The organism is Acidihalobacter sp., assembly GCF_037381185.1.
Classification (GTDB): domain Bacteria; phylum Pseudomonadota; class Gammaproteobacteria; order DSM-5130; family Acidihalobacteraceae; genus Acidihalobacter_A.
The window spans coordinates 1-45,613 of record NZ_JARRQY010000021.1 but is presented as its reverse complement, the minus strand read 5'-3'; the positions used below and the strand labels follow the sequence as shown (position 1 = coordinate 45,613).

Below are 45,613 nucleotides of genomic sequence, written 5' to 3'. Positions count from 1 at the left end.
GAGACGATCAACGGCCTGTACAAGGCCGAGGTGATCCATCGGCGTGGCCCCTGGAAATCAGTCGACGCCGTCGAGTGGGCCACCTTGGAATGGGTGGCCTGGTTCAACAACCAACGCCTGATGGAACCCCTGGGCTATATCCCGCCCGCAGAAGCTGAGGCAAACTACTATCGGCAACTCGGGCAGCCAATCCCCATTGCCGCTTAACTTAAACCCAACAGCCTCCGCGAAAACCGAGGCGGTTCACCTGGTGGGATGCACATCTTCACCGTACCTATCCCGAACAACTCAAATCCTTCAGTCGTGAGAGCAAGATGGGAAGGGGAGGGGGTTAAGTACCTTGAGGAGCCCGTGTATCACGGCAACCCGATTGGCAACGGCCGATCGCTTGTGACTATGGATTGGGGCTTAGATATCGTCGACCACATCCGAGCCGCATCCGGTCTTGAAACTGACATCATTCCCGTCGATGACTTGTCGATGGGCATTCCTGTGGGTTATGTCGAGGTGTTGGTGACGCGCAAGCCAAAGACTACCAAGGCATGAAAGCCATCTAGGATCGGCTACCCAGCCGCGTGACGTTTTGCAAAATGAAACCCCATAAACCGACCACACAAACCCCCGACATTCGAGGTTGCAAAAGCTGGGTAGCAAACGTCCCGTGGGGGCGACTATGGGGGCAATCGTGATTTTTAAAAGCGATAATTTCATAATTAATCAGTAAGTTGTGCATGTTTTTCGGTAGAGACCTCACTCCCGAAAGTGCATTCGGCACTTTCGAATAAGCCTATTTTTAGTGGCATAATTCAATTCCTTGCCGCGTGCTCGATCGTGGCAGGTACGGGATCGTTCCGATCAGCATGCTGTGTCCCGGGCGAGACGAAGAACAGCGACAAACGTCGGACAGGTCTTTGCACGGCTGCGGGCGCGCGGGTTCGCTCTGCGAGACTGCACGGCCTGATGCTTGCGGTGTTTGTCGCCGTCGCATGCTTTCATTCTTCAATTGTGCGGGCGGAAACCTTGAATCAGGCCTCGGCCAATTCCGGTACCGTACTGCGTCGCCAGCAGCAGCGGCAGCAGGCTCAGCAGCAACAACTGGTAAAACATCCCGACGTGCTGCAGCCACAAGCCCGTTCCGGGGCCGAAGTGCGCCTGCCCGAGAGGGAATCGCCCTGTTTCACCATCCACCGGGTGCGCTTGATCGGCGACAAGGCGTTTCCCTGGCTGTACGGCAGCCTGGCCGGACGCGATCACGACGATAGCCCGATCGGTAAATGTCTGGGCGTAAACGGCATCAAACTGCTGGAAAAGCGGGCGCAGAACGCGCTGATCGGTGCCGGCTACATCACCAGCCGGGTGATGATAGGGCCGCAGAATCTGTCCAAAGGCATCTTGCGGCTGACCGTCATCCCGGGGCGCATCTGGCGCGTGGAAATGCACTCGAGGCATGGCAGAGGGCACTGGTCGACGACGCTGCCCTCGCGCTCGGGCGATCTTCTCAACGTCCACGACCTTGATCAGGCGCTGGAGAATTTCAGGCGTTCGCCCACTTCCACGGCCGACATCAAGATAGCGCCCGCGCCCCGGGGATCGCCACCGGGATATTCCAACGTCGTGATCGACTACGCTCAGAGTTTCCCCTTCCGTCTGACGCTGACCGCCGACGGCGCCGAAACCGGCCGCTACCAGGGCGGTATCACACTGTCCTACGACAATCCGCTGACCCTCAACGATCTGTTCTATGTCAGCTATAACCAGAACGTGTCGTTTCTGGATCCGGGCGACCACGGCAACAAAGGCGACACCGTCTACTACTCCGTCCCCTTCGGTTACTGGGCGCTGACCATGGACTACAGCCACTACAGCTACCATCAAAGCGTGGCGGGCTACACCCAGAATTACATCTACAGCGGCACCAGCCACACCTACAACGTCAAGCTCACCCGGGTCGTCTACCGCAATGCCGGCAGCAAATACACGGTCGGCATCAAAGCCTTCGCCCGCGGCAGCCGCAACTACATCGACCATACCAAAATCGCGGTGCAGCGCCGCAATGCGTGAACATCGGGGTCTTGCAATCAAGCATAAGTCGCCGAAGCTTGTCGTATGTTCAGACCCTACGCATCGAGTTGTCGGTGGGCTCTACCAGGTGACCTCGCGCGGTGACCGACGCGAGGCGATGGCGAGGGCATTTCTGAGCGGCGCGTATACGATGCAGGAGATTGGCGAGCATTTTGGCGTGCACTACTCGACGGTCAGCCGTGCAGTTCACTGGTTTGAGTCGCAATTGCAAGACTTCGCTCGCTTGACCCCGCTCGCTGGTGTTGCGCAACACCATGGCGCAAGTCGCGCTCGGCAGTCCCGATGAGCGCCACCGCGCACTCCGCGATACCGTGACTGAATTGTTGAAGATGGATGAGCCGCGTCGACGCATTGCCGCTATGCTCTCCGGTCTCGATATCCACTACAATCTTGGCGAGGCGCACCCGTTGCTCGGGCGGCGCGTGCCCGACCTTGACGTCCGCACCGCGAACGGTCGTTCTACGCGCGTATCCAGTCTGCTGCACGACGCACAAGCCTGTGCTCCTCAATTTCGGTGAACCTGGAGGCTTCGACATTTCATCTTGGGCAAATTGGGTTCGGGTAGTCGACGCCCGATATGAGGGTGTGTGGGAGCTTCCTGTCTTGGGTGATATTGCTGCCCCCCAGCCGTTTTGATACGACCAGATGGACACGTCGCCTGGGTGGGAGATCCAAATCACCCTGCATTACCCGATGCGCTAATCACCAGGTTCGGCCTGCCTCCACACAGTGGCGCAAGGCAATTGAATACAAGAGCCGCTTGAGAAGCGATGATGGTGTAACTGATTCCAGTTTTATATGACGCGTAAGAAGGAGAATAATTATGCGCAAGGCTATTTTAATGTCAGGCTTGATGGTGCTGTTTTCTTTACCATCGATTTCGATGGCGTCATTCAGTTGTAAGTCCGGCACGATAGTGGAGGTTGGACAGACGGAGACGGAAGTCAAACTGAATTGTGGGCCACCGATGAGTGCAACCTATGTGGGCCGAATAGACAAGGTTTACGTTGATAGATGGGTCTATGACCTGGGCCCTGGGACTTTCTACCAGATATTGGATTTTCATAACAACGTACTGTTCCAGATAAGGAATGGCCCAAGAGTGCCTGGATAGGACTGGATGATCTAGAACAGCCCAATTTTCCCGGACACCGAGAGTGCCATGCATACTGGGCCTCAGGAATGGAAGCGACAGCGTCTTAGGGATACTGGCCTAGGCGCTCCCTCGCACCTCGAATTTGTTCCGGTAGACTTTGAGTCAGGCGGCGACTGGTGCAAAGTAAACGGGGTCAGATACCCATCTTGAATGTCGAGCCCTGGCAGCAGAATGTCGGTCTGGAAGGGGGCTTCCAAGGACTGCTCCGCAAAGTCCTTCCGTCGCTTCCGATCTGTCCGTGAAAGCCGGGGCGCTTCAATCTGGTTCTTCCGCCGAAGTGCAGTCTCGCGCGTTCCCAATTGCATTCGAAAACGGACTGCTTGGTAGTCCAAGAATTCATTTTCCTTAGCGTGTGTGCAGTCTTAAATTACACCTACATAATTCATTATTAATCAGATTGGTGTAAGGAGTTGATCATGAACACTCAGCAGGATTTCCGCAACGGTGGTTTTCAACGTAATACGCTGGCAGCGGTTCTTGGAGCCGCGCTGTATTGCAGTGTGAGCGGAGTCAATACTCTTGGGGCAGGCGGGACGCCGGAAAAGCAGCGTTCGAAGAGCCGCCATGGCTTCCGGCTGGGTTTCAAGCTCCGGTAGGCACGCGAAATGCTGTACAGCAGCGGAAGAGAGAAAGGCCGGGCGATACCCGGCCTTTCTGGTTTCTTAGGAACAAGAAATAGAACGTAGGAGAGGCTTGCCGGGCTTTGCGGTATGCATGGCGTGGTATCGCCATGTACGTCTGTCCGGTGGCGGGCTGGGCTGTTGCCGGGCCATGTTCCTGCGATCCGGGGTGCGACGAGGGAGAGCGAGGCTAAGAGGCGCGTTCATAGATGGATGAGCCTGAACAACACGGCGAATCTCGCGCGCAACCACCGCTCAGCGTATCCCGAGGGCGCTGTTGCAGAAGTTGGAGGTCTCCCAAAGGCAGGTGCCCCTAGCCTTTGGGGCTTCCATGAGCGCGACTTGTTTCGTTGCGCGTTTATTTGGTCTTGAAGCCCAGCAGGAAGCTGCGGCGCTTCTTTGCGTGACCCTTGGTCTGTGCCTCGCCTCGTCCAAGATTTTCCGAGCTGCTGTTCATGCTGCGATAAAGCGCAGTGCCGAGCATGGAGGCCAGCGTGTTGTACTGGGAGCCGCAGTCGCGGCAGCCGTGCGTGTTCATGATCGATTCCTTCCGCCAGTCAAAGTCATTGTTGAGTTATGGGGGCGGTAATTTATGCCTGCACATACGCCAAGGAAAATGAATTCTTCGACTGGTCACTAGTCCGTTTTCGAATGGTTCCAGGCGCCGATGTGGGGGACGGATTGACGAGATTCGAATCCAAGGCCGCACGGCTGGATCTTGAGTGGGAAGATCAGTGTTGACGCGGGTTTGGCCCCTACGATTGACGGCTGGCCAGGAGCCGTCTCGTGCCGTAGTCGGCGGGGCGATTAGGCGAGAGCCGAGATGTCGGTTCAGGCGAACCAGTGGCCGTAGGCGGCCAGGGTCGCCATGCTGGCGCAGAGCATGATCAGGCTGTAGTGCCCGTTCCAGCGCAGGAAGTCCAGCGGTGGGATTCGATAACGCCCCTGCAGCGCGAGGTTCATGCCGGAAAATGGGCTGGTGCCGACGCTGATCGCCCATGAGCACAGGAAGGTCATCGCCAGCAGGTCGGGGTTGGGGCGAAGCGGTGCGAGTAGTGTGCCGATCACGGCGATGCCGATCACGGGGTGTACCCCGGCGAGGGCGACGAGATACATGAACAATAGGGTGAGCGCGGCCTGCAGGCCGCCGAAGTGGGTGAACGGCAGCCAGCCATGCAGGGTGCTGAGCGCGCTGTCAACGCCGGCTGCCATGAGCCCGGCGGCCAGGAACAGCAGCAGTTCATTAGCCATCGCTGGAAGGCCCTGGCGCAGATGCGTGCCGAGCTGCGCCGCGGCGCTGCGTTTGGAGAAGCCCAGAAAGGTCAACGTGACCGCCGGCGCGAGCATGCAGATGATGGCCAGGATCGGCCAGTGCGGAAACGTCTCGTGCAGGGCCAGGACGAGGACGGCCAGCGTGCCGGGCAGCCACAGGGTGCCGTAGTGCATGGGGTAGCCTTCGAAGTCGGCGTCTGCGTCGGTCTTGCGCAGCGCCGTGATCGCCAGCCCCAGCGCTGCCAGCGGGATGCCGAGTAGCATCAGCTGCGGTAGCTGCGCCCCCGGTGCATAGGTCAGGGCCGCGGCCATGGCGGCGAAGAACGGCGACCAGAACGCCGCTGCCGAGAAGCCGCGGGTGAGCACGCTGACCTGCCGGGCGTTCAGGTCGCGGTAGGCGGACAGGCGGTCGCCCATGATGAACACGACGGACAGGTTGATGACGGCGCCGAACAGGTGCACGCCTAGCAGCGTGCTCCACAGCGCCTTGCGCCCGTGCGCGATGTGCTCGACGCCCTGTCCGGTGGGGCGGGTGATCAGGCGCAGGAAGCTGACCGCGGCCAGCATGGCGATGAGCAGCGCGTTGCTGCCGAAGATCAGCTGCGGGTCGATGCGGCCGGCATGCGTTGCGCCCCAGGCGAGGCCGGCGAGGCCGATGCCTCCCAGCGCGCCGGCCTGCTTGCGCGTGCGCGGCGCGGCGCGCATCCATAGCAATGCCGCGGCCAGCCAGGCCGGTGCGGCCACCAGCAGTTTCGGCACATGGGCTGGGGCAATGCCGTAGAGCGCAGCGAGGATGACCGTTGCCGAGAGGCACAGTCCGGCGATGAAAGGGATTCGGGTCACGAGGTTGCCAAGGATAGCGCTTTCGCTGGAATTCGTCACAGTGCCGAGGTCGGTTGTCATCTTGGATGCTATGGGATAATTTGCCAGCCTTCGCAGGTGTGTGTTCCGTCGTGCGCGGTGATCCATCACCAGCGTTCTTGTATTTCATGTCTCTGCCCGGGTGGCGAAATTGGTAGACGCAAGGGACTTAAAATCCCTCGGCCGTGAGGCCATGCGGGTTCGATTCCCGCCCCGGGCACCACGAGCAACGAGCGCAGGCGGCATTCTTCCGCGTGCGTGGCGCGCGCGTCCGGCCTGTGGGGAGCCGGCGGGCTGGGCTGCACGGCGGTGAAGATGCCGCGCGTGCATGAGGACGTTCGCGATGTTGTTCGATGAAGGCCGTGAACATTTCTTCCGTCCGCTGAACGGCAAGTACCGGGGGCAGGTCGCCTACTGCCTGAGTACGTTCTACGAACGCCTGTACGGCGCTTTCGCCGACTACAGCCGCAGCTTCGAGCGCGAGCAGGTGATCGAACTCATGGAGGAGGCGATCGCGCGCAGTCCGGTGTTCGAGGAAGAGGAGGGGGACGAGTACGCGGCTGGCTCCCGCTCGCAGCGGGAGCAGGCGAACTGGGTGCTCAACCTGCTGCTGGAGCACGGCTGGCTGGAGCGCCAGATCGACGAGGCCACGCTGCACGCGACCTACGCCTTCACCCGCCACGGGCGCCTGTTCACGCAGCCGATGGTGGACGCCGCCGGCGGACGCTTCCGCACGCGCCACAGAAACACCCGCAACACCCGCAACGCGCTGAAGTCGTTCCTGGACAAGGGCGAGGTCTACGACCTGCTCGACGCCTACGAGTATTCGGAGCGCATCGTGTCGGATTTCTCCGACGTGATTTCGGAGCTGGACGAACGCCGGCGCCAGCTGGTGCGGGAAGTCGAGTCGCAGCAGGTCGTGCAGCGCGCCACGGACGAGTTCTTCGATTTCATGGAAAAGCGCTTCGTGCCCGATCTGGCGATCCGGCTGTCGGCCGACTCGGTGGAGAAATACCGCGACGAGATCGTCGAGCTGCTGGAGCGGGTCAAGCGCAAGCGCCGCGAGTTCAAGGCCCAGGCCGAACGCGAGCTGCGGCGGGCCGCGCCGGAGCTGGTCACAGATCCCGGTCAGTCCGTGTTGTACACCATCTTGGACGGGATCGAGGCGCGCATGCACAACGCCTCGGCGGTCATGCTGCCGGCGCTGCGCCGCGCGCTGAACGGCTTCACGCGGCGCGCGGACATCATCATGCGTCAGCTGAGCTACGCCGGCGGCGGCGTGCAGAACCGGCTGCAGCAGGCCATGGAGCGTTTCCGGCAGGCTTCGCCGCAGCAGCAGGACCAGGCATTGGAGTGCACCGGCAAGGCGCTGGCCACGCTGTCCATCGGCCTGGCCGACGGCGGCGCGCTGCGCCTGCACGCGGGCAGGAAGCCGCGCGTCGTGAACACCGTGGTCGAGGCGCATCGGGAGCACGACCGCGAGGCGCGGCGGCAGCTGTTCATCCAGTCCGCGGTCGATCTCGCGTTCGCCTTCAACAGCAAGGCGCAGCGCGACTACGTGGCCGCCGCGCTCGGCACGGGCCACCGCATCCACAGCCAGAACCTGCCGGTGCGTGATGCGCGGGAGCTGCTGATGAGCGCCCACGCCATCGAGGTCGGCTCCTTGGCGTCCAGCGAGTTCGCGCTCAAGATCACTCCGACCGGCCAACGCGTCAGAACCGACTATTTCGACATGGCCGACGAATTCACGATTGAACTGGTGACCCTGCAAGACGATGCTGAATGACTATCTCTGCGAGCGGCTCGAGAAGGCCGGTGTGGCGCTGGAGGAATTCCGCGAACTGTGCCTGCGGCTGCTCAACTACGGTGTGTTGTGCCGCGACGAAAACCAGACCGAGCAGCAGCTGTACGACCGCTACGTGCGCGTGTCCGAGCTGGTCGACGAGTATCTGAGCGTGGTCGGCGTCCAGGTCTTCCACGAGCGGCGTTTCGCCTACCTGCGGCTCTATCCGCCGGGGGCGCAGATGCCGGGCATGGAAGACGCCGGCGAGGGTGCCTTTGCCGGCGGCCTGCGGGCGCGTCTGCGCCAGGACGAAGTCGCGCTGCTGCTGGTTCTGCGGCTGCAGTACGACAAGGCGCTGCGCGAAGGGCAGATGGACGAGGCGGGCTTCGTCACCGAATCGATCGAGGCGGTCGGCATCGCCATGCGCAACCAGCTCGGGCGCTCCCTGCCGGAGAAGCTGACCGACCGCAAGCGCGTGTTCGAGCGCCTGCGCAAGCTGCGCCTGATCCAGTACCGGCAGGAGGAAGACCTGGAGGCGGGCGACATGGGCGTGAGAATCCATCCTATGATTGCGGCGTTCGTGACCGATGACGCCCTGAGCGCCATGAGCGAGGCGCTGCCCGCGGATGCCGAGGCGGAGGACGCGGATGTTTCTTAAGCGCTTCGTGTTCGTCAACTGGGGGAACATCCCCAGCATCGAGTTCGAGTTTGGCCCGGTCAACCTGTTTTCAGGCGGCAACGGCTCGGGCAAGACCACCGCCGGCGACGCGCTGCAGACCATCATGACGGCTGCGCACGAGAATCTGTTCCAGTTCAATCCGGGGCAGGAGGAGAGCACGCAGCGCGGCCGCGGCGGCAAGCGCTTCCGCACGCTCTCCTCCTATGTGCTGGGCTGCGACGACGGCAGCTACGCGCGCCTGGACCCGACGGACGGCTATCTGGCGGCGGTGTTCCATCCGCACGGCGACGAACCCGGCGAGCCGTTCACGGCGATCGTCGCCGTGCGCGCGTGGCTGGACCGCGCGGGCAGCAACACGGTGGCGCGCCAGGACGACGCGCACTTCTACGTCGCGCCGGGCGTGGGGCTGGAGCAGGGCCATTTCGTGCGCGAACGCGACGGCGAGCGGCACGTCGTCGCGCTGCCCGATCTGCAGACCTCGCTGATCGAGGAGTTCGGAAAGCGGCGCATCGAGCGCTACGACACCAAGAAGGCCTATCTGCGGCGGCTCTACGGCGCGCTGCGCGGTAAGAGCGAGTCGGTGCCGGACCAGGAGGCCATGGCCGCTGCGAAGGCGTTCTCGCGCTTTATGGCCTATAAGCCGGTCAAGAGCATCAACCGCTTCGTGGCCGACGAGATTCTCGAACAGAAGGATCTGGGCGAGGCGATCCGCTCGGTCTCCGCCCAGCTCAAGACCATTCACGCGATGGAGCGCGACGCCGCGCAGCTGGTGGCGTCGATCGAGACGCTGGATCGCGCCAAGCGGCATGCGCAGAGCTATATCGACAGCTGGATCGAACTCAACCTGCTCGATTACACGCTGGTGCAGGCCGAGTATGAGACTCGGCAGCGCGACTATCTGCAGGGCAAGACGCAGCAGCAGGACACGCGGGCGGCGCTGGCGGAGGCGGACAAGCAGATCGCCGCCGCCGGCGAGCAGAGCCGGGCCCTGCAGCAGCAGATGATCAGCCTGGAGGCGCGGCGCCAGGGCATCGACGCATTGCGCCAGAAGGACGAACTCGAACAGCGGGCCGGGGAACTCAACGCCGAGCTGGTCGATGGCGTCAAGGTGGTGATCGGGCAGGACCAGATCCTGACCGCGAACGTCCAGGCGACTCGCGAAATTGCGCGCTCGCTCGCCGAACAGGGCGCCGCCGAGGCGCTGCAGTCCGTGGCGGGGCTCGATGGCCAGGTGCTGGCGCGGGCGGTGATCGACTCCGTCGAGAACGTCCTGCCAGATCTGCACAACCTGCTGCAGCGGGACATTCTCGGCGCCGTGTCGGCTGTCGAAGGCCGCTTCGACGACGTTCTCGACGTACAGGCGGTGCACAATCGCTGGCACGGTTTCTGGCTCGACAGGGGCGCGCAGGGCAGCCTGCGTGACCGTCTGGGCGAGCAGGTCCACGGATACAAGGCGCAGTACGCCAAACTGGTGGGTCAGCGCGAGGAGAAGCAGCGCGAGATCGCGCGGCTCGGCACCGACCAGGTGACCTATCCGCCCCATGTGGACCGGGCGCTCAAGGCGATCCGCCAACAGTGCCCGCAGGCCGAGCCGTGCGTGCTGTGCGATCACGTGGAGGTCAGAGACCCGCGCTGGCAGTCGGCGATCGAGGGCTACATCGGCGGCGCGCGTTTTTCCATCATCGTCGCCGAGGATTACGAGGCCGAGGCGATCCGCATCGTCCGCGGCCTGCCCGGCAGGGACAACCGCGCGCGGGTGATCCAGGGCGGCAAGGCCCTGGAGGACGCCGCCCGGGCGCCGGCCAACGAGGACTCGATCGTTCACGTGCTGGAGTTCACGCACGCGGTCGCGAGGGCCTACATGGTGGCGAGCTACGGCAGCGTGCTGCGCGTGGCGTCGGCCGAGGAGCTGCGCCGGACGCGCCGCGGCGTGACCGACGACGGCATGGGCTCCGGTAACTACAGCATGTGGCGCTGCGACCTGCCCGATGGCGAACTGGTGTTCGGCGCCGCAGCGCGCGAGCGGGCACTGGCCGCCAAGCAGGCTGAACTCGAAGCCATCGAACTGGAGTGGAACGGCGCCAACGACCGGCTGCAGCGCAGCGAGGCGCTACTGCGGGCGGTGGACGCCCTGCAGCCCTCGTCCTACGCGGAGGCGCTGCGCGAGGTCATGGCCCTGCATGGCCGGCTCGAGGAAAACTCCGCGCTGCTGGGGCAACTGGACCTTTCCGAGCACGCGGACATGGAGCAGCGCCTGGCGGAGTTGCAGGAGAAGAGCGCGGCGCTGGACGCCGACAAGGAACGGCTGCTGCAGGACAAGGGCAAGTTCGCCAAGGAACTGGAGGATATCGAGAAACAGTTGAAGGCCTTGAGCGCGCTGCAGGAGGGCAACCGCGAGAAGGTCGAGCGCCACGAGGCCGCACTGTCCGCGATCACCGCGATATGGCCCGATTTCGACGTCGAGGCGCGGCTGGACGAGGCCGACCGGGAGGCGAAGAGCCTGAACGTCGAATTCGCCAAAGAGCAGCGCGGGGTAGTCGAATCGTCCCTGCGTACCGCCGAACGCCATGTGCAGACGGACATCCTCGCACACAACCAGAACTGCCGGAGCGTGGACCGGATCGTCTACGCGCCATTCGGCGGCGACTATGGGGAGGAGTTGTTCCGCGCGATCTGCGATCTGCGGCGCGATCTGGACCGCGTGCACAACGTCATCAAGAACAACGTGCTGGTCGAGAAACATGGGCAGCTGAGCGATCTCAAGGAGACGTTCAACAACGCGTTCGTGTCGCATCTGTGCCACGCGATCTACCAGGCGCTGGGAGACGGCAAGCGCCAGATCGAGCTGCTGAACAAGGAGCTGCAGCATCACCGCTTCGGCGCCGACCGGGAGACCTTCCGCTTCGACAGCGAATGGGTGGCCGAATACCGCGACTACGAACGTTTCTTCAACGAGGTGGTGAAGACGCCCGGGCTGGGCGACGAGGTGTCGCTGTTCGACGCCGAGCTGAGCCAGCGTTCGCGCAAGGTCCGCGAAGAACTCATGGGCATGCTGCTCGACGAGGACGAGGCGCGCGCCATGCGCGATCTGGAGCGCATCGCCGACTACCGCAACTACCGCCGCTACGAGATCTACAAGGAAGTGGAGGGCAAGGAGCCGATTCCGCTGAGCGAGTACGGTACCGGTTCGGGCGGGCAGCTGGAAACGCCCGCCTACATCATCCGCTCCGCGGCCATCACCTCGGCGTTCCGCTTCGCCGAGGGCAAGTCCCACCTGCGCATGGTGCTGGTGGACGAGGCGTTTTCGAAGATGGACGAATCGCGCTCGCGCGAGGTCATCGAATACCTCACGCGTTCGCTCGGCCTGCAGTTGATCTTCATCATGCCGACCAGCAAATGCGGGCCGTACATGGACCTGATCAGCAACGAGTTCGTCTTCGCCAAGGTGCCGAGCGAGGCTTCCCGCGGCGAGCTTTCGACCCGCGTGCTGGTCGACCGCAAGCAGTGCAACCGGGAGCGGATCAGGGAGTTGTGGAATACGCACCGGCGTTCGGTCTACCAGCAGGCCGAACTCGACTTCATGGCCGAGTTCGCGCCGGACTGATGGATTCCGGGCATTCCAGTTCCGGTCCCGCACTCGAGCGTCCGCAATGGCTGGACGACGAGCCGGAGATCGTCGGAATACTCGGCCTGTTCCTCGATCGGCTGAACAGGGCGCCCGCGGAGGAGCGTCGGCGAGAGCCCAGCATCCGGCTCAGCGAGAAGACCGCACCCGGGCTGTTCAGACACGACGCGGCGGCGGACCGCAGCTGGGCGCTGCTGCGCAGCCTCGAGGGCGGGCTGTTCGAGATTCGTTTGAACCGGAAGCGTTTCTTCTATGACGCGGAATACGTTGGCGCGTCCCTGAAGTTGCTCGAAGGCGGTGAAGCTGTCTGTCGCGCCTGGCTCGGGCAGCCGCGCACCGCGTCCTATCGCGACGAATGGCTGCAGGCGATCGAGGCGCATGCGCCGCTTTTCGCCAACGGCGGCGAAGTGCTCCGAAGGCGGGCCATCCATCTCGGGGACAGCTCGGCCAGCGAGGTCGTCGCAGCCTTCGCGCAGGTGGCGGAGCACGTGCATGAGGAGCTGACCCTGCGCCAGCTGAGTGCGCGCTGCTTCCGCGGGCACTCCAAGTTTCTGGACGGGCGGGAGGCCCTGCTGCGCGAGCTGTTCCCGCAGCTGCGGATCGCGCCGCGGCCGGTGATGGTGCAGGTTCGGCTGCCGAGCGAGTGCGCGGGCGTCCTGTTCGTCGAAAACCTCGACAGCTACATCCAACTGATCGTGAATGCGTCGTCGCCGATCGATACGCTGGCGATCGTCTACGCGGCGGGTTTTCGTGGTGGGGCAGAGCGGATCAGAACCCGGGGCGGGGCCGCGCTGCATTATCACGCCGCGGGCGGCGACCGGCCGGCCGGGTGGTTCGAGTCGTGGTGGTTCGGCGAATCGGGCGTGGACCTGCCGGTGTGGTTCTGGGGCGATCTCGACTATGCGGGAATGTCCATTCTGCGTGGGCTGAGGCAGAACTTTCCGACGGCAACGGCCTGGCAGCCGGGCTACGCAGCGCTGCTGGAGGCACTCGACCGGGGCATGGGACATGCCCCGGAACTGAGCGACAAGACCGAGCAGCCGGATCCGGGCGTCACCGGTTGTACCTACGCGGACCGAGAGCTGCTTCCGGCGATGCGCCGTTGCGGGCGCCTCGTCGATCAGGAACTGATCCGGCTGTAGGTGGGCCTGTTAACGATTGCTGTTCTGACGTTCCACCATCCACTGTGGATAGAGTGTGGGCGGAGCCGTGGTCTGCGACAGGCGTTCGATCTGCTCGCCGCTCAGGGCGATGTCCGCGGCGCGCAGGTTGTCCTCTAGCTGATTCTTGCGCTTGGCGCCGATGATCACCGAGGTCACGCCGGTTTGGGCCAGTAGCCAGGCCAGCGACACCTGGGCGATGCTGGCGCCGGTCTGCTTGCCGATGGCCTCGGCCGCATCGATGGCGTCGTAGCCGCGCTCTCGGTCGACGGGAGGGAAGTCAAAGTCCGCCCTGCGCGCATCGGCAGGGGCCGCGGCGTCACGTCGAAACTTGCCGGTCAGGAAGCCGCCGGACAGCGGCGACCAGGGCAGCACGGCCATGTCCTGTTCGCGGCACAGCGGCAGCAGTTCGTGCTCCAGGTCGCGCCCGGCCAGGGAATAATAGGCCTGCAGGGAGGCAAAGCCCGGCCACTGGCCGCATTCGGCCAGCGCCTGTGCGCGGGCGATGTGGCGCGCAGGCCAGTTGGAGCAGCCGAGATAGCGGACCTTGCCGGTGCACACCAGGTCGTCCAGAGCGCGCAGGGTTTCGTCCATGGGCGTGATGCAGTCCCAGCCGTGTACCTGGTACAGGTCGATGTGATCGGTGCCGAGCCGGCGCAGGCTGGCGTCGCAGGCGGCCATGATGTGCTTGCGCGACAGGCCGACCGCGTTGGGATCGGTGTCGCTCATGCTGCCGCGCACCTTGGTGGCGACAATCGCCTCGTCACGGTCGATGCCGGCGTTCTTCAGGGCCTTGCCGAGGATTTCCTCGGATTCGCCGCGCGAGTAGACGTCGGCCGTGTCGAAGAAGTTGATTCCCGCGTCCCAGGCGCGGCGTACCATGTCGTCTGCCTCGGACTGGGGAACGGTGGCGATGTTGAGAAAGCGCGAGCCGAAAGTCATCGTGCCCAGGCAGAGGGCCGATACTTTCAGGCCGGTATGGCCCAGTAGACGGTATTCCATGTTTCACCTCATGGCTTGCGAACGTGGTCGAACGCCGGTTGTCGAACGATGGCGGCGGAATGATGAGCGGACTTCTGAGCGTCGGGGAGAGGCGGGTTGCCTCGGGGAATGCTGACGGAGTCTAAGCCCGACCTTAGCGCCGGGTGTCTGCTGACAAGTATGCTTACTGTCGGCCGATCGTCAAGTTACGAGTCGGTGAAATCGAATTCGATAGCGGTCGACCAGTACTATCGAACAGGCCCTGGACATGTACTCTTTCAGCCGGTCCGTACCGGTAGAGGCAAAGGGTGGTGAACATGAGAATCCACTACCTGCGGCACGTGCCTGCGGCGGCGGGGGGCGTGATAGAGGTATGGGCGGGCCGATGAATATCTACGAGGAGGATGCGTATCCGTGGCTGATCGCGGAAAAGCGTTTCATCCGTCAGGCCATCTAGGCGGGCAAAGTGGTGTTTGGCTTTTGTCTGGGCGCGCGGGTTGCGCGAAATTCCCAAATGGAGATTGGCTGGTTCGATGTGCTCAAACTGCGCTTGTTCGGCTTTCTCGATGCGCTGGCCTTCGTTTGGGGCAAGGAGTGAGGTTCAGTCGGGTGCGGAATAGCGTTCGCTCAGAAAGTCGATGAACACGCGGGTCTTCTTGGATAGGTAACGGTTCGGCAGGTACATGGCGTAGATGTCAGTGTCCGGCGGTGCGTATTCGTCCAGCGCGGTTTCCAGGCGTCCCGAGGCCAGTTCGCGGTCGACGGTGATCGAGGTCAGGCGGATCACGCCGAGCCCGCCCAAAGCGGCTTCGCGTAGTGCGTCGGAACCGTTGACGCGGAAGTTGCCGCCGACGCGTACCCGTTCCTCTCCGGCCGGGCCGTTGAAAAACCATTCGCCTGCACTGGGAGCGGTGCCGTAGAGAACGCAGTTGTGGTGTGCGAGTTCGGCCGGCGTACGCGGCTTGCCGTGCCGACGCCAGTAGGCGGGGGCGGCGCACACGAGCTTGCGGGTCGTGGTCAGGCGTCGTGCGACCAGATTCTGCTGGGGGTTTCCGGTCAGGCGTATGGCGAGGTCGAATCCCTCCGCGGCGAGATCGGCGACACGATCGTTCAGTTCCAGATCGACCTGCACTTCCGGATAGCGTTCAAGGAATTCCGGGACGGCCGGGGCGACATGGCTGGAGCCGAAGGCAACCGGTGCGGTGGTGCGCAGCAGGCCGCGCGGTGCTTCGCTCAGTCGTGCCACGCTCTCCTCGGCCTTGCCGGCTTCCTCCACCACGCGCGCGCAGTGTTCGTAAAACGCGGAGCCGGCTTCGGTCAGGCTCAGCTTGCGGGTCGTGCGGTGCAGCAACTGGGCACCCAGGCCCCGCTCCAGCGCGGCGATCCGCTTGCTCAGGACAGGAGTCGAGATACCGAGATCTCTTGCCGCTGCGGTGAAACTGCCGGCTTCCACTACCCGGGCGAACGCCGCCATCGCTATCAGTGACTGCATGTCGATCGCCTGATTAGTGTGAATTTGGAAATAGTTTCATTCGAAATGGGTGGATTATCAATAAGCGAGAAAAATTTAAACTGCTCCTCACTTTCTGCGGGACATGAGGAGTACGTGATGGGACAGCAAACCAATCGCATGAGCTGGGTCTTGCTGGTACTGGCGGGCTTGATCTGGGGCGGTATGTTCCCGGTTGCCAAGGTGGTGCTGCACAGCGTGGACGCAGTGACCACCACGGCGATTCGTTACGGCTTCGGTTCGCTGATGCTGCTGGCCGTGCTGGCTGCGGTCGAGGGGAGGGCGGCGTTGGCCACCGAAGGCAGGGTACGTCGGCTGTTGGTCTACGGCACCGTCGGTTTCGCCGGCTTCAACATTCTGGCCTACATCGGCCTGGCATATTCCACGGCCGAACATGCGGCGGTGATCATGGCGATGCAGCCGATGATTGCGGTGCTGATGAACTGGCTACGCAACGGTCAGCGGCCTGCGGTCTTCACCCTGGCCAGCGTAGCGGTGGCGTTCGCCGGCGTGTTCCTGGTGGTGACCAACGGTCATCCCGAGCGTGCCTGGCAGGACGGTGCGGCCGTCGGCGATCTGCTGATGCTGGCCGCGGCGCTGTGCTGGGTGACCTATACGCTGGGGGCGGCGGATTTTCCGCACTGGAGTCCGCTGCGCTATACCGGCCTGAGCGGCGCTCTTGGGACGTTGTCGATCATGGCGGTGCTGGGCGTTTCGGTGCTGGTCGGTGCGGTCCGATTGCCCGCCCTGGCCACGGTCGCCGGTCTGGGCTGGGAATTCACCTACCTGGTGGTGCTGGGAGCGGTGGTGGCGGTGCTGAGCTGGAACACCGGCATCAAGGCCGTCGGACCGGTCAACGGCGTGCTGTTCATCAACCTGGTGCCGGTCGTCGCCTTTCTGATCGGCGTCGTCCAGGGCCACGCGTTCGGTCGTGCCGAGGTGCTGGGAGCGGCGTTGGTGATCGCGGCCCTGCTGGCCAACAACCTGTACGGCAGGTGGCGGCGAGCCCCGGTGCCCGCGCCGCGGAACGAAGCGGTATTGTGCGAGGAAGTGTGAGTGCGCCGCGTACCCGCTTGCCGCGCCTGCGGTATATGGGCTGTCTTCTAGGTTTCCTAAATGTCGCCGCTCGCTTCGGTGCTATGCCACGGGCGGGCGGTAGGCCATGCGCAGTCCGCCCCAGTGCCGTCCGTTGACGACGATGGGGGCGGAAGAATCCTTCATCAAAGCGAACTTGTCGCCGCTCATGTCGCGGCGGTAGGCCTGTACCAGCACCGGTTTGGTGTTGAGCGAGGCGTTCAGTCCGGTGCGGTCGTTGAAAATGGTGCGACTACGACAGTGGGCGCGGTTCCAGACCGGATCGCCGGGGCGCTGCGGCTGCGAGTACAGCAGGGTGTGCGTGCCGATGTAGCCGCTGCTGTCGGTGGCGGCGGCGAAGTTGACACGGGTACTGACTTCGTCGACATGGCCCCGGTGATGTCGGACACCTCGATGCCGAGCTTGCCGAGCAGGTTCACGGTCTGGGCGAAAACCGAGCGGTACGGCTCCATCTGGCGCCCGGTCAATTCGGCCGAACCATGGGTCGTGGTGCGTTTGATAGACAAGCGGAACATGTCGGGATTCTCCGTGATCGTTATGTTCGTAGCGCGTGCCTGGGCGCTGCGTACAGGGGGCGGGTGGCTATCCACTTACCACGATATGGTCCACGCCTGTATTCAATGTGGATCATTAGCGGCTGCTGCGGGATGCTGCGTGCATGCGATGTCGACTAAGGGTTTTCGGGCGCACGTTCTTGTGGCGCTCTCCGCGATCGCGCACTGATTTTATGCGTATGTTTGGGCTGGTTTGGGCGGATATTCCCTGTCAGTACGCGGCCTACAAAATTGGCCCACTTTTTGCCTTTCATACGGGAAGTGAATTTGGGATGGCTTGCGTATTCGATGTGACATAGGTCCAGACAATTTGCAAAGGCGACTAGGGTTCCGCTCGCATGCAGGCGAGGTCTGGACCGAGAGTCTCCGGCTCCGCATGCGGGGCTACACGGCGGGATAAAAGCCCGGGAGGTTGAATACGAAAGTATTTGCCCCCGGGCTTTTTCTTTGGGCGATCGATTGCTCTTTCGACACGTGGAGGTGGGATTATGCGACGCATCAAACAGGCAATTCTTGCGCTGGGGGTAGTCCTCGCAGCGAGCACGGCGTGGATGCCGGCAGCTCGGGCGCAGATCACGCTGGGTATCAGCGACTGGCCCGGCTGGGTGGCGTGGTACATAGCCAAGGAGAAGGGCTACTTCAAGAAGTACGGGGCCGACGTCAAGCTGGTGTGGTTCCCGTCCTATATCGATTCGGTCAGTGCCTTGTCGGCCGGTCAGCTCGATGCCAACAGCCAGGCGCTGATCGACAGTCTGGCACCGATCGAGAAGGGCGTGCCGATCAAGGTCGTGCTGGTCACCGATAATTCGGCCGGCAACGACGCGTTGATGGTGAACAACTCGATCAAGAGTTTCGCCGACCTGAAGGGCAAGACGCTGGGGCTCGAGCAGTATTCGATCGAGAACTACCTGGCCGACACCGCGATGGCGCGCAACGGCATCAAGCCCAGCGACGTCAAGATCGTCAACATGAGTACCGGCGATGCCGCCGCGGCGCTCATCTCCGGGCGCATCGATGCGGCCGGCGTGTGGAATCCGTGGATCAACCGCATCCAGAACAGCGGCAAAGGACATCCTTTGTTTACCAGCAAGGATGCGCCCGGCCTGATTCCCGATATCGTCGCTGCGCGCGAGTCCTCGCTCAAATCCAAGGCCAAGGATTTCGAGGGCCTGGTCAAGGCCTGGTACGCGGTGGTGCGCTTCGTGCGCGAGAACCCGCAGGCTGCGGCCGAGATCATGGCGCCGCATGTCGGCCTGGATCCCAAGGAGTACGCCCAGTCGCTGGCCGGCACCCGGTTGTTCGGGGAGAAGCTCAATCTCGAGGCGATGCAGCCTGGCTCCAGCCCGGTGTCGCTGTTCAACAGCACCGAGAACACCGGCAAGTTCCTGATCAAGGCCGGTGCGATCGATAAGATTCCGAATCCCAATGCCTTCATCGATTCGAGCTTCGCGAAACAGGCGGCCAAGTAACGCCAGCCCCCCCATCAACCGGCAGAGAGGTGATTCATGGCTGCTTCCCCGGATTCCGGCATTAGCCGCATCGGCATGGGACCCAACATGTCCGGCGCGGGCAAGAGAAACAGTGAAACGGGTGCGAAGAAGGCGAGAGTGGGTCGATTTTGGGCCATTCGCGGCGAACTCAGCCGGCGCGATTATCTACTCATCGCCTTCGGCAGCTTCATGCTGGCCATGCTCGGTTGGTGGGGGCTTTCCGTCAGCGGACTGGTACCCCGGTTGTTCCTGCCCACGCCGTTGGACATCGCCGAGCGGCTCGGCCACTGGTATGCCGACGGCAATCTCCTGGCCGATACGCAGATCAGCGTATTCCGCGTCACTGCAGGTTTTCTGCTTTCGGCGCTGATGGCGGTGCCGCTGGGTCTGTACATCGGCACCTATCGCCCGGTGCAGGCCTTCTTCGAACCGATGGTGGAATTCGCCCGCTATCTGCCGGCGGTCGCCTTCGTGCCGCTGGTGCTGCTGTGGGTGGGCATCGGCGAGGGGGCCAAGATCACGGTGATCTGGATCGGCACCTTTTTCCAGATGGTGCTGATGGTGTCGGAGAACGTGCGCCACGTGCCGGCGGCGCAGATCGAGGCTGCGCAGACCATGGGCGCGAGCCGGCGCGAGATCGTTTCCAAGGTGATCCTGAAGTCGGCGCTGCCGGACATCGTCGACACGCTGCGCATCACGCTCGGCTGGGCCTGGACCTATCTGGTGGTGGCCGAGATGGTGGCCGCCAATTCGGGTCTGGGTTACGCCATCCTGCAGGCACAGCGTTTCCTGCAGACCGGCAAGATCTTCGGGGGAATTCTGGTGATCGGCGCGATCGGGCTGCTCATGGACCAGCTGTTCCGACTGTTCCATCGCCGGGCTTTCCCCTGGCTGCACAAGCGTTGAGGAGGCTGCAATGGAGACGCCCAAGATAGCCGTCCGCGATCTGGAGAAGGTCTTTTTCACCAAGGGGCGCGAATTTGCCGCGCTGCAGGACATCAACATCGATGTGCGCCGCAACGAGTTCCTGGCGCTGGTCGGCGCCTCCGGCTGCGGCAAGTCGACGCTGTTGCGCATCATCGGCGGGCTGGAGCACCCGAGTTCCGGTCAGGTGCTGGTCGACGGTGAGCCGGTGTTCGGACCCGGCAAGGATCGCGTCATGGTGTTCCAGGACTACAGTCTGTATCCCTGGCTCAGCGTGATCGAGAACATCCGCTTCTGCCGCGAACTAGCTGCGCATACGCGCATCAACACCATTTCCGATTCGGCTACTGCCGTCGATCGTTCGTATGCGCTGCTGGAGCTGATGGGACTGGAGGCGGTCAAGGACGCGCATCCCAATGAGCTTTCCGGCGGCATGCGCCAGCGCGTGGCGATCGCCCGCGCGCTGATGTCGCGCCCGGACGTACTGTTGATGGACGAGCCGTTCGGCGCGCTGGACGCGCAGACCCGCGAGGTCATGCACGACCTCATTCTGCACGTCTTCGAAATCGAGAAATGCACCATCGTGTTCGTCACTCACGATGTGGAAGAGGCGATCTATCTGGCCGACCGCGTGGTGGTGCTGGCGCCGAATCCCGGGCACGTCGATTCGATCCACGAGATCGACCTGCCGCCGCCGTTGGAGCGGGATCAGGAATTGAAGCTGTCGACCGACTTCGTCGAGCAGAAGCGCGCCATCCTGCATCGCATCCGCGAAACCACGGGCGTGCAGCGCGATCTGGAGAAGCTAGACCGTCTGACCAAGCACCTGCAGGAAACGCACGCCTAGCGCTGCTTGGACGGCGCCGAGAAGAACGCTGCAATGAGCGGCGAGGAACTCATACGTAGGAGAAAGTAATGGCTGAATTGATTTATGAGGACGTCATTCCGGGCGGCGCCCACTGGTCGCTGGAAGTGCCACGGGGAGTCAGTCTGAGTTTCGTCGACGAGAGCGGCGGCGCCAACGTCGGCATGCTGATGTACAACCCGCGCAATCCGCTGGAGCGCTACAACGCGCCGGATACGCTCAAGTGCCAGCACACCTTCAAATTGACCCACGGCAACTGCCTGTACTCCGACATGGGGCGCATCTTCTGCTCCATCGTCGAGGACACGGTCGGCTGGCACGACACCGTCGGCGGCGTGTTGAGCAAGGAGAAGCTGCGCGAAAAATGGCCGGAATGTACCTACCAGCAGGCGCGCAACGAGTGGACGCAGAGCGGCCTCGACAGTTTCCTGGTGGAGCTGGCCAAGTACGGCCTGGGGCGCAAGGATCTGGCCGCCAACCTGAATCTGTTCAGCAAGCTGGCGGTGGACGAGGGGGGCGACCTGAGCTTCGTCGAGAACAACAGCAAGGCCGGCGACCGCATCACGCTGCGCTTCGAGATGGACACGCTGGTGATCTTCCACACCTGTCCGCATCCGATGAACCCCGCGCCTGAATATCCCCGGAAGCCGGTGCGCTACCAGCTGTGGAAGGCCGATCCGATGACGGACGACGATGAGTGCCTGAATTCGCGCATCGAGAATCGTCGCGGTTTCCAGAACAACGCGCTGTACCACGCCGGCTGCGGCGAAACGCATTGCTGCTGATCGGATAAGGAGACGCCCAGATGATCAAACCGAGTCAACTCCAAGCCGAGGACGCGGCATTCAGCCAGGTGGTGCCGGCCGGCGACTATTTCATCAAGGAAATCAAACGGGGCGAGACCGTGCGCATTCTCGACCTGGAAGGCAATCAGGCGGCGGACACGCTGTTCTTCAGCGCCGCCGACCCGACCGAGCGCTACAGTGCGGTGGACACCATCCGCGAGCAGGGCAACGTCTATCTGACCGCGGGAACCGTGCTGATGAGCACTGCGGGCAATCCGATGCTGGAGATCGTCGCCGATACCTGCGGGCGCCACGATACGCTCGGCGGCGCCTGCGCGAGCGAATCCAATACCGTGCGCTACGGCCTGGAAACGAAGGCCATGCACGCCTGCCGCAACAGCTGGATGCTGGCGGTCGCCGAGCGCGAGGAGTTCGGCCTGAGCAAGCGCGACATCACTCACAACATCAATTTCTTCATGAACGTGCCGGTCACGCCGGAGGGCGGATTGACCTTCGAGGACGGCATCTCGGACGCCGGCAAGTACGTCGAGCTCGAAGCCAGGATGGACGTTCTCATCCTGATCTCGAACTGTCCGCAGCTCAACAACCCTTGCAACGCCTACAACCCGACGCCGATCGAGGTGCTGGTCTGGCAGTAGTGCAATCCGGTCGGCGCGTTGAGTGCGCCATGCGGGACGACCCGTATCGCGTCGTATTCCGTGGGACGACCCACGTGCAAAGGGAGAGGGCGGCGCTAGCCCGTTCGCAAGCATGTTCGAGAAGGTTCTGATTGCCAATCGCGGCGCGATCGCCTGCCGCATCATCCGTACGCTGCGGCGCATGGGCATCCGTTCGGTGGCGGTTTACTCCGAGGCCGACCGCCACTCGCGCCATGTGATCGAGGCCGACGAGGCGGTGTGTCTCGGCCCGGCGCCGGTCGCAGAGAGCTATCTGCGCCAGGACCGTATCCTGGACGCGGCGCGCGAGACCGGCGCCGGCGCCATCCATCCCGGCTACGGCTTCCTCAGCGAGAACGCGGCCTTCGCCGAGGCCTGCGAGGCGGCCGGCATCGCCTTCGTCGGCCCGACGCCGCAGCAGATGCGCGACTTCGGCCTCAAGCACACCGCGCGCGAGCTGGCCGAAAGCAACGGCGTGCCGTTGCTGCCCGGCAGCGGCCTGCTCGACGACGTCGCCCACGCGCTGCGCGAGGCCGAGCGCATCGGCTACCCGGTGATGCTCAAGAGCACCGCCGGAGGCGGCGGCATCGGCATGCAGCTGTGCTGGAGCGCCGAAGAACTGGGCGAAGCCTTCCATTCGGTCGAGCGCCTGTCGCGCAGCAACTTCAGCCAGGGCGGCATCTTCCTGGAGAAGTACGTCGAGATCGCGCGCCACATCGAGGTGCAGATCTTCGGCGACGGGCAGGGCCGGGTGGCGGCGTTAGGCGAGCGCGACTGCTCGGTGCAGCGGCGCAACCAGAAGGTCATCGAGGAGACACCCGCACCGGGTCTGGACGATGCGCTGCGCGAACAGCTGTACGAAGCCGCGGTGCGCTTCGGAAAGGCGGTGAACTACCGTTCCGCGGGTACGGTCGAGTACGTCTACGACGTCAAGGCCGGGGCGTTCTACTTTCTCGAGGTCAACACCCGGCTGCAGGTCGAGCACGGCGTCACCGAAATGGTCGCCGGCGTCGACCTGGTGGAGTGGATGCTGCGCGTGGCGGCCGGCGAACCGCCGGCGCTGGACGGCTACACCTTCGCGCCGCAAGGGCATTCGGTGCAGGTGCGCCTTTATGCCGAGGACCCCGGCAAGCAGTTCCAGCCCAGCGCCGGCCTGCTCAACGAGGTCGTCTTCCCGCAGGATCTGCGGGTCGACACCTGGGTCGAGACCGGCAGCGAGGTGTCGGCCTATTACGACCCGATGCTGGCCAAACTCATCGCGCACGGCGCCACGCGCGAGGAGGCGCTGGAGCGGCTCGGCGCCGGATTGGCCGAAACAAAGGTCTACGGCATCGAGACCAATCTCGACTACCTGCGCCAGGTCATCGCCGACGAGGTGTTCGCCGGGGGACGGCAGTACACCCGCTATCTCGGCCACTTCGACTTCAGGCCGCGCACCATCGACGTGCTCTCGCCGGGCACCCAGTCGACGGTGCAGGACTATCCGGGGCGCACCGGCTACTGGGACGTCGGCGTGCCGCCCTCGGGGCCGATGGATGCGCTGGCCTTCCGCGTCGCCAACCGCATCGTCGGCAATCCGGAGGGCGCGGCCGCGCTGGAGCTGACGGTCACCGGTCCGACGCTGCGCTTCAACGCGGAGACGGTGATCGCGCTGACCGGCGCGCGCATGAAGGCCGAGCTGGACGGCGTTCCGGTGCCCTATGGCGAACCGCTGCATGTGACCGCCGGCGCGACGCTCAAGCTGCGCGGCATCCAGGGCGGCGGCAGCCGCACCTACCTGGCCGTGCAGGGCGGGCTCGACGTGCCCGACTACATGGGCAGCAAGGCGACCTTCACCCTGGGGCAGTTCGGCGGCCATGCCGGACGCACCCTGCGCGTCGGCGACGTGCTGCGCTTGCAGCGCACCGGCGCCGATCTCGCTGACTGCGCCGCCGCACCGGCTTCGCTGGTGCCGGAATACGCCGGGCACTGGGACATCGCCGTGATGTACGGCCCGCACGGCGCGCCCGATTTCTTCACCGACACCGACGTGGCCACCTTCTTCGCCACCGATTGGGAGGTGCACTACAACTCCAGTCGCACCGGCGTGCGCCTAATCGGCCCCAAGCCCAAGTGGGCGCGCAAGGACGGCGGCGAGGCCGGGCTGCATCCCTCCAACATCCACGACAACGCCTACGCCATCGGCGCAGTCGATTTCACCGGCGACATGCCGGTGATCCTCGGACCCGACGGCCCCAGTCTGGGCGGCTTCGTATGCCCGGCCACCATCGTGCAGGCCGAGCTATGGAAGATGGGCCAGCTCAAGCCGGGCGACACGGTGCGTTTCCACTGCATCGGCGTGGCGGAGGCCGGTTCGCGCGAGGCCGCGCAGGACGCCGCGGTCGCCGCGCTGGCGTCGCTGGAGCAAGCGGTCACCGCGACGCACGTGCCGGGCGAGAGCGCTACGCCCGTGCTGCACCGCGAGGCTGGCGACGGCGAACAGGTAGCGGTGTGCTATCGCCAGGCCGGCGACAAATACCTGCTGGTCGAATACGGCCCGCTGGTGCTGGACCTGGAGCTGCGTTTTCGCGTGCAGGCGCTGATGACCTGGCTGATCGAGCGGGAAGTGCCCGGCATCGTCGATCTCACCCCCGGTATCCGTTCGCTGCAGCTGCACTATGACAGCCGCGAGGTCGGTCAGGCCGAACTGCTCGAATTGCTGCGCCGGGCCGAGTCCGAACTGCCGGCGATCGACGACATGGAGATGCCGAGCCGTATCGTGCATCTGCCGCTGTCCTGGGACGATCCGGCCACGCAGCTCGCCATCCGCAAGTACGAGCAGTCGGTGCGCAAGGACGCGCCGTGGTGTCCCAGCAACATCGAATTCATCCGCCGCATCAACGGCCTGGACAGCATCGACGAGGTCCGCGAGATCCTGTTCGGCGCCAGCTACCTGGTGATGGGCCTGGGCGACGTCTATCTGGGCGCGCCGGTCGCCACGCCGCTGGACCCGCGCCAGCGCCTGGTGACCACCAAGTACAACCCGGCACGCACCTGGACGCCGGAGAACGCGGTGGGCATCGGCGGCGCATATCTGTGCGTGTACGGCATGGAAGGGCCGGGCGGCTACCAGTTCGTCGGCCGCACGGTGCAAATGTGGAACCGCTACCGCCAGACCGACGATTTCACCGACGGCAAGCGCTGGCTACTGCGCTTTTTCGATCAGCTGCGTTTCTATCCGGTGTCCTCCGAGGAGCTGCTGCAACTGCGCGAGGATTTCGTGCAGGGCCGCTTCAAGCTGAAGGTCGAGGACAGCGTGCTCAGGCTGCGCGACTACCGCGCCTTCCTTGCCGCCGAGCGCGAGTCGATCGGCGCCTTCGAGAGTCGCCGGCAGGCCGCCTTCGAGGCCGAGCGCGAACGCTGGGAGGCGGCCGGACAGGTCGAGTACGCGGAAGACCCGGCCGGCGATGCCGCCGGTGCTGATCCGGGCGTGGACCTGCCGCCGGGCTGCATCGGGCTCGCCTCGCCGGTTACCGGCAGCGTGTGGCAGGTGCTGGTCGAGGCCGGTGCGCGCGTGGAGGCCGGCCAGGAGCTGGTCGTCGTCGAGGCGATGAAGATGGAGATATCCATCGAAGCCGAGGAGGCCGGCACGGTCGTCGACATCCTGTGCGCCCAGGGCACCTCCGTATCTGCCGGCCAGATCCTGCTGATCATCGAACCCGACGAGTAACAGTCCAAGGAAGCCACTGACATGATTGACGCCGATACGAGCCTGGACATTGCCGCTCTGCGCGAGGGCTATCGCGCCGGAAACTTCACGCCGCGCGAGGTGCTGGACCTGATCCTGGCGCGCATCGAGACGCAGCCCGAGCGATACGTATGGATCCGGCGCCTGACGCGCGAGGAGCTGTACGCCTACGCCGACGCCCTGGCCGGGCGCAGCGTCGACGAACTGCCGCTGTACGGCATTCCCTTCGCCATCAAGGACAACATCGACCTGGCCGGCGTGCCGACCACCGCGGCGTGTCCCGAGTTCGCCTACCTGCCCGAGCGTTCCGCCACGGTGGTGCAGCGGCTGATCGACGCGGGCGCGATACCGCTGGGCAAGACCAATCTCGATCAGTTCGCCACGGGCCTGGTGGGCGTGCGCTCGCCGCACGGCGCCTGCCGCAACGCCTTCGATCCGGACTACGTTTCCGGCGGTTCCAGCTCGGGCTCGGCGGTGGCGGTTGCCACCGGTCTGGCGAGCTTCTCGTTGGGCACCGATACGGCCGGCTCGGGACGGGGGCCGGCCGCGTTCAACAACCTGGTCGGTCACAAGCCGACGCGAGGCCGCTTGAGCACGCGCGGCGTGCTGCCGGCCTGCCGTTCGCTGGACTGCGTGTCGATTTTCGCGCTGAGCGCGGGCGATGCCGATGCGGTGTACCGTGCGGCCGGGGCTTACGATGCCGAGGACAGCTATTCGCGCGGCCCGGAGCGGCCGGTACTCGGCCGTCCGATCGGGGCGACGTTCCGCTTCGGTGTGCCGCGAGCGAAGCAGCTGGAGTTCTTCGGCAATGCGGCCTATGAAACGGCGTTTGCGGCGGCGGTGCGGCGCCTCGAGGAACTGGGTGGCGAAGCGGTGGAGATCGATTTCGGACCGTTCCTGGAGACCGCCAGACTGCTCTACGAGGGTCCCTGGGTGGCGGAGCGTTATGTGGCGATCGAGGATTTCATCGAGGCCAAGCCCGGAGCGCTGCATCCGGTGACGCGCCAGATCACTTTGGGTGGCGCCAAGCCGAGCGCGGCGGCGGCGTTCAAGGCCGAGTACCGGCGCATGGCGCTGCAGCGCGAGAGCGAGTCCGTGTGGCAAGCCGTGGAGGTGATCGTCACGCCCTCGGCCGGCACGCACTACCGCATCGACGAGGTCGAGGCCGACCCCGTCACGCTCAATTCCAATCTCGGCTACTACACCAACTTCATGAACCTGTTGGACCTGAGCGCCACCGCGGTGCCGGCCGGCATGCTGGATAGTGGCTTGCCGTTCGGGATCACGCTGTTCGCGCCGGCCTTCCGCGATGCGGGACTGCTGGCGCTGGCCGAGCGCTTCCAGGCCTGGGAAGGCTCCACGCTGGGCGCGACCGGCTCACCGCTGGCCGCGGCCGGCGGGCGGGTCGAGTCAGTGCAGGACGATGCGATCCTGGTCGCGGTATGCGGCGCGCACATGACCGGCCTGCCGCTGAACCACCAGCTGATCGAACGCGGCGGTTGGCTGGTGCAGGCGACGCAAAGCGCACCAGTCTATCGCCTCTATGCCTTGTCCCCGGCCTGGCCGCCGTCGCGGCCGGGCATGGTGCGGGTGGCCGAAGGCGGCGCGGCGATCGAGGTCGAAGTGTGGGCGGTACCGGCGGCGCGCTTCGGCGATTTCGTTGCGCAGATTCCGGCGCCGCTCGGCTTCGGCCGCTTGGAACTGGCCGACGGTAGCGGGGTGGAGGGCTTCATCTGCGAGCCCTATGCGGTGGAGGACGCCGAGGACATCACCGCTTACGGCGGCTGGCGCGCCTATCTGGCGCGTTGAGGTTCAGTGTGTCGCTAGTGCTGCGGGAACAGCGCAGGCGGCAGATGGATCAGTCTGATCAGCTGTTCGTACACACGGTTGCATAGCGGCAGCAGGGCGAAGCCCAGGCTCCACATGAAGGTCGCATGGTCGCTGGGGAAGGAATTGTCGACGGGGTGGGGCAGGTACTGGTGGCCGAGGCCGATCATGATCGGCCTCGGATGGGAATACAGCATGCCGAGCAGCTGATCGATGCTCAGTCGCAACAGTATGATCAGAGCGGCGGTGTGCTGGGTGAGTCCTGCACTTTAGCGCAGCCTGATGCGTTTGTTTTATCGATATGGTCAGGTGATGTTCCGTGTGGTCGGGACTTTTCGTCCCGGAGGCTGAGGTCAGGCCGTCTTCTTCAGTCGGTAGGCGAGCTGGGCGCGCGTCATGCCGAGCAGTCGGGCGGCGGAGCTGAGGTTGCCCTCGTTGCGTTCCACAGCCGCCTTGAGCAATTGGGCTTCTAGTTTCTCCAGGGATGCGCCGCTCTCCAGCGCCTGTTCGACAACCGCGTCCACGCCCTGTGCCGCGGCCGCGGGATGTGCCTGTTCCGGAGTGGGGGGCTGCGACTGCGCGGCACCGGGCAAACCGGGGTAGCCGCTGAGATCCATGCACGGGAAAAGGTTCTTCAGATCGATCTTTGCCTCATTGGGGACGATGATTACGCCGCGCTCGATCATGTTTTCCAACTCGCGGATGTTGCCCGGCCAGTCGTAGTCCTGCAGGGCCTTCATCGCTCCTTCGGTGATGCCGGTGACGCGCTTACCGTGGCGCGCGTTGTATTTGTCCAGGAAGCGCTTGACCAGCAGCGGCACGTCCTCGCGCCGCGCGCGCAGCGGCGGTACCACTACGGGATATATGTTCAGCCGGTAGTAGAGGTCGGCGCGGAAGCGGCCGTTCTGTACCGCCTGCTGCAGGTCGACGTTGGTCGCGGCGACCAGGCGCACGTCGATATGGCGCGTCTGGGTGTCGCCGACGCGTTCGAACTCGCCCTCCTGCAGCACACGCAGCAGCTTGGCCTGGGCCGATGCGGACAATTCGCCGACTTCGTCCAGAAACAGCGTACCGCCGTGGGCACGCTCGAAGCGCCCCGGGCGCGACTGCTGGGCGCCGGTGAACGCGCCTTTCTCCACGCCGAACAGCTCGGATTCGATCAGTTCTTCCTTCATCGCCGCGCAATTGACGGCGATGAAGGCGTTGTTGGCCCGCGGGCTGAGGTTATGCAGCAGCCGGGCGTATTTCTCCTTGCCGACGCCGGTTTCTCCGAGCAGCAGCACGGTCACCACGCTCTCGGCGGCCTTGCGGATCATTTCGGTGGTGTCGCGGAAGGGATCCGAGACACCGACCATGTCGCCTTGGGTGAACTCTTCGTCGAGCGAGTAGCGCAGGTGTTCGACCTGGGTCTGCAGTTCGACGATCTGGTCCGCGACGTGGTCCGGCTGGAAGTACTTTATCTCCGCCTCGATCTCGGGGCCCCATTCCTCTTCGGGCTTGCCGACGATCATGCAGCGCGAATCGCCCTTGCCGCGGCAGTGCACTTCCTTGAACACCACGTAGCGGCGCACCACCGCGCTGGTGTAGCCGGAGGCGTAGCCCACCTGGGTCCAGCACACCGGATCGTGGTGCATGCCGAAGTGTTCCAGGTGGACTTCGGCCTCGTAGGAATCCTCCCAGGCGAATTCGCCGTAGAAACGGCCCGTGGCGACGTCGATGTCGAAGTGGATCGGGATGACGTCGACGATGCCTTCCAGCGAATGCAGCTGAGGCCCAAGATTCATGAGTTCTTCGTCGGATGCACTGGGCATGAGCTTGCGCACCATTTCCGCGTCGCGCTGGCCGGAGGCGTAGCCCATGCGCGTGAGCAGCCCGCGCGCGCGGTCCAGGCCCAGAGTTTCAACCAGCTCGCGCCGCAGCGAGCCCAGAGCGCCGGTGTGCAGCAGCACCATGCGCTGATCTTCCAGGGTGATGTGCCCCGACTTGAACGACAGATGCAGCCTGGAAGCCAGTTCCGGCAGCTCGTCGAAATCGAAACTGGAACTCATGCCATCGTCCTCCGCGTGGCCGCCTCCGCCGTGATTCTGTCCGCCATGGTCAGGGGATTCGTGTGCTGCGTGGGCCATGCCGTGTGTCGCCGCGTGGTCCCGATCTTGCTGACCCGCATGCTCCGGGAGCGGCATCAAGCATAGAGAGCTTTGCCTGTCTCGTCATGCACCGGGATCGTCGCGGCCAGGGTCATCAATTGGTTAACCAAATCATCACACGGCGGACCTGTGTTTGACGATTTGATCAGTTCGCCAAAAGGGCTGATTTTGACCGATCTCACAAAACATCGATAAAACATATTCATATCGATTTTGGCGCGAGAGCTGCAATCACACAAATACCCGATGCCGGAGGAGCAGATGTCCGGCGACGGGAGCGGAAGTCACGTCGGACATGCATTGAGGTGGCGGAATACACGTGAAACAGACGGCTGGACAGGCTTGCGTGCGGGTCACGCGGTGGCGGGAAGACGGCTTCGTGGAGTTCGACTTCTCCTTCGGAGACGCCGACCTGTACCTGGAAATGATCCTGCCGCGCAAGGCATTCGAAGAGTTCTGCACCGCTTACGCGGTCGCATACCTGTCGGACAGCGATGCCGCGTTGCTGGATGCGGACAGGCGGAAATGGCGAGAAGGCGGGCTTTGAAGTCCGTCCCGACATCTTGGAGGAGATGATGACCATAGAGATCAAGACGACATCCATCGAGCCTTTGCGGCACACGTTCGACAACGTGGCCCGACGGCTCGGCGCCGACAAGCCGGCATCGCGCTATCTGGAGGCGACGTACGACCTGCAGGCGGCCGTCAATTACCACTACAGGCCTTACTGGGATTCCGAGTACGAACTTTACGACACGCGGCGCACCAGCATCGATATGCAGGACTGGTACGCGTTCAAGGACCCGCGCCAGTTCTACTACGGCACCTGGACCATGGCTCGCGCCAAGCTGCAGGACGCGGTCGAGCGCAATTTCGCCTTCGTGGAAAAACGCGGGCTCGTGGATAGCGTCATCGAGCCCGCCTGGCGCGACAAGCTGGCCAAGCTGCTGGTGCCGCTGCGCCATCTGGAATACGCCGCCAACATGAACAACTGCTACGTGTCCGGCTACGGCTACGGCACCGCGATCACCCAGGCAGCCATGTTCTACGCCGTCGACCGGCTCGGCATCGCCCAGTACCTGTCGCGCATCGGCCTGGTGCTCGACGGCAACAGCGCCGCCGCGCTGGAGCAGGGCAGGCAGGACTGGGTGGAAGCCGCCGGTTGGCAGCCGCTGCGGCATCTGGCCGAGGATCTCATGGTCGTCAAGGACTGGTTCGAACTGCTCGTCGCGCAGGACTTCGTGCTCGACGGCCTGCTCTATCCGTTGGTCTACGAGCGCTTCGACAAGGCCTTCGAACCCCACGCCGGTCCGGTCGTTTCCATGCTGACCGAATTCATGCGCGAGTGGTTCTCCGAAACCTCACGCTGGGTCGACATGTTGCTCAAGACCGCGGCGGCCGAGTCGGAGGACAACCGCCGGCAGCTTGCCGAATGGATCGAGCAGTGGAGCGAACGCGCAGGTGAGGCCCTGCGGCCGTTGGCGGCTGAGGTGTTCGGCGATGGCGCCGAGGAAGTCATGAGCGAGCTGCGCACGGCACTCGCGCAACGCGCCGCCAAGAGCGGCGTCAGCGCCTGAACGGGCCAGGGGAGAGCAGCCAAATGGTCAACAACAACGTCTACATCGCATTCCAGAACAACGAGGATGCGCGTCCGCTGATCGAGGCCATCGAACAGGACAACAGCGAGGCCCGCATCGAGTATTACCCGGCCATGGTGAAGATCGACGCGCCGGGGCGGCTGGTGATCCGCCGCGACACCATCGAGGGTCTGATCGGGCGCGATTGGGACCCGCAGGAAATTCACGTCAACCTCATTTCGCTCTCCGGCAACGTGGTCGAGGACGAAGACCAGTTCGCGCTGGAACGCGGCCGCTGAGCACCGCACCAGCGCTACCCACATAACGAGAACGGTTACATACGAGGAGTCGGACATGACTGCGAACAAGCGCCTGAGCTTGCGCGAGAAATACCAGAAATTCACCCGTGACCTGGGCTGGGAGCCCAGCTACCAGAGCCAGTCGGCCCTGTTCCCGCAAATGGAATTCGAGGGCATCCACATTCACGACTGGAGCAAGTGGGAGGATCCCTTCCGCCTGACCGTGGACGCCTACTGGAAATACCAGGCCGAGAAGGAGCGCAAGCTCTATTCGATCATCGACGCCTTTGCGCAGAACAACGGCCAGCTCAACGTCACCGACGCGCGCTACGTCAACGCGCTGAAGCTGTTCCTGACCGGCGTGTCGCCGCTGGAGTACGCCGCGCACCGCGGTTTCGCCATGGCCGGGCGCCAGTTCGCCGGAGTCGGCGCGCAGGTCGCCTGCCAGATGCAGTCGATCGACGAACTGCGCCACGTGCAGACCCAGATCCACACCATCAGCCAGTACAACAAGTTCTTCAACGGTTTCCACGACTGGCAGCACATGCACGACCGCGTCTGGTACCTGTCGGTGCCGAAGAGCTTCTTCGACGACGCCATGTCGGCCGGGCCGTTCGAGTTCATCACCGCGATCTCGTTCAGCTTCGAATACGTGCTCACCAACCTGCTGTTCATGCCCTTCATGTCCGGTGCGGCCTACAACGGCGACATGGCGACGGTGACCTTCGGCTTCTCCGCGCAGTCGGACGAGTCGCGCCACATGACGCTGGGCCTCGAGGTGATCAAGTTCATGCTCGAGCAGGACGAGCGCAACGTGCCGATCGTGCAGAAGTGGATCGACAAGTGGTTCTGGCGCGGTTACCGCCTGCTGGCGCTGGTCTCCATGATGATGGACTACATGCTGCCCAAGCGCGTGATGTCCTGGCAGGAAGCCTGGGAGATGTACTTCGAGCAGAACGGCGGTGCGCTGTTCGAGGATCTGTCGCGCTACGGCATCCGCATGCCCAAGCACTGGGAAGTCACGGTCAAGGAGAAGAGCCGCCTGTCGCACGAGGTGTGGAGCGTGTTCTACAACTACGACCACGCCGCCGCTTTCCACTCCTGGCTGCCCGACGAACACGAGATGCAGTGGCTGGCCGAGAAGTATCCGGCCACCTTCGACAAGTACTACCGGCCGCGCTTCGAGCATTGGCAGTCGATCGCCGACCAGGGCGGGCGTTGGTACAACAATACGCTGCCGATGCTCTGCCAGACCTGCCAGATCCCCATGGCGTTCACCGAGCCGGACGATCCCACCACGATCTGCTACCGCAGCAGCGACTACAAGGGATCGAAGTACCACTTCTGCTCCGACGGCTGCAAGGACATCTTCGACGACGAGCCGGAGAAGTACGTGCAGGCCTGGCTGCCGGTGCACCAGATCTACCAGGGGCATTGCGGCGGCGCCAGCGTGCCCGAGGTGCTGGAGTGGTACCACCTCAAGGACGGCCAGGACAACAAGGATTACCGCGATTCGCAGGATCGCGAGAACTGGCTCAAGTGGAAGCGTCTCAGCGAAGAGGCCGAGCGCACCCTCAAGGCCGCCGCCAACGCATAAGCAACGAAACCGCCGGATCGCGCATGCCCGTCCGCTGGGCGGCGTGCGCGTACCCGAGCGCATCAAGGTTCGAGGAGGAGACCATGCCAGCCAAGGCAATGTACGACTACCAGGGCGAACCGAAGGACGTCCAGGAGAATTTCCACGGCAACCAGCTCGTGTACTTCGGCTGGGACAAGCATCTGATGTTCTGCTCGCCGGTATGCCTGCCGCTGCCGCCGGACATGCCGTTCGGCGCGCTGGTGCAGGAAGTGCTGCCGGGAGTGTATTCCAGCCATCCCGACTGGCAACGCATCGATTGGGAACGCGTCGAGTGGACGCTCGACCAGCAACCCTTCACGCCGGCACTCGACCGGGGTCTGGCGGACCAGGGCATCGGCCACAAGTCGCTGCTGCGTTTCCGTGCGCCGGGCCTGGACGGCATCGGCGGCGTGGCCACCTGAGCGGGTCCGGGAGTACGCCATGAGCTATCAGCTGACGATCGAACCTCTGGGCGAGAGCCTGGAGGTCGACGAGGAGCAGACGCTGCTCGATGCGGCGCTGCGCAACGGACTCTATCTGCCGCACGCCTGCTGCCACGGCCTGTGCGGCACCTGCAAGGTGCAGGTGGTGGAGGGCGAGGTGGAACACGGCGAGGCGTCGGCCTTCGCGTTGATGGACTTCGAGCGCGAGGAGGGCATGACGCTCGCCTGTTGCGCGCGGCCGCTGACCGACGTGGTCATAGAAGCCGACGTCGAGGAGGAGCCCGACGCCGTGGTGCAGCCGGTGGAGGACTATCGTGGCACCGTGGTGGACCTGGTCGATCTTTCGCCTACCGCCAGGGGCGTGTTCATCGAGCTGGATCGTGATCTCGAGTTCCAGGCCGGCAAGTACGTCAATCTGCGCCTGCCCGGCGTCGAGCAGCCGCGTGCCTTCTCGTTGGCCAATGCGCCGCCGGAGGGGCGCGTGATCGAGCTCAACGTGCGCCGCGTGCCGGGCGGAGAGGCTACCGGCTACATCCACGAGAAGCTGCAGGTGGGCGACGAGCTGGATCTGTCGGGGCCCTACGGGCGCTTCTTCGTCCGCAAGTCCGCGCCGGAGGACATGATCTTCCTGGCCGGCGGAACCGGCTTGTCCAGCCCCAAGTCGATGATCCTGGACTTGCTGCAAAGCGGCGACCTGCGCCGCATTACGCTGATCTACGGCGCGCGCAACCGCGCCGAGCTCTACTACCACGAGCTGTTCCAGCGTCTGGCTGCCGAACACGACAACTTCACCTACGTGCCGGCGCTTTCGGAGCCGGCCGAAGGCGATGCCTGGGACGGCGCGACCGGCTTCGTACACGACGTGGCCAAGAACCATTTCGGCGGCGTGTTCGGCGGGTACAAGGCTTATCTGTGCGGTCCACCCGCGATGATCGACGCTTGCCTGACCACGCTGATGCGCGGGCGCCTGTTCGAGCGCGACATCTACATGGAGAAGTTCATCACCGCGGCGGATTCGGCGCAGCCGCAGAACAAGAGTCCGTTGTTCAAGTCGGTATGAGGCCATAGGAGACCGGGCGATGGCGGATTGACTATTGGGGATTGACGTAATGACCGAGCTTCTTGACAAGCGAATGGCTAATATCCATTCTTTGTTTAATTATCGATAAAAATTAAATAAGTCGATATTGATGCGATGGCGCCTACGGTGCGTTCCATCGCGGCACCGGACTTGGCGTAGCCAGTGGGGGGCAGCTGCCGAGTCAGGTGCGATGCGGTGAGGAGGAGTGGACATGAACGAGGCGGTACCGAACGCGGTGTTCGAGATCGTGATCGCGGACACCGGCGAAACCTACGCCTGCCCGGCGCGGGAGACGCTGCTCAAGGCGATGGTGCGACTGGGGCGAAAAGGTATCCCGTCAGGCTGCCACGGCGGCGGCTGCGGCGTATGCAAGGTACGCGTGCAGGGCGACGTGGACACGCTGGTGATGAGCCGCAGCCATGTCAGCGAGGAGGAACAGCGCCAGGGCTACGTACTCGCCTGCCGGTGCTTTCCACGCGGCCCCCTGTCCGTGCAGGTTGTCGGCAAGTTGCACAAAGCCGTGACCCGGCCGCGCAACGGATTGGTTTGACACAAACGAAACGCGCCTCTGTGCGCGGCATACCAAAGCAAGAGCGAGGAGAAGACAGTCATGGGTGTTATGCGTATCGGACACATCAACGTTCGCGTGCTGGACATGGACGCGGCCGTGCATCATTACGAAAACGTCCTGGGCCTGTTGCGGGCCGACCAGGACGAGGATGGCAACATCTATCTGCGCGGCTGGGACGAATGGGACAAGTACTCGGTGATTCTGACCCCATCCGACCGCGCCGGTATGGTGCACATCGCCTACAAGGTTGAGAGCGATGCCGATCTGGATACGCTGCGTCAGCGCATTGCCGACTACGGAGTGGAGGTGGATGAACTGGAGCCAGGCGCGCTGCGCGACTGCGGCCGTTCGCTGCGCTTTCACCTGCCCAGCGGGCACCTGATGTACCTCTATGCCGAGAAGACCTTCGTCGGCAAGGCGGTGGCCAGCACCAATCCCGACCCCTGGCCGGATGGTCTCAAGGGCGCCGGAGTGCACTGGCTGGACCATGCGTTGTTGATGTGCGAGTTGGATCCGGAGAAGGGCGTCAACAAGGTCGCCGAGGCGACCCGCTTCATGGAGGAGGTGTTGGACTTCAAACTCACCGAGCAGGTTCTGGCGGGGCCCGACGGTGACGTCCAGGTCGCGACCTGGCTGGCGCGCTCCAGTACGCCGCACGACATCGCCTTTGTAGGTGGCCCGCGGATGGGGCTGCATCACTTCGCCTTTTTCCTGGATGAATGGTCGGACGTGCTCAAGTCCGCGGACGTTATGGCCAAGAACACCGTCAAGATAGACGTCGGACCGACCCGTCACGGCATCACGCGCGGCGCGACGATCTACTTCTTCGATCCTTCCGGCAACCGCAACGAAACCTTCTGCGGTCTCGGCTATTTGGCACAACCGGACATGCCGGTGATCACCTGGACCGAGGACCAAATCGGCCGCGGTATCTTCTACCACACCGGCGAGCTGAACGAGGCCTTCACCACGGTGTATACCGACGGCGTCTGATGGTTTGGCGTGGTACTCCGCCCGCAGGTGGCGGAGTGCCTAGCCGCGAAACGGAACTGATCGATGAAGATGTGGAGTGAAGCGGTCTGGGGGGGCGGCGGTTGGGCCGGGGTTTCAGCCGCCGGCGGCTTCGCCGGGCGTTTCCCCACCGCGTTCCAGCGCGCGTTCGACCGTGTGAGCGGTGCGTTCGATGTGCACGCGCAGTATGTCGGTGGCAGTGCGCACGTCGCCGGCCAGCGAGGCGTCGCGCAGTGCGCGGTGCTCGGTGGCGACGTCGCGGCTGGGCGCGTAGTGCGTGCTCAGGAAGCGGTAACGCCGGTGCTGGTCGTGCAGGATTTCGCGCATGCGCTGAAGCCAGCGCGAAGGGCAGGCGCTGACCAGCACCTCGTGGAAGTTGCGGTTGCGCTGCTCCCACTCCGCGAAATCCTGCCCCGGGTTGTTCTCGAACTTCTCCAGCTGGTGATAGGTCGCCACGACGCCCGCTTCCCAGGCGTCGTCGCCGCTCTCGATGCTCTGGCGCAGCGCTTCGCTTTCGATCAGCACGCGGGTGTTGGTGACGTCCCACAGATCGACGCGGTCGATAGGCGGTACCCGAAAGCCGCGCTGTCCGAAGACCAGTACCAGTCCCTCTCCGACCAGCCGCGCCAGTGCCTCTCTGATCGGGCTGGCGCCGATGTCGTAGGCCTCCGACAACTGCTTCACCGCCAGGCGCGTGCCCGGCGGTTGCACGCCGCGAATGATCTCGTTCTTGAGCCGTTCGTAGGCGCGGTCGGCGAGGGTGGAGGAGATGTCCGGTACGGCCATTCGGGAAGTCTTCTATTGGGAATTTTTCAAGGAAGTATATCAGCGGCCTTGACAGGCGTGAATGCAATATCCATTCTTGCTAAAAATATCGATTTTAATTTATTTGATCGATACTTCTGTGGGGATTTAGGAGGATGTCCAGCATGCCAGTGACCGTCGCGAATACTTCTCTGCACTGGCAGGCCGCCATGGATGCCGCGCGGACAGCCGTTGAGACCGCGGAAGGCCTGGGTATCAGGATCAACGTCGCGGTGGTCGACCGGGCGGGCACGCCGATAGCGTTCCTGCGCATGTACGGGGCGCCGCTGCACTCGATCGGTATAGCCGAGGACAAGGCCTACACCGCGGCCAGCTTTGGTCTGTCCACCGCGCAATGGGATGCAGTGGTGGCCGGCAACGAGGCCCTGCGCGCCGGTCTGGCGCAGCGCGAGCGGCTGGTGATGTTCGGCGGCGGCCTGCCCATCGTGCACGCAGGGGAATGCGTCGGCGGCATCGGCGTATCCGGCGGCAGCGAGGCTTAGGACGAGGCCTGCGCGCGGGCCGGACTGGAGAGCATGGCAACCGCGTAGCGGGACATTTGCAGGATACGGATCAATCAATCAGGTGGACGGAATGAAAGAGATCAAACATTTCATCAATGGCGAATACGTGGGTTCGGAGAGCGGGCGCACGTTCGACGACGTCAATCCCGCCAACGGCGAGGTCATCGCCAAGGTCCACGAAGGCGGTCAGGCGGAGATCGACCGCGCGGTGGCCGCGGCGCGCGCGGCAATGAACGGCGAGTGGGGCAGCATGCCTGCGGCGCGCCGTTCGGAACTGCTGCACAAGGTCGCCGACGGCGTGCGCGAGCGCTTCGACGAATTCCTGGAGGCCGAATGCCTGGACACCGGCAAGCCGCGCGGCATGGCCTGCGAAATCGACATTCCGCGCGGTGCGGCCAACTTCAAGGTCTTCGCCGACCTGGTGAAGAACGTGCCGACCGAAAGCTTCCATACCGACACCGGCGACGGCAGAGGTGCACTGAACTACGTGGTGCGCAAGCCGCGCGGCGTGATCGGCGTTATCTCGCCGTGGAACCTGCCGTTGCTGCTGATGACCTGGAAGGTCGGCCCGGCGCTGGCCTGCGGTAACACGGTGGTGGTCAAGCCCTCGGAGGAGACGCCGCATACCGCGGCGCTGCTCGGCGAGGTGATGAACGCGGCCGGCATTCCCAAGGGCGTCTACAACGTGGTGCACGGCTTCGGTCCCGACTCGGCCGGCGAGTACCTCACGCGCCACGCCGACGTCGACGGCATCACCTTCACCGGCGAGACCCGCACCGGCACGGCGATCATGAAGGCCGCCGCCGAGGGCATCCGCAACGTGTCCTTCGAACTCGGCGGCAAGAACGCAGCCATCGTGTTCGCCGACGCCGACCTGGACAAGGCGGTGGAGGGCACCATGCGCTCGGCCTTCGCCAACTGCGGCCAGGTCTGCCTGGGTACGGAACGGGTCTACGTCGAACGTCCCGTATTCGACGACTTCGTGGCCCGGCTCAAGACCGGCGCGGAAAGCCTGACGATGGGCTGGTGGCAGGACCCCGGCATCAACTTCGGTCCGTTGGTCAGCCAGGAGCACCGCCGCAAGGTGCTCTCCTACTACGACAAGGCGGTGGCGGACGGCGCCACCGTGGTCACCGGCGGCGGCGTGCCGCAGATGCGTGACGATCTCGCCGCCGGCGCCTGGGTGCAACCCACCATCTGGACCGGCCTGCCGGAGGATTCGGCGGTGATCCAGGAGGAGATCTTCGGGCCGTGCTGCCATGTTGCGCCCTTCGACAGCGAGGAAGAGGCGATCCGCCTGGCCAACGACACGCCCTACGGCCTGGCCGCGGCGCTGTGGACCGAGAACCTGAGCCGTGCGCACCGCGTCGCGCCGCAGCTCGACGTCGGCCTGTGCTGGGTCAACAGCTGGTTCCTGCGCGACCTGCGCACGCCCTTCGGCGGCAGCAAGCAGTCCGGCATCGGCCGCGAGGGCGGCGTGCACGGGCTGGAGTTCTACACCGAGCTTTCCAACGTCTGCGTCAAGCTCTGAGCGGGAGAACGCCAATGGATCAGACACGCATCACCGAACTGGGCGACGAACTCTACGCCGCGATGTGCGAGCGCAGCACGGTAGCGCCGCTCACCGAGCGCGAGCCGGACATCACCATAGACGACGCCTACCACATTTCCCTGCGCATGCTGGAGCGCCGCCTGGCCGACGGCGAACGCGTGATCGGCAAGAAGATCGGCGTCACCAGCAAGGCCGTGCAAGACATGCTCGACGTGCGCCAGCCGGACTTCGGCTATCTCACCGACCGCATGATCTACGGCAACGGCGAAGACATGCCGATCAGCGAGCGCCTGATCGCACCGCGCGCCGAGGGCGAGATCGCCTTCATCCTCAAGCGCGACCTCGAAGGCCCGGGGGTGACCAATGCCCAGGTGCTGGCCACCACCGAATGCGTGATGCCCTGTTTCGAGATCGTCGACTCGCGCATCCGCGACTGGCAGATCCGCATCCAGGACACCGTGGCAGACAACGCCTCCTGCGGCCTGTTCGTGCTCGGCGACGCCGCGCTCAGTCCGCGCAAGCTGGACCTGGCCACCTGCGGCATGGTGATGGAGAAGAACGGCGAGATCTGCGCCACCGGCGCCGGCGCCGCGGCGCTGGGTTCGCCGGTCAACTGCGTTGCCTGGCTGGCCAATACGCTGGGCCGCTTCGGCATCAAGCTGGAGGCCGGCGAGGTGATCCTGTCCGGCTCGCTGGTGCCGCTGCAGCCGGTCGCGGCGGGCGATTTCGTACATGTATCCGTCGGCGGTCTGGGTACCGCTTCGGTCCGCTTCGTTTGAGATTTCCGGAGGACAAGGCATGAAAATCAGAGCCGCATTGGTCGGGTCGGGCAACATCGGCACCGATCTGCTGTACAAGGCGCTGCGCTCGGACTGGATCGAGCCGGTATGGATGGTCGGCATCGATGCCAAATCGGACGGTCTGGCGCGCGCCCGCGAGCTGGGTCTGAAGACCACCCACGAGGGCATCGACGGGCTGCTGCCGCACATCGAGGAAGACGGCATCCAGGTCGCCTTCGATGCGACCTCGGCCTACGCGCATGCCGACAACAGCGCCAAGCTGCAGGCCAAGGGCGTGCTGGTCATCGACCTGACGCCGGCGGCGATCGGTCCGTACTGCGTGCCGCCGGTCAATCTCAAGGAGCACGTCGGCAAGCAGGAGAGCAACGTCAACATGGTCACCTGCGGCGGCCAGGCCACCATCCCGATGGTGGCGGCGGTGAGCCGCGTGCAGCCGGTCGACTACGCCGAGATCGTGGCCACCGTGTCCTCGCGCTCGGCCGGTCCCGGCACGCGCAAGAACATCGACGAGTTCACGCGCACCACGTCCGGTGCGGTGGAGAAGGTCGGCGGCGCGCGCAAGGGCAAGGCCATCATCATTCTGAATCCGGCCGAACCGCCGCTGATCATGCGCGACACGGTCTATTGCCTGACCGCCGGCGAGCCCGACCGCGAAGCCATCACCGAATCGGTGCAGCGCATGGTCGCGGAGGTGCAAAAGTACGTGCCCGGCTACCGGCTCAAGAACGGTCCGTTGTTCGACGGCAACCGCGTGTCCATGTTCCTCGAGGTCGAAGGGCTGGGCGACTACCTGCCCAAGTACGCCGGCAACCTGGACATCATGACCGCCGCGGCGCTGCGCACCGCGGAGATGTTCGCCGAGGAAATCGCCAACGGTACGCTCAAGCCCGCCGCGGCGGCAAGCTGAGGAGGACTCACTCATGGATTTGCACGGCAAGAAAGTCACACTGCACGACATGTGCCTGCGCGACGGCATGCACGCCAAGCGCCACCAGATCAGTCTCGATCAGATGGCCGAGGTCGCCACCGCGATGGACGCGGCCGGCGTGCCGCTGATCGAGGTCACCCACGGCGACGGGCTGGGCGGCGCTTCGGTCAACTACGGCTTCCCCGCGCACAGCGACGAGGAATACCTCAAGGCCGTGGTACCGAAAATGAAACAGGCGCGCATTTCGGCGCTGCTGCTGCCCGGCATCGGCACCGTCGACGAGCTGCGCATGGCGCGCGACTGCGGCGTCGGCACCATCCGCGTGGCCACGCACTGCACCGAGGCCGACGTCTCCGAACAGCACATCGGCGAGGCGCGCAAGCTGGGCCTGGACACCGTCGGCTTTCTGATGATGTCGCACATGATCCCGCCCGAGCGCATCCTCGAGCAGGCCAAGCTGATGGAGTCCTTCGGCGCCAACTGCATCTACGTCACCGACTCGGCCGGCTACATGCTGCCTGACGACGTCACCGCGCGCATCGGTCTGCTGCGCTCGGAACTGAACGCCGATACCGAGCTGGGTTTCCACGGTCATCACAACATGGCCATGGGCGTGGCCAACTCGCTGGCCGCCATCGAGGCCGGCGCCAACCGCATCGACGGTTCGGTGGCCGGGCTCGGCGCGGGTGCCGGAAACACGCCGCTGGAGGTGCTGTGTGCGGTACTCGACCGTATGGGGGCCGAGACCGGCGTCGACCTGTACAAGATCATGGACGTGGCCGAAGACCTCATCGTGCCGATGATGGATCACCCGATACGCGTCGATCGCGATGCGCTCACCCTGGGCTGGGCCGGCGTGTACGGCTCGTTCCTGCTATTCGCCAAGCGTGCCGGGCAGAAGTACGGCGTGTCGGCGCGCGACATCCTGGTCGAGCTGGGCCGGCGCGGCACCGTCGGAGGCCAGGAGGACATGATCGAGGACGTGGCCCTGGATCTGGCCCAGGGACGGCAAGGCGGCGACGCCAAGGTCGCGGGAGCGGGCCGATGAATCTCGCCCGCGAACGGATCGAGGAACTGGCGCAGCTGCTCGACGACTGCGCCGTGGAGGCGCGCGACACGCCCAAGGTCACCGACACGTACCCCGAGATGGACTGGGACGATGCCTACGCGGTGCAGGACGCGCTACGCGCGCGTCAGCTGGCGCGCGGCGCGCACCTGGTCGGCTACAAGGCGGGGCTGACCTCGTTCGCCAAGATGCGCCAGATGGGCGTGGAGTCGCCGGTGTTCGGCTACCTGCTGGACGTGCACGCCGTGGCCGACGGCGGGACGTGCGGTTTCGACGAGCTGATCCATCCCAAGGTCGAGCCCGAGATCGCCTTCGTCCTCGGCCGCGAACTCAAGGGGCCGGGCTGTCACATCGGTGCAGTGCTGGCCGCGACCGACTTCGTCATGCCCGGCATCGAGGTGATCGACAGCCGCTACCGCGACTTCAAGTTCGATCTCAAGAGCGTGGTGGCCGACAACACCTCGGCCACGCGCTTCGTGGTCGGAGGCCAGCCGCTGGGCGTGGAGGGCGTCGACCTGCGTACGCTCGGCGTGGTGCTGGAGAAGAACGGCGAGCCGGTGGCCTTCGGCGCCGGCGCGGCGGTGCTCGGCCATCCGGCTTCGGCGATCGCCATGCTGGCCAACCACCTCGGCGCGCGAGGCGAGTCGATTCCGGCCGGCAGCGTGATCCTGTCCGGCGGCATCACGGTCGCGGTGGCCGTGGACAAGGGCGATGCGGTGACCCTGCGGGTACAGAACATGGGGTCGACATCGCTGATCTTCGCCTGAGAGCGAAGGCATACATAACGACAAGACGACAGGGAGAGATGAGCATGAAGCATGAGTTGAAAGCGGCGCTTGCGGGCGCCGGGCTGGCCGCGGCCGTGCCCGCGGCGCAGGCGGCGGCATGCAAGTCGGCCTGGTCGGGTATTACCAGGAGCAGACGAGCAAGGACAGCGGAACCGGTGCGAACGATTTGCGTCCGCGCCGCAACGCGGTTGGCGTTCAATTCGATTATCCGATTCCGAGCCACGGCTTGTTCCTGAAGTTCGCCGCCTATGGCGAGACTTCGGCCAGCGACGGTGCGACCAAAGGTTCGCTGCTGCGCATGACCATCGTCAAGGCGTTCTGACGATACAACCCGCCTTGGGGCCGGGCCGGCCCCAAGGCGCCATCGACGAGGAGAAAATCCCATGCCCATCGCACAGTTGTACATCCTTGAAGGGCGCGACGGCGCGAAAAAGGAGCGGCTCATCGCCGAAGTGAGCGAGGCGATGCACCGTGCGCTGGACGCGCCCATGGAATCCATACGCGTGATTATCACCGAAATGCCCAAACAGCATTTCGGCATCGCCGGCGAAAGCGCCAAGAAACGAGGCCGCTGAACGGAGCGGAACCCATGTCGTAAAACCCCGAACTCGGTCGCAGCATCACGGCCAAGGGCATTCGCACCAACTACCATGATCTCGGCGAGGGGCCGGGGGTGCTGCTGATCCACGGCTCGGGGCCGGGCGTCACGGCCTATGCCAACTGGCGTCTGACCATGCCCGAACTCGCCACGCGCTTTCGCGTAGTCGCACCGGACATGGCCGGTTTCGGCGAGACGGAGCGCCCGCGCGGCAGTCGCTACGACATGGACGGTTGGGTGGCGCACGCCATCGGTCTGCTCGACGCGCTGGGCATCGAACAGGCCCACGTGGTCGGCAACTCCTTCGGCGGGGCGCTGGCTCTGGGGTTGGCGATCCGCGCCCCGCAGCGCGTCGGCAAGTTGGTGTTGATGGGCAGCGTCGGCGTGCCGTTTCCGATCACCGAAGGGCTGGATACGGTGTGGGGCTATGAGCCTTCCATCGACAACATGCGATCGCGCCCTGGCCCACGACACCTTGATCGTGCACGGGCGCGAGGACCGCGTGATCCCGCTGCAGAACACCTACGATCTGCTCGCGCGTATTCCGCGTGCGCAACTGCATGTGTTCGGCGAATGCGGGCACTGGACGCAGATCGAGCACGCGGCGCGCTTCAACCGCCTGCTCCTGGAGCATTTCACTGACTCTTGATTGTCCTCAGTGACAGTCGAAGCGCTCAGGGAAGGCGGCCAGGATCTGGTCCGAGAAACGCGCGGCTGCCGCCGGCAGGATGCGGCCTTTGGGTTGGCTTACATATCCTCGTCGGCCAGCGGGTGGTCCGTGCTGTGTTCGATCAGTGCCTGTTCCGCGTCGGCGGCGTGAATATCGGAGTGTGAGTGCAGACCACTATGCGCGGAGCGAACGGCCGCGGCCACGATTGTCTCCTGGTTGAGGAAGCGACCGTGAACTACTTCTCCGAGTTCAAGCGCTCGACCCTGGATATGATCCGCGCGCAGGGCGCGATCGTAGCGCTGGACTGCGGTGTTGGAATCCTTGGAAACGGTCCGAAGCGGTATGCTGGGATCTGGGTCAACCCGGTCGCCTTTCTCGAGATGCCGTGAAGCAGTTAGACTAACGCGCCTGTTGGCTCTTGACGCGGATCCCATCGCCGTTTCGCTCCGACCGTTTTGTTACACATGCACATTCGGATGAAGGCGGAAAAGCCTGATCTGCCGTTTCGATCAAGATCTTGGCATTGTTGCCGATAACAAAAGGGCCGGCGATTCCTGAACTTGATGACGCGGCGGACGGCATAGGGACGAAAATCATCAATAGCCTGGCGTTGCCAACATCATGGTTCTGATTTTAATTACTTAATGAGCAATGTGAGCTATGACTATGGGGGCGCAATGAGCATGCAACCTTCAACCACCCGAAGGGGTGTGTGGTCAATACTGGGAACGATCCAGGGAAAACTGTATCTGTTGAGCCTGACGTTCATTGTCCTATTGGCGGTGATGATTCTGGTGAGTTTGCAGGACTCGTACCGGACCTTGCTCAATGAACGCAAGAATCAGATTCAGGAACAGGTACAGACGGCCGTCAGCCTGATCGAGGGTTACGTGAAGCAGGCTCAGGCCGGGAAACTGACGCAGGAGCAGGCGCAGGCGGCGGCCAAGCGTGCCGTGGGCAGCCTTCGCTTCGGCAAGGACGGTTATTTCTGGATCAACAACATGCATCCAAGCATCGTCATGCATCCAATCAAGCCGGAGCTGGACGGGCGCGATGTGAGCACGTTCACGGACAAGTCCGGCAAGCTGCTGTATGTGGATATGGTCAACGTGGTCAAGGAGCATGGTGGCGGCTTCGTTTCATATGTGTGGCCGCTTCCCGGCGGGACGGAGCCGGTTGCCAAGATTGCCTATGTTCAGGGTATCCCGGAATGGGGATGGGTCGTCGGTTCCGGCTTGTATCTGGTGGATACGCAGCAGGCCTTCCGTCAAGAGCTTATGGCTCTCGGCGGCGTTGGTGCGCTTGTGCTTATCGGTGCGCTGCTGCTCACCGCTTGGCTGGGTCGCTCGATCACTCGTCCGCTGGGTGCGGTGACGCGTCAGATGGCCGAGATCGCGGAAGGAGAGGGCGACCTGACGCGCCGCCTCGATGCTACGCGTAGCGACGAGATCGGTGATCTGTCC

General features: G+C 64.1%; 49 protein-coding genes, 1 tRNA gene, 1 pseudogene and 1 riboswitch. Of the genes and pseudogenes, 41 read left to right on the top strand and 10 right to left on the bottom strand.

Translation table 11 applies throughout. The annotated features are described in order from the left end of the window. The 6 genes from P8014_RS09065 to P8014_RS09040 form a co-directional block, all read left to right on the top strand. On the top strand, positions 1-207 hold a 207-nt coding region (locus P8014_RS09065), incomplete at its 5' end, for an IS3 family transposase (RefSeq protein ID WP_337816990.1). 144 nt (positions 208-351) lie between these two features. After that, a complete protein-coding gene (locus P8014_RS09060) occupies positions 352-546 on the top strand; it encodes a hypothetical protein (protein ID WP_337816989.1) in 195 nt (64 codons plus the stop codon). A 474-nt stretch (positions 547-1,020) separates the two neighbouring features. Beyond that, positions 1,021-2,061: a ShlB/FhaC/HecB family hemolysin secretion/activation protein gene (locus P8014_RS09055; protein ID WP_337816988.1), complete on the top strand. Its 1,041-nt coding sequence runs from the start codon at positions 1,021-1,023 to the stop codon at positions 2,059-2,061. Further along, on the top strand, positions 1,961-2,368 hold the full coding sequence (locus P8014_RS09050) for a helix-turn-helix domain-containing protein (protein ID WP_337816987.1): 408 nt from the start codon (positions 1,961-1,963) through the stop codon (positions 2,366-2,368). The genes P8014_RS09055 and P8014_RS09050 overlap by 101 nt, the downstream gene beginning before the upstream one ends. Beyond that, a complete protein-coding gene (locus P8014_RS09045) occupies positions 2,337-2,600 on the top strand; it encodes a hypothetical protein (protein WP_337816992.1) in 264 nt (87 codons plus the stop codon). The genes P8014_RS09050 and P8014_RS09045 overlap by 32 nt, the downstream gene beginning before the upstream one ends. 1,054 nt (positions 2,601-3,654) lie before the next feature. Further along, a complete protein-coding gene (locus P8014_RS09040; RefSeq protein ID WP_337816986.1) occupies positions 3,655-3,834 on the top strand; it encodes a hypothetical protein in 180 nt (59 codons plus the stop codon). A gap of 382 nt (positions 3,835-4,216) precedes the next feature. Here the strand turns inward: P8014_RS09040 and P8014_RS09035 are convergent, their stop codons facing one another. Continuing rightward, positions 4,217-4,396, bottom strand: a complete 180-nt coding sequence (locus P8014_RS09035; protein ID WP_337816985.1) for a hypothetical protein — start codon at positions 4,394-4,396, stop codon at positions 4,217-4,219. Positions 4,397-4,689: 293 nt separating this feature from the next. Next, positions 4,690-5,973 carry a hypothetical protein gene (locus P8014_RS09030; protein ID WP_337816984.1) on the bottom strand — a complete coding sequence of 428 codons (1,284 nt, stop codon included), beginning with the start codon at positions 5,971-5,973 and terminating at the stop codon, positions 4,690-4,692. A gap of 154 nt (positions 5,974-6,127) precedes the next feature. On the opposite strand from P8014_RS09030, the gene P8014_RS09025 reads away from it, so the two are divergent. From P8014_RS09025 to P8014_RS09005, 5 genes are all read left to right on the top strand, one after another. Next, positions 6,128-6,214, top strand: a tRNA-Leu gene (locus tag P8014_RS09025). Between the two features lie 120 nt (positions 6,215-6,334). Next, positions 6,335-7,777 (top strand): Wadjet anti-phage system protein JetA family protein, encoded by a 1,443-nt coding sequence (locus P8014_RS09020; protein ID WP_337816983.1) that lies wholly within the window; start codon positions 6,335-6,337, stop codon positions 7,775-7,777. Beyond that, positions 7,767-8,432 carry a DUF4194 domain-containing protein gene (locus P8014_RS09015; protein ID WP_337816982.1) on the top strand — a complete coding sequence of 222 codons (666 nt, stop codon included), beginning with the start codon at positions 7,767-7,769 and terminating at the stop codon, positions 8,430-8,432. The genes P8014_RS09020 and P8014_RS09015 overlap by 11 nt, the downstream gene beginning before the upstream one ends. Then, positions 8,422-12,057 (top strand): SbcC/MukB-like Walker B domain-containing protein, encoded by a 3,636-nt coding sequence (locus tag P8014_RS09010; RefSeq protein WP_337816981.1) that lies wholly within the window; start codon positions 8,422-8,424, stop codon positions 12,055-12,057. The genes P8014_RS09015 and P8014_RS09010 overlap by 11 nt, the downstream gene beginning before the upstream one ends. Then, positions 12,057-13,220, top strand: coding sequence for a Wadjet anti-phage system protein JetD domain-containing protein (locus P8014_RS09005; RefSeq protein WP_337816980.1), 1,164 nt, complete (start codon positions 12,057-12,059; stop codon positions 13,218-13,220). Before P8014_RS09010 ends, P8014_RS09005 begins: the two co-directional genes overlap by 1 nt. A 9-nt stretch (positions 13,221-13,229) precedes the next feature. Here P8014_RS09005 and P8014_RS09000 read toward each other — a convergent pair whose 3' ends face one another. Further along, positions 13,230-14,240: an aldo/keto reductase gene (locus tag P8014_RS09000; RefSeq protein ID WP_337816979.1), complete on the bottom strand. Its 1,011-nt coding sequence runs from the start codon at positions 14,238-14,240 to the stop codon at positions 13,230-13,232. Between the two features lie 247 nt (positions 14,241-14,487). Here P8014_RS09000 and P8014_RS08995 point away from each other — a divergent pair, with 247 nt between their 5' ends. Continuing rightward, positions 14,488-14,676, top strand: a complete 189-nt coding sequence (locus P8014_RS08995; protein WP_337816978.1) for a hypothetical protein — start codon at positions 14,488-14,490, stop codon at positions 14,674-14,676. Positions 14,677-14,685: 9 nt separating this feature from the next. Beyond that, positions 14,686-14,817 (top strand): hypothetical protein, encoded by a 132-nt coding sequence (locus P8014_RS08990; protein ID WP_337816977.1) that lies wholly within the window; start codon positions 14,686-14,688, stop codon positions 14,815-14,817. Between the two features lie 3 nt (positions 14,818-14,820). Here the strand turns inward: P8014_RS08990 and P8014_RS08985 are convergent, their stop codons facing one another. Further along, positions 14,821-15,711 carry a LysR family transcriptional regulator gene (locus P8014_RS08985; protein ID WP_337816976.1) on the bottom strand — a complete coding sequence of 297 codons (891 nt, stop codon included), beginning with the start codon at positions 15,709-15,711 and terminating at the stop codon, positions 14,821-14,823. Between the two features lie 117 nt (positions 15,712-15,828). Between P8014_RS08985 and P8014_RS08980 the strand changes: the two genes are divergently transcribed. Beyond that, complete coding sequence (locus P8014_RS08980) at positions 15,829-16,785, top strand: EamA family transporter (protein WP_337816975.1); 957 nt, start codon at positions 15,829-15,831, stop codon at positions 16,783-16,785. Between the two features lie 81 nt (positions 16,786-16,866). Here the strand turns inward: P8014_RS08980 and P8014_RS08975 are convergent, their stop codons facing one another. Beyond that, positions 16,867-17,001 (bottom strand): hypothetical protein, encoded by a 135-nt coding sequence (locus P8014_RS08975; RefSeq protein ID WP_337816974.1) that lies wholly within the window; start codon positions 16,999-17,001, stop codon positions 16,867-16,869. Between the two features lie 23 nt (positions 17,002-17,024). Continuing rightward, entirely contained in the window at positions 17,025-17,339 is a 315-nt protein-coding gene (locus tag P8014_RS08970; protein WP_337816973.1) for a hypothetical protein, read from the bottom strand. Between the two features lie 350 nt (positions 17,340-17,689). Then, positions 17,690-17,791: riboswitch (guanidine-I (ykkC/yxkD leader) on the top strand. Between the two features lie 75 nt (positions 17,792-17,866). Between P8014_RS08970 and P8014_RS08965 the strand changes: the two genes are divergently transcribed. The 7 genes from P8014_RS08965 (at position 17,867) to atzF (ending at position 27,655) form a co-directional block, all read left to right on the top strand. Further along, positions 17,867-18,847 (top strand): ABC transporter substrate-binding protein, encoded by a 981-nt coding sequence (locus P8014_RS08965; protein WP_337816972.1) that lies wholly within the window; start codon positions 17,867-17,869, stop codon positions 18,845-18,847. A 36-nt stretch (positions 18,848-18,883) separates the two neighbouring features. Beyond that, positions 18,884-19,774 (top strand): ABC transporter permease, encoded by an 891-nt coding sequence (locus P8014_RS08960; protein ID WP_337816971.1) that lies wholly within the window; start codon positions 18,884-18,886, stop codon positions 19,772-19,774. 10 nt (positions 19,775-19,784) lie between these two features. After that, on the top strand, positions 19,785-20,639 hold the full coding sequence (locus P8014_RS08955; protein WP_337816970.1) for an ABC transporter ATP-binding protein: 855 nt from the start codon (positions 19,785-19,787) through the stop codon (positions 20,637-20,639). 68 nt (positions 20,640-20,707) lie between these two features. Continuing rightward, positions 20,708-21,442 (top strand): urea amidolyase associated protein UAAP1, encoded by a 735-nt coding sequence (locus tag P8014_RS08950; RefSeq protein ID WP_337816969.1) that lies wholly within the window; start codon positions 20,708-20,710, stop codon positions 21,440-21,442. 20 nt (positions 21,443-21,462) lie between these two features. Continuing rightward, positions 21,463-22,101 (top strand): urea amidolyase associated protein UAAP2, encoded by a 639-nt coding sequence (locus P8014_RS08945; RefSeq protein ID WP_337816968.1) that lies wholly within the window; start codon positions 21,463-21,465, stop codon positions 22,099-22,101. Between the two features lie 112 nt (positions 22,102-22,213). Further along, positions 22,214-25,828: an urea carboxylase gene (gene uca / locus P8014_RS08940; RefSeq protein WP_337816967.1), complete on the top strand. Its 3,615-nt coding sequence runs from the start codon at positions 22,214-22,216 to the stop codon at positions 25,826-25,828. 21 nt (positions 25,829-25,849) lie between these two features. Continuing rightward, on the top strand, positions 25,850-27,655 hold the full coding sequence (gene atzF, locus P8014_RS08935; protein WP_337816966.1) for an allophanate hydrolase: 1,806 nt from the start codon (positions 25,850-25,852) through the stop codon (positions 27,653-27,655). A gap of 14 nt (positions 27,656-27,669) precedes the next feature. Here atzF and P8014_RS08930 read toward each other — a convergent pair whose 3' ends face one another. Together P8014_RS08930 and P8014_RS08925 are read right to left on the bottom strand one after the other, a co-directional pair. Then, a complete protein-coding gene (locus P8014_RS08930) occupies positions 27,670-27,903 on the bottom strand; it encodes a hypothetical protein (RefSeq protein ID WP_337816991.1) in 234 nt (77 codons plus the stop codon). Positions 27,904-28,026: 123 nt separating this feature from the next. Further along, entirely contained in the window at positions 28,027-29,799 is a 1,773-nt protein-coding gene (locus P8014_RS08925) for a sigma 54-interacting transcriptional regulator (RefSeq protein WP_337816965.1), read from the bottom strand. 340 nt (positions 29,800-30,139) lie between these two features. Here P8014_RS08925 and P8014_RS08920 point away from each other — a divergent pair, with 340 nt between their 5' ends. The 8 genes from P8014_RS08920 (at position 30,140) to P8014_RS08885 (ending at position 36,402) form a co-directional block, all read left to right on the top strand. After that, a complete protein-coding gene (locus P8014_RS08920) occupies positions 30,140-30,367 on the top strand; it encodes a phenol hydroxylase subunit (RefSeq protein WP_337816964.1) in 228 nt (75 codons plus the stop codon). 28 nt (positions 30,368-30,395) lie between these two features. Further along, entirely contained in the window at positions 30,396-31,397 is a 1,002-nt protein-coding gene (locus P8014_RS08915; RefSeq protein ID WP_337816963.1) for an aromatic/alkene monooxygenase hydroxylase subunit beta, read from the top strand. A gap of 23 nt (positions 31,398-31,420) precedes the next feature. Continuing rightward, positions 31,421-31,696 (top strand): MmoB/DmpM family protein, encoded by a 276-nt coding sequence (locus P8014_RS08910; RefSeq protein ID WP_337816962.1) that lies wholly within the window; start codon positions 31,421-31,423, stop codon positions 31,694-31,696. Between the two features lie 55 nt (positions 31,697-31,751). Then, positions 31,752-33,293, top strand: a complete 1,542-nt coding sequence (locus P8014_RS08905; RefSeq protein WP_337816961.1) for an aromatic/alkene/methane monooxygenase hydroxylase/oxygenase subunit alpha — start codon at positions 31,752-31,754, stop codon at positions 33,291-33,293. An 83-nt stretch (positions 33,294-33,376) separates the two neighbouring features. Then, positions 33,377-33,736, top strand: coding sequence for a phenol hydroxylase subunit P4 (locus P8014_RS08900; RefSeq protein WP_337816960.1), 360 nt, complete (start codon positions 33,377-33,379; stop codon positions 33,734-33,736). A gap of 19 nt (positions 33,737-33,755) precedes the next feature. Next, positions 33,756-34,817, top strand: a complete 1,062-nt coding sequence (locus P8014_RS08895; RefSeq protein ID WP_337816959.1) for a phenol 2-monooxygenase domain-containing protein — start codon at positions 33,756-33,758, stop codon at positions 34,815-34,817. Positions 34,818-35,049: 232 nt separating this feature from the next. Then, positions 35,050-35,388, top strand: a complete 339-nt coding sequence (locus P8014_RS08890) for a 2Fe-2S iron-sulfur cluster binding domain-containing protein (RefSeq protein ID WP_337816958.1) — start codon at positions 35,050-35,052, stop codon at positions 35,386-35,388. 60 nt (positions 35,389-35,448) lie between these two features. Then, the gene (locus P8014_RS08885; RefSeq protein ID WP_337816957.1) at positions 35,449-36,402 is read left to right on the top strand and encodes a catechol 2,3-dioxygenase; all 954 of its coding nucleotides are present in this window, start codon (positions 35,449-35,451) and stop codon (positions 36,400-36,402) included. Between the two features lie 114 nt (positions 36,403-36,516). Here the strand turns inward: P8014_RS08885 and P8014_RS08880 are convergent, their stop codons facing one another. Further along, on the bottom strand, positions 36,517-37,206 hold the full coding sequence (locus P8014_RS08880; RefSeq protein ID WP_337816956.1) for an FCD domain-containing protein: 690 nt from the start codon (positions 37,204-37,206) through the stop codon (positions 36,517-36,519). A gap of 143 nt (positions 37,207-37,349) precedes the next feature. Here P8014_RS08880 and P8014_RS08875 point away from each other — a divergent pair, with 143 nt between their 5' ends. From P8014_RS08875 to P8014_RS08830, 10 genes and pseudogenes are all read left to right on the top strand, one after another. Further along, on the top strand, positions 37,350-37,727 hold the full coding sequence (locus tag P8014_RS08875) for a heme-binding protein (protein ID WP_337816955.1): 378 nt from the start codon (positions 37,350-37,352) through the stop codon (positions 37,725-37,727). Between the two features lie 91 nt (positions 37,728-37,818). After that, on the top strand, positions 37,819-39,279 hold the full coding sequence (locus P8014_RS08870; RefSeq protein ID WP_337816954.1) for a 2-hydroxymuconic semialdehyde dehydrogenase: 1,461 nt from the start codon (positions 37,819-37,821) through the stop codon (positions 39,277-39,279). Between the two features lie 14 nt (positions 39,280-39,293). Then, entirely contained in the window at positions 39,294-40,079 is a 786-nt protein-coding gene (dmpE, locus tag P8014_RS08865) for a 2-oxopent-4-enoate hydratase (RefSeq protein ID WP_337816953.1), read from the top strand. A 19-nt stretch (positions 40,080-40,098) separates the two neighbouring features. Further along, positions 40,099-41,007: an acetaldehyde dehydrogenase (acetylating) gene (locus P8014_RS08860; RefSeq protein WP_337816952.1), complete on the top strand. Its 909-nt coding sequence runs from the start codon at positions 40,099-40,101 to the stop codon at positions 41,005-41,007. A gap of 13 nt (positions 41,008-41,020) precedes the next feature. Then, positions 41,021-42,076 (top strand): 4-hydroxy-2-oxovalerate aldolase, encoded by a 1,056-nt coding sequence (gene dmpG, locus P8014_RS08855; protein ID WP_337816951.1) that lies wholly within the window; start codon positions 41,021-41,023, stop codon positions 42,074-42,076. Then, positions 42,073-42,861: a 2-oxo-3-hexenedioate decarboxylase gene (gene dmpH / locus P8014_RS08850; protein ID WP_337816950.1), complete on the top strand. Its 789-nt coding sequence runs from the start codon at positions 42,073-42,075 to the stop codon at positions 42,859-42,861. The genes dmpG and dmpH overlap by 4 nt, the downstream gene beginning before the upstream one ends. A gap of 118 nt (positions 42,862-42,979) precedes the next feature. Then, entirely contained in the window at positions 42,980-43,204 is a 225-nt protein-coding gene (locus P8014_RS08845) for a transporter (protein ID WP_337816949.1), read from the top strand. Between the two features lie 61 nt (positions 43,205-43,265). Next, complete coding sequence (locus P8014_RS08840) at positions 43,266-43,457, top strand: 4-oxalocrotonate tautomerase family protein (protein WP_337816948.1); 192 nt, start codon at positions 43,266-43,268, stop codon at positions 43,455-43,457. Positions 43,458-43,615: 158 nt separating this feature from the next. Next, a pseudogene (locus tag P8014_RS08835) lies at positions 43,616-43,972 on the top strand (alpha/beta fold hydrolase); the annotation flags it as partial. Next, on the top strand, positions 43,908-44,129 hold the full coding sequence (locus P8014_RS08830) for an alpha/beta fold hydrolase (protein ID WP_337816947.1): 222 nt from the start codon (positions 43,908-43,910) through the stop codon (positions 44,127-44,129). The pseudogene P8014_RS08835 and the gene P8014_RS08830, both read left to right, overlap by 65 nt. A 98-nt stretch (positions 44,130-44,227) precedes the next feature. Here the strand turns inward: P8014_RS08830 and P8014_RS08825 are convergent, their stop codons facing one another. After that, the gene (locus tag P8014_RS08825; RefSeq protein ID WP_337816946.1) at positions 44,228-44,353 is read right to left on the bottom strand and encodes a hypothetical protein; all 126 of its coding nucleotides are present in this window, start codon (positions 44,351-44,353) and stop codon (positions 44,228-44,230) included. Positions 44,354-44,380: 27 nt separating this feature from the next. Between P8014_RS08825 and P8014_RS08820 the strand changes: the two genes are divergently transcribed. Together P8014_RS08820 and P8014_RS08815 are read left to right on the top strand one after the other, a co-directional pair. Beyond that, the gene (locus P8014_RS08820; RefSeq protein WP_337816945.1) at positions 44,381-44,539 is read left to right on the top strand and encodes a hypothetical protein; all 159 of its coding nucleotides are present in this window, start codon (positions 44,381-44,383) and stop codon (positions 44,537-44,539) included. Positions 44,540-44,902: 363 nt separating this feature from the next. Continuing rightward, on the top strand, positions 44,903-45,613 hold a 711-nt coding region (locus P8014_RS08815), incomplete at its 3' end, for a cache domain-containing protein (RefSeq protein WP_337816944.1).

Excerpts from the sequence above, each read along its gene's own strand:
- P8014_RS09045 (WP_337816992.1), top strand. The coding sequence starts at position 2,337 with ATGGCGCAAGTCGCGCTCGGCAGTCCCGATGAGCGCCACCGCGCACTC.
- P8014_RS08915 (WP_337816963.1), top strand. The coding sequence starts at position 30,396 with ATGACCATAGAGATCAAGACGACATCCATCGAGCCTTTGCGGCACACG.
- P8014_RS08985 (WP_337816976.1), bottom strand. The coding sequence starts at position 15,711 with ATGCAGTCACTGATAGCGATGGCGGCGTTCGCCCGGGTAGTGGAAGCC.
- dmpG (WP_337816951.1), top strand. The coding sequence starts at position 41,021 with ATGGATTTGCACGGCAAGAAAGTCACACTGCACGACATGTGCCTGCGC.
- P8014_RS09040 (WP_337816986.1), top strand. The coding sequence starts at position 3,655 with ATGAACACTCAGCAGGATTTCCGCAACGGTGGTTTTCAACGTAATACG.
- P8014_RS08890 (WP_337816958.1), top strand. The coding sequence starts at position 35,050 with ATGAACGAGGCGGTACCGAACGCGGTGTTCGAGATCGTGATCGCGGAC.
- P8014_RS08840 (WP_337816948.1), top strand. The coding sequence starts at position 43,266 with ATGCCCATCGCACAGTTGTACATCCTTGAAGGGCGCGACGGCGCGAAA.
- P8014_RS08970 (WP_337816973.1), bottom strand. The coding sequence starts at position 17,339 with ATGTTCCGCTTGTCTATCAAACGCACCACGACCCATGGTTCGGCCGAA.
- P8014_RS08980 (WP_337816975.1), top strand. The coding sequence starts at position 15,829 with ATGGGACAGCAAACCAATCGCATGAGCTGGGTCTTGCTGGTACTGGCG.
- P8014_RS09035 (WP_337816985.1), bottom strand. The coding sequence starts at position 4,396 with ATGAACACGCACGGCTGCCGCGACTGCGGCTCCCAGTACAACACGCTG.
- uca (WP_337816967.1), top strand. The coding sequence starts at position 22,214 with ATGTTCGAGAAGGTTCTGATTGCCAATCGCGGCGCGATCGCCTGCCGC.
- P8014_RS08870 (WP_337816954.1), top strand. The coding sequence starts at position 37,819 with ATGAAAGAGATCAAACATTTCATCAATGGCGAATACGTGGGTTCGGAG.
- P8014_RS08995 (WP_337816978.1), top strand. The coding sequence starts at position 14,488 with ATGTACTCTTTCAGCCGGTCCGTACCGGTAGAGGCAAAGGGTGGTGAA.
- P8014_RS08860 (WP_337816952.1), top strand. The coding sequence starts at position 40,099 with ATGAAAATCAGAGCCGCATTGGTCGGGTCGGGCAACATCGGCACCGAT.
- P8014_RS08950 (WP_337816969.1), top strand. The coding sequence starts at position 20,708 with ATGGCTGAATTGATTTATGAGGACGTCATTCCGGGCGGCGCCCACTGG.
- P8014_RS08945 (WP_337816968.1), top strand. The coding sequence starts at position 21,463 with ATGATCAAACCGAGTCAACTCCAAGCCGAGGACGCGGCATTCAGCCAG.
- P8014_RS08875 (WP_337816955.1), top strand. The coding sequence starts at position 37,350 with ATGCCAGTGACCGTCGCGAATACTTCTCTGCACTGGCAGGCCGCCATG.
- P8014_RS09010 (WP_337816981.1), top strand. The coding sequence starts at position 8,422 with ATGTTTCTTAAGCGCTTCGTGTTCGTCAACTGGGGGAACATCCCCAGC.
- P8014_RS09005 (WP_337816980.1), top strand. The coding sequence starts at position 12,057 with ATGGATTCCGGGCATTCCAGTTCCGGTCCCGCACTCGAGCGTCCGCAA.
- P8014_RS09020 (WP_337816983.1), top strand. The coding sequence starts at position 6,335 with ATGTTGTTCGATGAAGGCCGTGAACATTTCTTCCGTCCGCTGAACGGC.
- P8014_RS08960 (WP_337816971.1), top strand. The coding sequence starts at position 18,884 with ATGGCTGCTTCCCCGGATTCCGGCATTAGCCGCATCGGCATGGGACCC.
- P8014_RS08910 (WP_337816962.1), top strand. The coding sequence starts at position 31,421 with ATGGTCAACAACAACGTCTACATCGCATTCCAGAACAACGAGGATGCG.
- P8014_RS08880 (WP_337816956.1), bottom strand. The coding sequence starts at position 37,206 with ATGGCCGTACCGGACATCTCCTCCACCCTCGCCGACCGCGCCTACGAA.
- P8014_RS08955 (WP_337816970.1), top strand. The coding sequence starts at position 19,785 with ATGGAGACGCCCAAGATAGCCGTCCGCGATCTGGAGAAGGTCTTTTTC.
- P8014_RS08845 (WP_337816949.1), top strand. The coding sequence starts at position 42,980 with ATGCAAGTCGGCCTGGTCGGGTATTACCAGGAGCAGACGAGCAAGGAC.
- P8014_RS08905 (WP_337816961.1), top strand. The coding sequence starts at position 31,752 with ATGACTGCGAACAAGCGCCTGAGCTTGCGCGAGAAATACCAGAAATTC.
- P8014_RS08895 (WP_337816959.1), top strand. The coding sequence starts at position 33,756 with ATGAGCTATCAGCTGACGATCGAACCTCTGGGCGAGAGCCTGGAGGTC.
- P8014_RS09015 (WP_337816982.1), top strand. The coding sequence starts at position 7,767 with ATGCTGAATGACTATCTCTGCGAGCGGCTCGAGAAGGCCGGTGTGGCG.
- P8014_RS08885 (WP_337816957.1), top strand. The coding sequence starts at position 35,449 with ATGGGTGTTATGCGTATCGGACACATCAACGTTCGCGTGCTGGACATG.
- P8014_RS08830 (WP_337816947.1), top strand. The coding sequence starts at position 43,908 with ATGAGCCTTCCATCGACAACATGCGATCGCGCCCTGGCCCACGACACC.
- P8014_RS09000 (WP_337816979.1), bottom strand. The coding sequence starts at position 14,240 with ATGGAATACCGTCTACTGGGCCATACCGGCCTGAAAGTATCGGCCCTC.
- P8014_RS08900 (WP_337816960.1), top strand. The coding sequence starts at position 33,377 with ATGCCAGCCAAGGCAATGTACGACTACCAGGGCGAACCGAAGGACGTC.
- P8014_RS08965 (WP_337816972.1), top strand. The coding sequence starts at position 17,867 with ATGCGACGCATCAAACAGGCAATTCTTGCGCTGGGGGTAGTCCTCGCA.
- atzF (WP_337816966.1), top strand. The coding sequence starts at position 25,850 with ATGATTGACGCCGATACGAGCCTGGACATTGCCGCTCTGCGCGAGGGC.
- P8014_RS09050 (WP_337816987.1), top strand. The coding sequence starts at position 1,961 with ATGCCGGCAGCAAATACACGGTCGGCATCAAAGCCTTCGCCCGCGGCA.
- dmpE (WP_337816953.1), top strand. The coding sequence starts at position 39,294 with ATGGATCAGACACGCATCACCGAACTGGGCGACGAACTCTACGCCGCG.
- dmpH (WP_337816950.1), top strand. The coding sequence starts at position 42,073 with ATGAATCTCGCCCGCGAACGGATCGAGGAACTGGCGCAGCTGCTCGAC.
- P8014_RS08925 (WP_337816965.1), bottom strand. The coding sequence starts at position 29,799 with ATGGCCCACGCAGCACACGAATCCCCTGACCATGGCGGACAGAATCAC.